Genomic DNA, 57671 nt, shown 5'->3' with positions numbered 1-57671 from the left:
CCACTCCGGGCCGGAGTCGACGCGGCACCTGGCGAATATCGATCCCACCCCGCATGACCTTTGGGATACGTATCTGCCTGCGTTTCGTGCGTTGATCGTCGATGCCCATGCGGACTCTATTATGTGCGCGTACAACGCGGTCGATGGGGCTCCCGCGTGCGGCAGCAAGATGCTGCTGGGGGAGATTCTGCGCAGGGACTGGAACTTTCAGGGCTTTGTGACATCGGACTGCGGGGCGATCGACGACTTTTATAAACCGAACACGCACAAGACCAGTCCGGACAAAGAGGCGGCGGCAGCAGCCGGCATCAAGGCTGGGACGGATACGAACTGCGGCAATACGTATCTGGCTCTGACGGCTGCGGTGAAGCGCGGTGATGTAACCGAGGCCGAGATCGATACTTCGGTGCGCCGGCTGTTTACGGCTCGTTACCGGCTGGGGATGTTCGACCCGGCGGCGAGCGTACCGTGGTCTTCGCTGCCGATGTCGGTGGTGGAGAACGAGGAGCATCGTGCGCTGGCTGCGCAGGCCGCGGACAAGTCCATGGTGCTGTTGAAGAATGACGGCGTGCTGCCCTTGAAGCCGGGCGTTCGCACGATTGCCGTCGTCGGGCCGAATGCGGCTTCGCTTGCGGCGCTGGAGGGGAATTACAACGCGATCGCGCGCGATCCGGTGCTGCCGGTCGATGCGGTTGCGGCGGAGTTTCCGCATGCGAAGGTGGTTTACGCGCAGGGCTCGCCCTACGATGCGGCGCTCCAGCTTCCCGTGCCGCGCACGGCCTTCCACACGGGCGATGCGGAGGGGCTCAAGGCCGAGTACTTCCCTGGCGGCAGCTTCTACACGCTGCCCACCGTGACCCGCGTTGACAAGCAGATCGACTTCGACTGGATGGGCGCTTCGCCCGCTCCGGGTTTGCCGATCGAGAACTTTGCGGTTCGCTGGACAGGCACGATCACGGCTCCGGAGGCTGGTCCTTACCCGATGAATATCCGGCTGCATTGCGAGTTCTGCAGCTCGCAACAGACCTTTGCGGTGTATCTCGATGGTCTGCTTGCGACCACATCGGTTCCTGTCAGCGGAAAGACGCGACAGACGGCCAACAACAAGTTCACGATCGATCTTCCCGACACGAAGCCGCATGCTCTCCGGGTCGACTATGTGCACACCAACTCGCGCGCCGATGCGGGCATTACGCTCGAATGGAATCCGCCCACCACGCCCCTGCTGAACGAGGCCGTGGCCGTGGCGAAGAAGGCGGACGTGGTGCTGGCGTTCGTGGGACTGTCGCGCGATCTTGAAGGCGAAGAGATGCCGATTCATGTGGACGGCTTCGCGGGTGGAGACCGGACCGACATCAAGCTGCCTGCCGCGCAGCAGACGATGCTGGAGGCGTTGGTGTCGACGGGTAAGCCGGTCGTCGTTGTGCTGATGAACGGGTCTGCGCTAGCGGTGAACTGGGCGCAGGAGCATGCTGCCGCGATTCTCGAGGGATGGTATCCCGGCGAGGAGGGCGGACGGGCGATTGCGCGCACGCTGAGCGGAAAGAACAATCCGGCGGGACGCCTGCCGGTGACGTTCTATGCCGGTGTCGACCAGATTCCGGCCTTCGATGACTACGGGATGAGTGGCCGCACCTATCGCTACTTCAAGGGACAGCCGCTCTATGGCTTTGGATACGGGTTGAGCTATACGACGTTCCAGTACTCCAATGTGAAGCTTTCGACGAAGACGCTGAAGGCTGGCGATACCCTGACCGTCGAGGCAGACGTGCGCAATACGGGCACCCGAGCGGGGGATGAAGTTGCCGAACTCTACCTGACGCCGCCGACTACCGCCGTCTCGCCGGCACGTGCGCTCGACGGCTTCCAGCGGATTCATCTTGCGCCGGGAGCGGTGCAGCACGTGAGCTTTCAGCTCGATCCGCGCACGCTTTCGCAGGTCGATGTGAAGGGCGACCGATCCGTGACGCCGGGCGAGTACAAGGTGTTCGTCGGCGGCGCACAGCCCACGGCAGCCTCAACGCCCGCGATCTTTTCGATTACGGGATCGCAGACACTTCCGCACTAACCGGCCGCGCGCAAGGAGGCGGTTTTCGAGTACGCTTTCCAAGCGTAACTTTTTCTCATAAGGATCGACCGAACATGATGAAGCGTATTGCCCTCTTCGCAGTTGCCCTTGCCCTCTCGCCCGTCCTGCACGCCCAGAAGGATTACTTCAGCAACTGGCCGGCTGGGACCGATCCGAAGGAGGTGGGCAAGAAGGTTGCCGATCACTTCGTCACCAGCCCGCACCAGTACACGAAGACGCTGCACTACTCCGAGGCGAACACGTGGCAGGCCGCGCTGGCTTTCGCGCAACTGACCAACGACGATGCGCTTCGCCAGGGGCTTATCGCCCGGTTTGAGCCGCTGATGCCGGGCGGCTCCGACACGGCGCGGGTGCCTACCCGCCAGCATGTCGATGATGAGATCTTCGGGATCGTCCCGCTGGAGATTGGCATACAGACCAAGGATCCTCGTTACCTGGCCTACGGCAAGAGCTTCGCCGACCGGCAGTGGGAGAATCCGCAGCCCGATGGCTTCTCGTCCGAGACCCGCTACTGGGTGGACGATATGTATATGTTGACGATGCTGCAACTGGAGGCCTATCGCGCGACGAAGGATCCGGTATACCTGGACCGCACCGCGAAGGAGATGGTCGCGTATCTCGACAAGCTGCAGCAGCCCAACGGCCTCTTCTACCATGCGCCGGACGTTCACTTTTTCTGGGGACGCGGCGACGGCTGGTTCGCGGCCGGCATGGCCGAGATGCTTACCTCGTTGCCCGCCAACCACCCGCAGCGCGCGCGGATCATGCGTGGCTACAAGACCATGATGGCTTCGTTGCTGAAGTACCAGGGCTCGGACGGCATGTGGCGCGAGTTGATCGACCACCCCGAGGCGTGGCCCGAGAGCTCCAGCTCCGCGATGTTCGCCTTCGCGATGGTGACGGGCGTGAAGCATGGATGGCTACCCGCGGCTACCTACGGTCCGGCAGCCCGCAAGGCCTGGATCGGCGTGGTGGGGTATATCGACCAGAACAACGACCTGACGCAGGTGTGTGAAGGCACGGGCAAGAAGGCCGATTTCGACTATTATCTGGCACGCAAGCGCCGTACCGGAGACTTCCACGGGCAGGCACCGGTGCTCTGGACGGCGGCGGCTCTGATCCGTTAAGAACATCACACCCTATGGTTTTTGCGGTATCTTGATTGCGTCTTTATCCTGAGACCCCATCTTTCCCAAGCGGATTGACCGCCGGCGGGGATGGGGTTCCGCTTTCGGAGCGATACGTGAGAACCACCCGGCCCCGTTTTTTGCGACTGCTTCTCCCTCTCTCATTTCTTCTCTTCTTCGCTGTTGAGCGTCTTCTTGGAGGCGTTGTTCGCTCTGTGGTGCCTCAGTCCAATACGTCCTGGATGATCGAGGTCGCAAGCGTGGCGATTGCCGTCTCCTTCGCCTACTTCGTGCTGCCGCGCTTGCTGCATTGGCTGACATCCCTCCCGAACGCGCGCACCGAACATGCCCGTTTTCTGGCCGCGGCGGAGAGCAGCCTCGACGACTTCTACATCTTCGATGGAGTGCCCGACGACTCCGGTGAAATCGTGGATTTCCGTTTCATCTACCTGAATCCCAATGCCGAGCGCCGGCTGCAGCGAGGCAGAAAGGATCTCGAGGGCAAGATTCTGACTGAGGTTCGCCCCTTCATGATTACGTCGGGGCTGATTGAACACTATCGCGAGGTGGTGAGCTCCGGCAGGCCTTTCTCGACCGAAGTTTATCTCGATGACGACATGATCAAGGCCACCTGGATCAGCGTGCAGGTCGTGAAGCTGGGCGACGGCATCGCCATTACGAGCCGGGATATTACGGAGAGCAAGCGGCTGAGCGATCACGTCACTTACCTGGCGCACCACGACCAGCTCACGGGATTGCCCAACCGCACGCTTCTCTGCGACCGCCTGCACCAGGCCATCTTGCGGGCGCAGCGGCAAAACCATAAAGTGGCGATCTTCATGCTCGATATCGACCATTTCAAAGGCATCAACGATACCTACGGACACGCCCAGGGCGATGCGCTGCTGATCGCCATCAGCAAACGTCTGCTCTCGACCGTACGCGAGACCGATACCGTGGCCCGCATGGGGGGCGATGAGTTTGTGATCGTCATGCCGGACTTCAAGAGCCTGGAAGATGTAGAGCGGTGCGGGCGCGAGATCGTCGATACGACGGCACGGCCGATTCCGATCGGCGCAGAGGAGGCCAACATTACGCTGAGCATCGGTCTCTGTATTTATCCCGACTGTGGACTGGATGAGGAGCAATTGCTGAAGAACGCCGATGACGCGATGTATACGGTAAAAACGAGCGGACGGAACGGCCTGCACCTGTTCCGCGCAGGTTCCTCATCAAAGCCGTAAGACAGACTGCCTAAAGATCACGTCCTTCGCGTAGTATGGACCGCGCAGTACACTACGGACTTCTATGACGAATACGATCAGCCCCCAGTATCTCGGAGCCCTCGACCAGGGCACGACGAGCACACGCTTCATGGTCTTCGCTCGCGCCGGCAATGTCGTCGCGAGCGCACAGAAGGAGCATCGGCAGATCTACCCAAATCCGGGGTGGGTGGAGCACGACCCCCTGGAGATTCTGCGGAATACGCACTTCGTGATCGCCGAAGCGATGGACGACGCAGGGTTGAAGCCGGTGGAGATCGCCTCGGTGGGCATTACGAACCAGCGCGAGACGACCGTGGTGTGGGATAGACAGACCGGCGCGCCGATCTATAACGCGATTGTGTGGCAGGACACGCGGGTAGCGGATGCCGTTGCGCTGCTGGTCAAGGACGGCGGCCAGGATCGCTTCCGCAAGCAGACGGGACTGCCGCTTTCGACCTACTTCAGCGGACTGAAGATCGCCTGGATTCTGGACCATGTGGAGGGTGCGCGGGGTCGGGCGGAGAAGGGCGAGTTGCTGTTCGGCAATATCGACGCCTTTCTCCTGTGGAACCTGACGGGCGGGGCCCATGGCGGGATTCATGCAACCGACGTGACGAATGCGGGACGCACGCAGTTGATGAATCTGGATACGCTGGCCTGGGATGCGGAGCTGCTCTCGGCTCTGAACGTACCGGCTGCGATGCTGCCGGAGATTCGGTCGAGCTCCGAACACTATGGCGACCTGAGCACGACTCGGCTGAAGGGCACGCCCGTCTGCGCGATGCTCGGCGATCAGCATGCGGCGCTTGTGGGGCAGACCTGCTTTGAACCGGGCGAGTTGAAGAACACCTACGGCACAGGCTGCTTTCTGCTGATGAATACCGGCACGGAGAAGGTTGAATCGACCAGCGGACTACTGACGACGTTAGGTTACAAATTTGGCAAAGCCGCGCCGGTCTATGCGCTGGAAGGCTCCATCGCGGTGACGGGGTCGCTGGTGCAGTGGCTGCGCGATAATTTGGGACTGATTGGGAAGAGCGAGGATATCGAGGCACTTGCGATGACGGTGCCGGATAACGGTGGCGTCTTCTTTGTCCCTGCCTTCTCCGGGTTGTATGCGCCGTGGTGGCGGGATTCGGCGCGGGGCACGATCTGCGGGTTGACGCGATACGCGAACAAGGGACATATTGCGCGTGCGGTGCTGGAGTCGACGGCGCTGCAGACGCGCGATGTGGTCGAGGCGATGGAGTCCGACTCCGGCATAGCGCTGAAGCAGCTACGCACCGACGGCGGCATGGTGGTGAATGAGACGCTGATGCAGTTCCAGGCGGATATTCTGAACGTTCCCGTCGTTCGCCCGAAGATGCGCGAGACCACGGCGCTGGGTGCGGCTTACGCGGCTGGCCTGGCGTGCGGTTTCTACAAAGACACGACCGACCTGGTGCAGAACTGGGCCATCGACAAGACATGGAATCCGGCGCTGGATGAAACTGCTCGCGAACGCCATTACGCGAAGTGGAAGAAGGCCATCACGCGTTCCTTCGACTGGGAAGATTGAGAAGACTATGCTGACACCATTTTTCGGGGAGTTCATGGGAACCCTCGTCATCATCCTGCTGGGCGAGGGCACGAATGCGGCCGTCTCGCTGAAGGGCTCGAAGGCCGAGAACTCCGGTTGGATCGTCGTCGCTGCGGGCTGGGGCTTCGCGGTCTTCTGCGGCGTGATCACGGCGATTGCGTGCGGCAGTCCGGGGGCGCACCTGAACCCCGCGGTGACGATCGCCGTAGCGATCAAGACCGGCGACTATAGCTCTATGCTTAGCTTCTTCGCGGCGCAGTTCCTGGGGGCGTTCGTGGGAGCCGTGCTGGTGTGGCTGTTTTATAAGGATCACTTCGCGATTACCGAAGACCAGGGAACGAAGCTGGGTGTGTTCTGCACCGCGCCGGCGATTCGAAACCCGCTCTCGAACCTCTTCAGCGAGGTCCTCGGCACGGCAGTTCTGCTGCTGGTGATCGGCTGCATTGGGGCCAAGACGTTCGCGCCCGCCGGACCCGCGCCTGGGCTGGCACCTTATCTGGTGGGGATTCTGGTGTGGGCGATCGGGCTTGGGCTTGGCGGCACGACCGGCTACGCGATCAACCCGGCGCGCGATCTTGGGCCACGTACGGCGCATGCGCTGCTGCCGATCCCCGGCAAGGGCGGGTCGGACTGGGGTTATGCGTGGATTCCGGTTGTGGGCCCCGTGGTTGGAGCGATACTGATAGGACTCTTTCTCCGGCTGAGCGGCATCTAGTGATTATGAGCACGCCCGACACAACCCGCACCCAGGCCTTCGCCGCCCTTGAGACAGCGCCCTTCGATGTCCTCGTCATTGGCGGTGGCGCCACGGGGCTTGGCATCGCGCTCGACGCCACGACCCGCGGTCTGCGTACCGCGCTGGTCGAGGCTGGCGACTTTGCGCAGGCTACATCCAGCCGCGCCACCAAACTCGTCCATGGCGGAGTACGCTATCTCGCTTCGGGACAGGTGCATCTGGTGTACGAGGCGCTGCACGAGCGCGCCGTGATGCTGCGGAACGCTCCGCACATCGTGCATCCTCTACCGACGGTTCTGCCGGCGACGCATCTGTGGGAGCTTCCCTGGTACGGCGCTGGACTTACTCTTTACGACAAGCTCTCGGGCTCGAGCACCATGGGGCCGACCAAGATTCTAGGGGCCAAGGCGACGGTCGCCCTCATCCCCGGCATCGCGACGAAGAATCTGAAGGGTGCCATTTTGTACCACGATGCGCAGTTCAACGACGCGCGCTATGCGCTCGCGCTCGCCCAGACAGCCATCGACCACGGTGCCACCGTCCTGAACTACACCCGCGTTCAGAAGCTGACCTACACCGACGGAAAGGTCTCCGGAGCGATTGTCCGTGACGAGGAGACGGCAACCGAGCACACGCTTCAGGCCAAGGCCGTGATCAATGCGACCGGCATCTTCACCGACGATCTGCGCCACATGGACCAGCCAGCGCGGCCGAATCTGCTGTCGGTGAGCCGTGGGACCCACATCGTGGTTGCTCCGCATTTCCTCGGCGGCGCGACCGCGATCATGGTCCCGAAGACGGAAGACGGTCGCATCATCTTCGCCATTCCATGGCAGGGAGCAGTCGTCATCGGCACCACTGACCTGGCCGCGCCCACGCCCAAGATGGAGCCCGACGTAGACCCCGCCGAGATCGACTTTCTTCTCCAGACCATCGCGCCCTACCTCGCCGCGCCGATCACCAGGGCCGATATTCTGTCGATCTTCTCCGGCCTGCGCCCCCTTGTGACCGGGAAAGAGAACTCCACCTCCAAGCTCTCGCGCGAACATCACATCGACGTCTCCAACTCCGGCATGGTCTCGGTTGCGGGCGGCAAGTGGACGACCTATCGCCGCATGGCCGAAGACACGTTGAACTTCGCCGCAGACAAACGGCTGCTGCCCAAGGGCAAGTCCGTGACCGACCACACCCCGCTCCGGGGCGCGACCACCACCAAAGCCCCGAATCCTCACCTCGCGGAGTACGGCACGGAGACGACCGCCATCTCCGCGCTGATCGCCAACGATCCCGCACTTGCCGTGCCGCTCGACCCAGCCCTTCCCTACTCCAAGGCTTTGGTCATCCACGCCGTTCGGAATGAGCTGGCCCGCACCGTCGAAGACGTTCTCTCGCGCCGCACCCGTTCGCTCCTGCTCGATGCCAGGGCCGCCCTGCGGGCAGCGCCGGAGGTGGCTCGCCTGATCGCGCAGGAACTCGGCCGGGACGAGGCTTGGGTATCGGCACAGATTGCTGCTTTCACGGAGCTGGCTCTCAGGCACTACCTCCCGGCATAAATAGAAGGGGGCTTCGAGATGATCTCGAAGCCCCCTTTTCCTGGTTACGACCGCCTTAGAACTTCGGCAGTTGCTGCGTGTTCCATCCGCCGCCCAAAGCCTTGATGAGCAACACGCTGGCTTCGAGACGACGACGCGTGATGTCGATGTCGTTGCGCTCGTTCTGGAGCGCGGAGGTCTGCCAGGTGATGACCTGGAGATAAGTATCAACACCACCCTCGTAGCGAATCTTGAAGAGGTTAAGCGATTCCTCGGCGGACTCCGTTGCGGCGTGCTGCTGGGCGGCTTCGCGCTCCAGAACACGCAGAGCAGCGAGGTTATCCTCCACCTGCTGGAAGGCGGTGAGCGAGGTCTGGCGATAGTTTGCGACGGTCTCGTCGTACTGCGCCGTCGTAATATCCTTCGTGGCCTGACGGCGTCCGTGATCGAAGAGCGTCTGGTCGAGCGTCGAGCCCACGGCGAAGAAGCGGCTCGGGCCGGAGAAGAGATTGATGAGCGAAGTACCGGTCACGCCCGCGGCGGCCGAGAGGCTGAGCGTGGGATAGAAGGCAGCCTGGGCGATGCCGATCTGTTCGTTAGCGGCAGCCATGCGGCGCTCGTCGGAGGCGATGTCAGGACGGCGCTCGAGAAGCTGCGAAGGAAGCGCTCCGGGGATCTCCGGGATGGCGGGCGGCGCGACCGTGACGGGAGATGCTTCAATCGTCAGCGATGCGGGTGCCTTGCCGGTGAGAACGGCGATGGCATGCTCATACTGCGCACGTTGGATGAGCACGTCGGTCTGCTGGACCTGTGCGGTTTGGAGGACGGTGCGGGCCTGCGTGACGTCTGAGAGAGGGGCGGCTCCGCCGTCGTAGCGATCCTGCGTAAGCTGCAATGCCTGCTGATACGCCTGGACGGTATCGCCGAGGAGCTTGGCCTGGGCATCGGAGGAGCGAAGGCCGAAGTAGTCGAGAGCAAGCTCCGCATGAAGGCTGAGCCGGACCGTCTCCATGTCGGCGGCGCTGGCCTGGGCCTGTTCCTTCGAGGCGCGAACACTGCGGCGGATGCGACCCCAGAGATCGATCTCGTAGTTGAGATCGAAGGGGATGCTGAAGTTACCTTCGCCATTGTCGGCACGCGCGGTGTTGAAGTAGGGCTGGTTGGCCGAGTCGCGCACCGCACCTGCACTGGGACCAACCGAAACTGTCGGAGCCTGATCGGCCTTGCGGAACTTGATATTGGCGCGGGATGCGCGGAAGTTCGCTTCGGCGGCGGCGAGCGTCTGGTTCGCGGGATCGACCTGCTCTTCGAGCACATTCAACTGCGGGTCGCCGAAGATCTCCCACCACTTGCCACGCAGGGCCTGGTCGTTGGGCTGCGCGACCGTCCAGCCGTCGGAGTCCTTGAAGGTCGAAGGACCTGCCTCTTTGAACTGGTCGAGCGAAGGAGCAACCGGCACGGCAGCAGGCCTGGTATAGTTCGGGCCAACCTCACGGCATCCGCTGATGAGCACGGCGGCAAGGCTGAGGGTTGCGAGTGTACTTCGAACGGGCGTCACAGCGCGCTCTCCTTCTTGGCGGGCTTGGCATCCACCTTGGTTCCGCTGATCAGCGAATCCGACGGATCGAGCACGATCTGGTCGTCCGGGCTGAGCCCCGAAGTGACTTCGACCGTGCTGCCGAAGTCGTGGCCGATCGTAATAGGCACGAGCGTGACGACGCCGTTGCGCACCACGCCCACACGGAGTCCTTCAGCACGGAAGAGCAGCGTGTTCGAAGGAATCGTAAACGTATGGGTACCACTCGAAGGCAGCTTCATATGCACGAAGACGTAGGCGCCCGGCTTCAACTGGCCGCTTGCATTGTCGACGCCGACCTGCACGTTCAAGGTGCGGCTCGTCTGGTCGATCGCATTCGAGTTGCGCGAGATCGTTCCCTCGATGATCTGCCCGGGGTTCGCATCCTGCGTGATCGTGACCTGCTGACCATCGCGAATCTTATCGGCATAGACCTCAGGCACGGCGACGTAGACCAGCAGCTTGCCGACGGCGGCCTCGTGGAAGAGCTCCTTCGGCGTGCTTCCCGAGCCCGTGCCGATCAGGGCACCGATGTCCGTGTTACGCGCCGTGATGATGCCGTCGAAGGGAGCAAGGACGCGCTCATAACTTTGCAGTTCCTGCAGGCGGCGCACGTTGGCCTGGCTGGAGGCGTAAGCGGCCTGCTTGGCGGCATAGTCGCTGACCACCTGATCGGTCTCCTGCTTGGAGACGGCGTGTTTCTCGAGAAGCCCCTGCCAGCGAACGCTTGTGGTCTGCGCGAGATCCATGTTGGCCTTGACGCTGAGCAACTCTGCCTGCGCCTGTAGAAGCTGCTGATCGAGCTCCGGCGTTTCGATGTCGGCGAGCAGTTGTCCCTTGCGGACGTGTGCGCCGATGTCGGCGTACCAGTGGCGCAGATATCCACTGGTGCGCGCGTAGATGGGCGTGTCCGTAAACGCCTGCGTGTTGCCGGGCAGCGTGATCTCCTGCGCGGCCGAGCCGCCGCTGGGCTTCGTCACGAACACGGTCGGCACCGCCGCGACCTGCGTCGCATCGTTGAGTTCCGAGCGGTCCTTAGCACGCGCGTGAATCCCTTCGAAGATGGCCGCGCCCAACAGCACGGCGACGATGACCAGACCGATGGTGAGACCGGTACGATTGGCCGCCGGCGCGGGACCGGACTCCTCCGAGCGCGGTCCCGTATGGACGTGGCCACGTCCGCCGGAGCTGACCTCTTCGTGCAGTACGCTGTTAGGCTCCGCCGAGAGGGTTTCGATCTCGCGCGTGCCAAGTGAACTCTGCGTTGCCGTGTTTTCCATGTTCAGCGAGCTCCATGTTGTAACAAAATCATGCACCTAAATTTTCAAGCTTTTTCTTATGCGTAGTGGGGCTTCAGCTTGTCCCGCTCACGCGCTTCCTTGCGTGCGGTGCTGTTGTGAATCAACGCGAAGACGCATGGGACAAAGACCAGCGTTGCGACGGTGGCGCACAAGAGGCCACCGATGACGGCGCGGCCCAACGGCGCGTTCTGTTCGCCACCATCGCCCGCGCCCAGCGCCATGGGCACCATGCCGATGATCATGGCAAGTGCCGTCATCATGACCGGACGGAAGCGCGTGGTGCCGGCCTCAATGGCCGAGAGAATTGCGTCGCCATGCTCTTCAAGCCGCGTCTTCGCGAACGAGACGACGAGAATGCTGTTCGCGGTTGCGACCCCCATACACATGATCGCTCCCATCAGAGCGGGAACCGAAAGCGTCGTGTGGGTGAGGAAGAGAAACATCACGATACCGGCCAACGCCGCAGGCAGAGCCGTGATGATGATGAAGGGATCCACCCAGCTTTGGAAGTTGACCACGATGAGCAGATACACCAGCACAATGGCGAAGGCGAGGCCGCCGATGAGGCCGATGTAGGAGCTGCGCATCGTCTCCACCTGGCCCTTCAGCGTGGCGAAGGTGCCGCGCGGAAGGTTCGGCTTTTCGTCCTTGAGGATGCGATCGACGTCGCGGCTTACCCCGCCGAGATCGCGTCCCTGCACGTTGGCGTAGATATCGACGACGCGACGGATGTTGTAGTGGTTCACCGTGCCCATCTCATTGCCGCGCTGGAGCGAGGCGAGATCGCCAAGAATCTCCGGTGTCTGCGCAGCACCAGTGGTTGCGTTTGCCGAGGCCGTCGTCGTGAGGCCCTGACTGCGGTTGATGGGAATGTTCTGCAGATCCTGCATGGATGTCATCTTGTACTGCGGGGTCTGCGCGACGATGTTGTAGTTCACATGGTTCTTCCAGTTAAGGAAGAACATCGGTGTGACCTGGAAGCTTCCGCTCAGCGTGTTCAGAATGCTGGTCGCCACGTCCCGCTCCGAGTAGCCACCCTGCGATGCCTTCGTGCGGTCCACTGCAACCTGAAGCGTGGGGACATCGAACGGCTGCTGAAGCCGGAGATCAGTAATGCCGGGAACTTTGCGAAGACGCGCAAGAATCTGGTCAGCGGCCTTCTCGCTGGCCTCGACGTCATTGCCTTCCAGCTGGATATCGAGCGGCGCGGGCAGACCGAAGTTCAAAATCTGCGTTGTGATGTCCGCGGGCAGGAAGTAGAAGGTTGCGTTGGGGAAGGCGCGCGGAAGATCGCGACGGAGTGCCGCCACATACTTCGCGGTGGGGTGATGGTCTTCCTTGAGCGAGACCATGATGTCCGCATCATAAGCCCCGATGCTGCCGTTGGTCAGGTGTTGCGTGTTCATCGTGCTGTAGGGCATGCCGATGTTGTCGAGGACGTTATCGACTTCTTTGCCAGGAATGTGCTGACGGATATTGTCTTCCACCAGATCGCAGAGACGCGCTGTCTCTTCGATACGCATGCCCGAGGGTCCGCGAACGTGCAGGATGAACTGGCCGCTGTCGGTATCGGGGAAGAAGTCCTGACCGAGCCACGGCACCAGAAGAAAGGCACTGAGGCAGAGGAGAAGGAAAGCCGGGACGAAGATCCTGCGCGACGAAACCAGACCATCCAACAGCGAGATGTAGCTGGCACGAACACGCTCGAAGCCGCGATCGAAGGCACGCTGAAAGCGCGTGAAAGGATTGCGCGTCGGAGCATGATCCTTATGCTTGAGCAGATACATCGCCAGCGTGGGAACCAGCGTACGGGACAGGATGTACGACGCCAGCATCGCAAAGACGACCGCTTCGGCGAGAGGCACGAAGAGGTAGCGAGAGACGCCGGCGAGGAAGAACATCGGAAGGAACACGATGCAGATGCAGAGCGTCGAAACGAGTGCAGGAACCGAGATCTGCGCCGCGCCTTCCAGGATAGCTTCACGCAACGGCGCCCCTTCCTCGAGGAAGCGTTCAATGTTTTCGATGGTGACGGTTGCGTCGTCGACGAGGATACCGACCGCGAGCGCGAGGCCGCCGAGTGTCATGGTGTTGATGGTCTCGCCCATGAGCGAGAGCACGATGACCGAGGTGAGAATCGACAGGGGGATCGAGATGGCGATGATGACCGTCGACCGCCAGCTTCCGAGGAAGAGCAGGATCATGATCGCGGTAAGAGCCGCGGCGATGACCGCTTCACGGATGACGCCTTCCACCGCGGCACGCACGAAGACCGACTGATCGGAGAGGGGGACAATGCGAAGCTGCGGAGGAAGCGTGGAGGCGACCCTGGGCAGCAGTTCGCGGATGCCCTTCACGATGTCGAGGGTCGAGGCGTTGCCGTTCTTGAAGACACTGACCAGCACGCCGCGATGGCCGTCCTGACGGACGATGTTCGATTGCACCTGGAAGCCATCGCTGACGCTCGCGACATCCTTGAGGTAAACCGTGCTTCCCGCAGACTGCTTCAACGGAATGCTCGCCAGCTCTTCCACCGTGCGGGGGGTGCCGTTGGTGCGGACGTCGTACTCGCTCTGACCGATCTTGATGGTGCCCGACGGCATGACGACGTTCTGCTGCGCAACGGCATTCAGAAGGTCGCCCGGAGCGATGCCCTTGGACTGCATGGCGGCCTGGTCCATGCTGATGGTGATCTGGCGCTGTTTACCGCCGTAAGGTAACGGGATCACTGCACCCGGTACGCTGACGAGGGCAGGACGGATGAAGTTCTGCGCGTAGTCGTTGAGCTGCTGCTCATTCATCCCCTCGCCGGAGACACCCAACTGCAGAATAGGCACGGACGACGCGGAGAAGTTGATAATCTGCGGCGGCAGAATGCCCGGAGGAAGCTGGCGCAGAAGATACTGCGAGGCGGCGGTGACCTGCGCGTTCGCGGTATCGAGGCTGGCACCCGGCTGCAGGAAGACCTTTACAACGACGCTGCCGTTGTAGGTGACCGACTCGATGTGCTGGATGTTGTCGACCAGCGTGGTCAGAGCCTTCTCGTAGGGCGAGGTCAGGCGGCCTTCAAGCTCTTCGGGGTTGAGTCCTGTGTAGGTCCAGCCAATGGAGACGACCGGGATATTGATGTTGGGAAAGATGTCGGTCGGCGTACGCAGGATGACAACAGGGCTCAGGATGAGAATCAACAGAGCGAGAACGATGAAGGTATAGGGTCTGTTGAGTGCAACCTTGACGATCCACATACTGCGACGAGCCTCCGGGCGGTGACGGAAAGAAATTGAACTTCGCCACACTTCTATTGACTCATATCCGTTGTCGAGGGACGCTAGTTTCTTCCGTTCTCATCCATCGGATATACCGATAGAATAAACCGATGGAACTCCGGCACCTCCGCTACGTGGTCGCCATTGCCGATAACGGCTCGGTCAGCCGGGCCGCGCGTTCACTCCGAGTCGCGCAATCCGCCATCAGCGAGCAGATCTCCGACCTGGAAGACGAGATCGGCGTTGCGCTCTTCGACCGCACACATCGGAGTATCCGCCTGACCTTACACGGCGAACTTTTTCTTCTGGAAGCCCGAAAAACCCTCGCGGCGGCAGCGGCAGCCGTCGACATCGCACGCCGATCGCAGCGTGGCGAGGTCGGTCAGTTGCGCATCGGGTTCTTCGCCGGCGGCATCGGGACCGAATTTCCGGAGGTTATCCGGGCCTTTCGCCGGGCGCATCCCATGGTCAGACTTTCCCTGGTGGAGATGCCGCCCGCTGGACAATGGAAGGCGCTGATCGATGGCCGCATCGATATTGGGCTGACCCGCGTGCTCGAGCCGGCCTATCGCAATGAACTGTGCTGGGAGTCGGTGCGCGAGGACCATATTGTGGCGATTTTGCCGCAGGACCACCCCCTGGTTCCAGGTCCCATCAACCTCAGCGATCTGGCTGAGGAGCCATTTGTCCTGCCCTCGCGGGAGACCTCACCCTCCGTCTTCGACAAGGTCATTGAGCTCTGCCGGGAGGCCGGCTTCACCCCGCGCATCGCGTCGGTGTCGAGTGTTTGGTCTTCCGTCGTGCTCCTGGTGGAAGCGGGGGTGGGGATTGCGCTGCTCCCCCTGAATCTGCAGAAAGAGAGTACACGGGACCTGGCGTTTTGCCCGCTCACCGCGCCGAACGCGTCGATCGAGCTCGTCATGGCGTGGCCGGCCGACCGCGATAGCCCCCTGCTGCAGAGTCTTCGCGAGCTGATACGTCACCACGCCAGCAACCTCTAAGTGATTTTTTGGCCGGGTTCAACGGACGTGGTGCCCAAACCCAACGGATGAGCCGATCTGGCCATCCAACCCAGAATGAAAACTGCGAAGAAGAAATCCGCCGCCAAGGGAAATCATTGCTGGCCGGGATTCAAGCCGACGCCTGGGACGAAAGCCGGGGAACAGGGCTCGTGCGAACCCGTCAAAGGACACAAGAGCGACGCGACGAAGAAGGCCGCGCAAAAAGCCGCAGCGGCAAGCAGGCTGGAGAAGACCGGGAAGCCGAATCCTGATCTGAAGAGCGAACGATGATGGGATGAGAACCGGCAAAGGATCGCCCGTTCCCATCCCATCTTGTCTTACCGGTACATCTTACTTACCAGGCGAGCGTCGGCGGCAGGAACTCCGCGAACAGGTCGTCGTAGTAAGGCTTCAGTTCCGCCATGTTCGGCTTGGTGTGGCCCTTGGAATAGAGGTCGTACTGGTTGAACTTGAGAACCCAGTCCAGCATGGAGCGGTCCTTATCATTGCAGAAGTGGTCGTATGCACCATGCTTGTGCCACGGATAGAACGAGTGGAAGCCGAGCATGTAGAGCGACTCATCCTGCAGGTATGGCTTCATCACCTTCATGATGTAACCGTCGTGGCCGAAGGACATGTGCAGGTTTTCGAGGCCGCAATTGGGTTCGTAGATGCCGTACTTGGTCTGGTACTCGGCGACATGGCGGTCGGGGTTATTGGCGAAGTACTCGTGGAAGACGATGTCCTTCGACCAGGCGCAACCCACCGGGAAGGTATCGCCGACGACGCCCCACTGCGGCTCGCCGTAGAGGCAAAGGCACTTGCCGAGGTCATGGATAAAGCCGGTGAGGATCATCCAGCGCGGCATGCCGTCGCGGCGCATCGCTTCGGAGGTCTGGAGCAGGTGCTCGATCTGGGTGAGATCCGTGTCTGGATCGGAGTCGTCGACGAGCGTGTTGAGGAACTCGGCGGCCTCCCAGATGGTCTTCTGGCCCTTGCGGAGCGTGAAGTACTCCTCTTCCTTGGCCAGCGTGTAGGCCACGGTCATGTTCTCGTGGTTCTGTTTGTAAAACTCGGCGACACCGGGGGTTGCGGTCGCGTCATAAACGCGAAACTCCTCCTCGGTCTTGCCTTCCTTGTACCGGCCTTCGAGGAAGTCGTCCCAGTCGTCAAGGTCCTTCAGGGGCTGGTTCGGGGCGAGCCGGATCTCTTCAGTGGTGGCGGTTTCGGTGGCGGAAGCGTTCATGGAGGGTCTCCGGCTGCGGAAATCTTAGTTACCGCTAACGAATAGCAGATTGCGGACATAATACGCAATAAAATTCAACGAAGCTGTGTCTGATTTTCCCGTTTCGACTCCGCTAACGTGACCGCGATCACCACTCACGGGCGGCTTTGGCCGCGGTTCGCCGTACACTTTAGCGAAGAGTTCTCTCGGGAGACTGTTTTGGCCGTTCGCCTCAAAGACATCGCGCAGGACCTTGGACTTTCGACCGTCACGGTCTCGAAGGTGCTGCGCAACAATCCGGATATCTCGGACCGCACCCGAGCCCTTGTTTTGAAGAGGATGCAGGAGCTGAACTACCGGCCCAACATGCTGGCGCGGGGGCTGGCGAGCGGCAAATCTTTTACGGTGGGGCTGGTGGTGCCGGATCTGGTGCATCCGTTTTTTGGCGAACTGGCGAAATCGTTGGGCGGAACGCTGCGGGAGAGCGGGCGGGCGTTGATTATTGCGTCCTCGGAAGAGGATCCCGAGATTGAACAGCAAGAGATACGCACGCTTTTGACGCGGGGAATCGATGTTTTGATTGTGGCTTCGTGCCAGCCGCATCCCTCGCAGGAGGATCTGACGGGAGACGCTGCAACTCCTATCCTCTTTGTTGACCGCAACTTGCCGCTGTCGACCTATTTTGTGGGGACGGACGATGTGATGGCGGGGAAGATGGCGACGGCGCATCTGATCGAGACGGGCAAACGGCGGATCGCGCACCTGGGAGGGCAGGAGACGAGCCCGTCGCTGGGGCGCCTGGAGGGCTATCGGGCGGCTTTGGTGGAGGCTGGGCTGGAGGTCCGTGAGGATTACGTCGTGACCCGGGCTCGATTCGAGGAAGCGGGCGATTCAGCGGGATATCAGGCGATGCAGGAGCTTTTGGCGCGGGAACCCAGACCGGATGCGGTCTTTTGTTACAACGACTTATCGGCGATTGGGGCAATGAAGGCGGCGCTCGAAGCGGGGCTGCGGATTCCAGGGGATATCGCCTTTGTGGGGTGTGGGAACCTGCGTTATGCGGAGTATTTGAAGGTGCCGCTGAGCTCAATCGACCACTCGACGCAGCATATGGGGGAGATTGCGGCGAAACTGGCGATTGAGTTGGCTACGACGCCTGGGCTTGCGGCGAGGTCGGTCTTGCTGGAGCCGACGCTGGTGGTGCGGCAGTCCAGTTTTGCTGGTTAGAACGTGGGCTTATGTATGGATAACGTGGCCAGCGGCACCCCACTGAGCGGCTGCACCATTTTTGGTGCAGCCGCTTTTCCGGACTACCAGGTCTTGTCCCAGATCTGGGCGACGGGGTAGCGGTTCGTGGTGGGCTTCTGGTAGTTGGAGCGGCTGAGCCACCAGGTGAGGCGGGCCTGGGGGTCGGCGGCGAAGGTGGGGTCGGCTTTCAGTTTGGTCTCGAACTCGGCGCGGAGGGTTGGGTTGTCGGCCATCATGCGGCTGGCGATGGGGACCGAGAGGTAGTCGCCGGCACCGATTCTGCCCATGGACTGGAAGACGGCGTCGATATATCCCCAGCGGGCGAGGGCGTCCGGTGCGGCGGGTTCCAGCAGGGCGAGGATGAGGCGGGCTCGGCGCTGCTTCATGGGAACGTAGAAGGAACCGGCGGGAAAGAGGATCTTCTCTTTGACCGGGGTGAGCTTGTAGTCGACGAGGATGTGGCCTTCGTCGGCGCGAGGGGCGAACTTGACGTCGGTGAAGCGGTAGGTCTCGAACTCCTGCTCGATGGGTTTGGTGGTGCGCTCCATCTGGACGCCGTGGAGGGCGAGTTCGTCGGCGAGGGACTTCCAGGCCAGCGGGATGAGGTAGCCGAGGGGCATCTTCGCTTCCGCGGTGGTCTTGATCTGGTCGTGGATGACGGTGGTGAGATCGTCCTTGTCGGTGGAGAAGCGGTTGACCGTCGCGCCGGTGACCTCGCTGGGGACCATGGCGCTCTTGAGCGAGAGATAGGTGAGGGGGCGGGACTGGGTGGGGTCGACTTCTCCGCCGAGATAGACGGGAGCGGCGTTGCGGTCTCCGGCTGCGGCGATGGCGGCCTTGTCGGCTTCGCGGACGGCCTTCTTCAGGGCCTCGGGGTCCTTGAGGATGGTGTCGATGGAGTCGCGCATGATGTCGTAGTGGGCCCAGGCGCGGGTTTTGGCGGTCTTGAGGGAGTGCGACTCGACGAGGAGGCAGGGGCGGTTCTGGACGGCGGTGTAGAGGTGCGAGTAACGGGGGCTGAAGACCTCCATGAAGAACTCGCGGTTTCCGCTGGCTCCGCGTCGAAGGGCTCCGTAGGGACTGACGAGGTGACCGTCGGCGGCCATGCCGGCGTTGAGGCCGGGGACGAAGGTCTGGTTGACCCAGGTGCGGACGGGTTCGGCGATGTCCTGGTTACGGGCCATGTCCCAGGTGACGTCATACTGGTAGTCGGCGCCGTCGGTGACGTGGTTGTCGAACATGAAGTCGGGGAGCCAGGCGTTGTAAAGCCTGAGCCAGGCGCGCATCTCGGGAGTGTCGCCCTTGAGGTAGTCGCGGTTGAGGTTGAGGTCCTGCATGGTGTTGCGGAGGCCGGTGACGGCGGGGCCGTTCTGCATGGCGCGGTTGAACGGACTGCGGGATTCGTGGCCGTCGATGTTGAAGACGGGGATGACGACGAAGATGGCCTTGTCGAGCCACGAGGCTTCTTCGGGGTTCTTGACAACCACCATGTCGCGGATGAGCATAAGGGCGGTGTCTTTGCCCTCGATCTCGCCGGAGTGGATGCCGGACTGGATGAGGATGATGGCCTTGCCGGTTTTGGCGGCGGCCTCGGGGGTGAAGGCCTTGTCTTTCGAGACGATCAGCGCGGTCATGGGGCGTCCTTCTGGTGTCGTCCCGAAGGTGATGACCTTGACCAGAGGCGAGGCCTTGGCGAGCTTATTGGAGATCTCGACGGCTTCGGCGTAGAGGGCGGTCTCGTTCCAGCCGGTTTTCTCGCCGGTGGTCAGGAGCGCAGCGGGAGAGCGTTTGGTGCTGGCCGTGAGCGCCGGGGCGTCCTGGCTGGCCTGCGACTGGTAGCCCGAGTGGGGTGCGATGGCTTGTTGGGCGAAGGCGGGCGACGAGATAGCGCAGGCGAGCAGTACAGGGACGAGCTTCATCGTTCGGTTCTCTTCCGGAGTAGAATTTCGAGATTGTTCCGACTTTACCTGATTCGGACGGCAACGTTCATCGGGGTGTAACTGGGACCAACGAACCTTGAAACCTATGACTACAGCGAAGAAGTTTGCCCTCTGCCTCGTGATTGCCCCTATGACGATGAATGCACAAGCCAATCCGTTCTTCGACCTGATGCAGAAGGCCGCCGCGCATGCGAAGGAGCACCATGCGCTGGTGCCGGCGCTTTCTCCTGTGGACGCCACAATTTTGAACGGACAGGTGCCGGTGGCGGCGTTGCAGACGGCGGGCATCACGGTGGTGCCGTGGACGACGAACGATCCGGAGAAGATGCGGGCGGTGATTCGCACGGGAGTCGACGGCTTGATTTCGGATCGGCCCGACCTGCTGCAGAAGGTGGTTGCGGAGGAGCGCGCGGCGAAGCCGGGGTCGTTGAAGGGATTCGATGTGCAGGGGCATCGCGGCGGGCGCGGGCTGCGGCCCGAGAATACGCTACCGGCGTTCGAGGGTGGGCTGGATAACCTGATCTCGACGATTGAGACGGACACGGGCGTGACGGCGGATCATGTATCGATCATCTGGCACGACCAGTTTCTGAATCCACAGTCGTGCCGCAAGGCCGATGGGTCGGAGTACACGCTGGCTACGCGTCAGTATCATCGCGAGATTACGATGGCCGACGCGCAGAAGACGTTTATCTGCGACAAGCTGCACTCGCAGTTTCCGGACCAGAAGAACGACCTGGCACTCTCGCCCGTGGCGGTTGCGTTTGCCGCGAAGGAAAAGCTGATCAGCCCGTATGTGCCAACGTACGTGGAGCAGTTGTTCCGGTTCGTCGCCTTCTATGAGGACTATTACCGGCATGGGGCGGGAAAGAATCAGCCTGAAGCGGCGGCGCGTGCGGCGAATGCGGCTCGCGTCCACTTCAACCTGGAGACAAAGATTCTGCCGGAGGATTTACCGGCTCCGCCTGCGGACAGCCCGATGGCGAAGTATGCGGAGATGATGAAGAACCATACATTCGGTCCGCAGGTGTTTGTGGATACGCTGTGTGGCGCGATTGCGAAGCACCACATGGAGGCTCGGGTGGATGTGCAGAGCTTCGACTTCAGGACGCTGGTCCTGGTGGAGGAGCAGTATCCGAAGATTCTGACGTTTTACCTGACGGAGTCGCAGGATGCGTTATACGGGCCGATGTTGCCGGTGGGTCTGCGGGCTACCAAGTAGTTCTGTCAGACGGGAAACTGGAGTGATTGGGGACACCAAACCCCAGGTCTTAGAAACGAGGCCTGGGGTAGTCGTTTTCGCGGATATGATCGGCTGATGATCTTGTCGAAGCGGATTACGCCGGAGAAGAGGCGGACGTTTTTTCTTGTGCTTGTGGCCGGGCTGGTGGCGGCTGGGCTTCTGCTGTTTTTGTTTGCGAAGATCCACGAAGACATCTCGCATCCCCGGCTGGAGGGAATCGACCGTGGGATTCTGGCTTGGATTCATGCGCGGGATACGCCGTGGCTGACCGCGCTGGCGAAGACGCTGAGCTTTATCGGATCGCCGATGACGCTGATTCCCGTGATCGTGATCGCCTCGGCGGTGCTATGGATGCGGGACTTCAGGCGGGATGCGCTTCTGGTGCTGATGTCGATGGGCGGCGGCGGCCTGCTCGATACGGTGCTGAAGCTGCACTACCGAAGGACCAGGCCGGATGTGCCGTGGGCATTTGTGCATGAACGGAGTTTTTCGTTTCCGAGCGGTCACTCGGTGATGGCGGTGGTGCTGTATGGGGTGCTGACGTATCTGTTGATGCAGTATGAGCGCGCAGTGTGGGAGCGGGTGGGGCTGGTGGCGGGGAGCGTGGTGCTGATCTCGGGGATTGGGTTGAGCCGGATCTACCTGGGGGTTCACTATCCCTCCGATGTGCTGGCGGGGTATGTGGTGGGGACCGTTTGGGTGATGGCGGTGATGGCGGCGGACTGGACGATACGGCGGGATGAGGGGATTTGAAGGGGTGTTGCCCTTGTGTTTGCCTATCGCGGCCTGAAGAAAAAAGGCACACCCAGGGGCTAAAGCCCGGTTTGTCGGCTTGTTGTGAGACCCAAGGTTAAGCCTTGGGATACGTAGAAGCCGAGGCGACAAAGGTCCATGCGCAACGGCGCTAGTAGCGGTTGGGTGGGGGTGGGTAGGCCGGGAACCGGTAGCGCTGGCGGCGGACGAGGTGGACGATGAGCCAGATGAGGCCGATGGGGATGAGCAGAGGCGAGAGCAGGACGAGGAGCCAGCCGGTTCCAGCGAAGACGACTCGGTCGCCGCTGATATTCGCCGTGGGGGCCTGGGAGAGTTCGCCCCCGAAGAGGACGAGGTTGCCGTGCATCTGGGTCTGATCGCCGAGGCCGAGGCGTCCACCGAACACGACGGAGTCGCCGGAGAGGGTGTGGTTGTTGTCGACCTGCACGTCTCCGAAGAAGGAGACGAGATCGCCGGAGTGGTCGCCCTGGATGCGGATGGTGCAGAAGGCGCAGACGATATCGCCGGCGGGATGACTGTCATCTATGGTGATGGTGTCTCCGAAGCCGACGTGATCCTGTCCGTTGGAATGTCCGTGGCTATGGCGCGCGGCGAGGAGGGTCGCGGGGGCGAGCAGGCAGGCGAGGAGAAGGACGAGCGATCCGAATCGGTTCATGACGGCATCCTTGGTAGTTCCATGGGGCCCGTGGTGCGACTGCCCGGGGCTGCGTCTGCGGCTGCCGAGTGCTAGGCTTAAGGTATTCATGAGCGACGAAATCTCCAAACCGAACGAGCTTCCAAAGGCCTACGATCCCTCGACCATCGAGCAGCGCTGGGCCGAGTACTGGGTCAACGAACGACTGTTCGATGTGCCTTCCCCCAACGATACGCAGATTGACGAGAAGAAGTTCACGATGCTTCTGCCGCCCCCCAATGTTACGGGACGGCTGCACATGGGGCACATGCTGAACCAGGCAGAGATGGACATTCTGACGCGTTGGCATCGGATGTCGGGCGATATCTCGCTTTGGGTTCCGGGGACCGACCATGCGGGCATTGCCACGCAGATGATGGTCGAGCGACAGTTGAAGACCGAAGGAACGTCTCGGACCGAGATGGGACGCGAGGCGTTTACCGAGCGGGTGTGGGCGTGGAAGAAGGAGTACGGCGGCGCGATTACGGACCAGATGCGTCGGCTGGGCGCGTCGGTGGACTGGAGCCGCGAGTACTTCACGATGGACGATGGGCTGAGCGTGGCGGTGAAGGAGGCGTTTGTTCGGCTGTATGAGCAGGGGCTGATCTATCGCGGGGCGTATATCGTCAATTGGGATCCGCAGATCCAGACTGCGGTATCGGACCTGGAGGTGGAGTCCGAGGAGCGCATGGGCAAGTTGTACCATGTGCGCTATCCTCTGGCCGATGGAACGGGCTCGATTGTGATTGCGACGACTCGTCCGGAGACGATGCTGGGTGATGTGGCGGTTGTGGTGAATCCGGAGGACGAGCGGTATACGAGCCTTGTGGGCAAGATTGTGGCGCTGCCTTTGACGGGACGAGAGATTCCGATTCTGGCCGATGAGTGGGCCAAGCCGGAGTTTGGAACGGGCGCTGTCAAGGTGACGCCGGCGCACGATCCGAATGACTTTGCGATTGGGCAGAGGCACGGCCTGCCGCAGCCCTCGATCTTCGATACGACCGCGCATATCACGCTGGCCGGCTCGCCGTATGACGGCATGGAGCGATTTGCGGCGCGGGAGAAGATTGTCGCGGATCTCGATGCGCTGGGCCTGCTGGTTGAGGTGAAGGATCACCCGATGACCGTGCCGGTGTCGCAGCGGTCGGGCGTGGTGATTGAGCCGCGGCTTTCGATGCAGTGGTTTTTGGCCGTCAACAAGACGCCTGCGAGTGGTGGGGATTCCGTGGCGGCAAAGGCGATTGCCGCGGTGCGCGATGGGCACATCCGGTTTACGCCGGAGCAGTATCGCAAGACGTACGACGAGTGGATGAAAAACATCTACGACTGGTGCATCTCACGGCAATTGTGGTGGGGACACCGGATTCCGGCGTGGCACTGCTCGGCGGGACACATCACCGTTTCGCGCGAGACGCCTACGGCCTGCGGGACGTGCGGATCGGCTGCCATTACGCAGGAGACGGATGTTCTGGATACGTGGTTTTCCTCGGGGCTGCTTCCCTTCACCGTGTTTGGGTGGCCGGATGCGACGAAGGACCTGGCGGCGTTCTATCCGACGGAGCTGCTGGTGACGGGCTTCGATATTTTGTTCTTCTGGGTGGCCCGGATGATCATGCTGGGCACGCACTTCATGATGGATGTACCGATGCCGGATGGGTCGGCGCGGAAGTTGGCCGACGCGGTGCCGTTCAAGGAGGTCTACATCCATGGGCTGGTGCGGGATGCGGACCGTCAGAAGATGTCGAAGACCAAGGGCAATGTGATCAACCCGATCGACATCATCGAGCGGTTTGGAACGGATGCGGTGCGGTTTACGCTGGCCTCGATGGCTTCGCCGGGGACGGATATTGCGTTCTCGGAGGCTCGCACCGAAGGGTACCGGGCGTTTGCGAACAAGATCTGGAACTCGGCTCGCTTTCTCTTTATGAACGTGGAGAGGGCGAAGGAGGCGGGGATCTCGATCGACGCGAAGCAGTTGAAGAAGGCTCTGCGCAGTACGGAGCACTCGCGGCTGGAGGGACGCTGGATCGTGGCCCGGCTTGCGGCTACTTCGGCGGTGGTCGATGAGGCGCTGAAGGAATACCGGTTCGACGAGGCGGCGCATGCGATCTACCAGTTCTTCTGGGGCGATTTCTGCGACTGGTACCTGGAGATTGTGAAGCTGCGGCTGAACTTCGATGAGGGCGCGGACCTGGAGGCGACGACCGTTGCGCTGACGACGCTGCTTGCGGTGTTTGAAGGCGCGCTGCGGCTGTTGAATCCGTTTATGCCGTTTATTACGGAGGAGATCTGGCACGCGTTTTGGCCGCAGATTGGGCTGCCTGTTCCGCTGAAGTCGATTGCGCTGGCGCACTATCCGGAGTTCATGGACTTTGCGCGGGATACCGATGGAAGCGTCACCGCGATGATCCTGATGCAGGAGATGATCGTGGCCGTGCGCGGTCTGCGCAAGGAGATGGGCGTACCGGAGAAGGAAGCGGCTCCGGTGCGGGTGTTTGCGGACAATCGCGTGGTGGCGCTGGTGGATGCCAATACGGATCTGCTGCGCAGGCTGGCCCGCGTGAATGAGGTGGAGTTTGTTTCGGCCACGCTGACGGGGAACGGCTCGCGTTCGACGGCGGAGTTCGATGTGCAGGTGGTGTACGAGCGTGTGATCGACGTCGTGGCCGAGCGCGAGAAGCTGACGAAGGACCTGGCGAAGTATCAGAAGGGTCTGGATGCGGCGCAGAAGCAGCTTGGGAATGAGGGCTTCATGGCTCGTGCTCCGGAGCATATCGTGGCTGGGCTGCGGAAGCAGTTTGCGGAGACGCAGATGCTATTCGATAAGGCCAAGGCTGCGCTGGATGAGTTGTCGGCGGAGTGACGCTGCTCGATACATGAGGAAATCCCCTTCGCGACAGTACCCTGTTGCGAAGGGGTTTCCTCTTTAACTCGACGTTTCGGAACGGGAACTGTGACGCATACGACATAGTCGTGAGGACGTGGCCGTCCCGGTTTCTTTCTGCATCGTAGTGTGAATAGACGATGAAAAAGACAATGCAAGCGGTGGAGCCCTCGAGGCGGATGGCTGTGCTGGAGCAACAGCGCAGGGTAAAGATGGCGCGGTCCGCGCATGCGTATGTGCGTGGGAATACGCTGCAGTTCTATGAGTGGCTGGCCAGCGGGTCTGGCGACAAATTGCCGCAGGGACCTGCGGTGTGGATCTGCGGGGATTGCCATGCGGGGAACCTGGGACCGGTGGCCAACGCCGAGGGGCGGGTCGAGATTCAGATTCGCGATCTGGACCAGACGGTGGTTGGGAATCCGGCGCATGACCTGGTGCGGTTGGGACTTTCGCTGGCGACGGCAGCGCGCGGGTCGGACCTGCCGGGGGTGACGACGGCGCTGATGCTGGAGCAGATGGTGCTGGGGTATGGACAGGCTCTGTCGGCTCCGCGGAAGGCAGCGGCGGACCATGAGGCGGTGGAGCTAAGGCCGATTCGGCTGACGATGCGCGCCGCGCTGAGCCGTAAATGGAGACATCTGGCAGAAGAGCGGATCGAGGATGAGACGCCGGTGATTCCGTTGGGCGATCGGTTCTGGGCACTCACCGACGAGGAACGGGCCGAGGTGGAACGGATTGTGAAGGAGGCGAAGTCGGACCTTCTGCTGGGCGGGAACAAGCTGCGGGTACTCGACGCGGCGTACTGGATGAAGGGATGCAGCTCGCTGGGCAAGCTGCGGTTCGCGGTGCTGGTGGGCGTGGGGAAGAAGCAGGACCAGTGTTACCGGCTGCTGGATATCAAGGAGGCGGTGACGGCCGCGGCTCCGATGAAGCGCGCCGTCGAGATGCCGGGGGATAATGCTGCACGGGTGGTTGCAGGCGCCAAGGCGCTTTCGCCTTACCTCGGCGACCGGATGGTGGCCGCGCACTTCAAGAACAGGCCGGTGGTGATGCGGGCTCTGATGCCGCAGGACCTGAAGGTGGAGGTCGATCGCCTGACGCGTGAGGAGGCGGTGGCGACGGCACATTATCTGGCCTCGGTCGTGGGCAAGGCGCATGTGCGGCAGATGGATACGGCGACGCGCAAACGGTGGAAGGCAGAGCTGGGTCGGAACCGGTCGAAGAGCCTGGATGCTCCGGGATGGCTGTGGCAGAGCGTGGTGGAGCTGGTGGCAGAACATGAGGCGGCGTATCTGGAGCATTGCCGGCGGTATGCCCTGGGGGATTGCATCCGATGAAGGCGGCCAGAGGTCACTGGCCCAGCTTCAAAGATGAGCGAGTCGAGATCGAAGCGTGCAGCCCGACGCCGCAAGAAAAGCGCCCACGTCCTTGCCCTCCAGATCGTTTCTTAGCGTGTGCGGATCAGTTGCCGGGCCGGGAACCTTCCGTCACAAGGTTGTTCTCCACGCTGAATGCTCCAGGCGCCGAGTTCGCCGCCATATTCGCCATGGCAACATCCGACGCATTGAGCACCGCCCCGAAGAGCATCGCGCGTCCATTCTTCACGACGATATGGATGGCGTGATAGCCGATGGGCGGCGTGTTTGTGATGCCGCCAGCCATGAGCGCAACGCTACGACCACCCGGTCCCATGGCGCGTGCCAGAGAGCCAGCATTGGCGTTGTATTTGCGTAACGATGCCTGGGTATAGATGCGGTTGTACACCGCGGCTCGAATCCGATCGTCATTGGGCGAAATCGGCAGAACCTCGATTTGATTCTCGACCCTTTCTACTCCCGGAATGTCTTTGACCGCACGTTCCGCGTCAGCCTTCAACGAAGGGCGGGATGCATATCCTTTGAGAAAAACTGTCTTACCCTGTTCGCCAAAGGTGATCCAGTCGAACACCGCATAGTTCGCTAGACCACCGAGCCTCTTCTGGACCTCGCTGACGATGCGCAGTGAGTCTTGCTGTGACCAGGTGTTCTGCGTTTGTTGAGCCAGCATGGGTTGGGTGCATGTACCGGAGAAGGTAAGAGTCAGGATTGCTGCGTAGGTTGCCATCCACACTTTGCGCTTCATTTTTTACCTCTTTCTGCACGACGAAGCCCACGATGGAAAAAGTGTATTACAGCTTTTCCTATCCAGGATGAAGACGAATGCCACTGCGCTTAGGCGGACAGAAGATCTCAGCGAAACAGAATAAACGTCCTTAGAGTAAGTCCGTTCTTCCGCCGTGGAACGACCTTCCCTGTTTAGGAAGGAAAGTATGTTGCGGCATGGAAAGCCGGCGCAAACCTGGGTAGGTTTGCGCCGGCGGTGTTGCTGCACTGCATGCCGTGTTTAGTAGACGAGGTCGAAACGATCGAGGTTCATGACCTTGGTCCAGGCGGCCACGAAGTCCTTCACGAACTTCTCCTTCGCGTCGTTTCCTGCATAGACCTCCGCGAGGGCGCGGAGTTGGGAGTTGGATCCGAAGATGAGATCGACGCGGGTTGCCGTCCACTTGATCTCGCCGGTCTCGCGGTCGAGGCCTTCGAAGAGACCTTCGCCGGTGGACGCAGCCTTCCACTCCGTTGCCATGTCGAGCAGGTTGACGAAGAAGTCGTTCGTCAGCGTGTCGGCCTGGGTGGTGAAGACGCCGTTCTTCGAGCCACGGAAGTTGGCACCGAGGACGCGCAGACCGCCGACCAGCACGGTCATCTCCGGCGCGGTGAGGGTGAGCAACTGGGCGCGATCGACCAGGAGCTCCTCGGCGCGCTGGGTGTGTCCAGGACGGAAGTAGTTGCGGAAGCCATCGGCCGTCTGCTCCAGGGGAGCGAACGAGGCGATGTCGGTCTGCTCCTGCGTAGCGTCGGTGCGGCCGGGCGCGAAGGGCACCTTCACGTCGAAGCCAGCCTTCTTCGCCGCAGCTTCCACAGCAGCGGTTCCGCCGAGGACGACGAGATCAGCGATGGAGACGTGCTTGCCGAAGCTCTTCTGGATGTCTTCGAGGACACCGAGCACCTTCGCGAGGACGAGAGGCTGGTTGACCTCCCAGTTCTTCTGGGGCTCGAGACGGATACGTCCGCCGTTGGCTCCGCCGCGCTTGTCGGAACCGCGGAAGGAGGCCGCCGCGGCCCATGCCGTGGAGACGAGCTGCGAGCTGGTGAGGCCTGAGGCGAGGATCTGTGTCTTCAGCGTTTCGACGTCGGCGTCATTGATGACTTCGCCATTCGATGCCGGGACGGGATCCTGCCAGATGAGGGTTTCCTTGGGAACCAGAGGTCCGAGGTAGCGGACGATGGGGCCCATGTCGCGGTGGGTAAGCTTGAACCAGGCGCGGGAGAAGGCGTCGGCGAAGGCTGCGGGATCCTTCTGGAAGCGCTTGCCGATCTGCTCGTAGGCGGGATCGAACTTGAGGGCGAGATCGGACGTGAACATCATGGGCAGGTGCTTCTTGTCCGGGATGTGCGCGTCGGGGATGTTGGCCGGCTCCGCCACGGCATACCACTGCCATCCGCCGCCGGGGCCCTTCTTGAGCGCCCAGTCGAAGTTGTAGAGGTTGTCGAGGTACTCGTTATCCCACTTGATGGGCTGGGAGGTCCATGCGCCTTCGAGCCCGGAGGAGATGGTGTCTTCCGAGTGGCCCTTGCCCTTGGAGTTCTTCCAGCCGAAGCCCTGCTGCTCGATGGGTGCGCCCTCGGGCTCGGGTCCGACGTTGGGGCCTGGATCGTACGCGCCGTGGCCCTTGCCGAAGGTGTGTCCGCCGGCGATGAGGGCGAAGGTCTCCTCATCGTTCATGGCCATGCGTCCGAAGGTCTCGCGGATGTCGCGCGCCGAGGCGATGGGATCGGGCTTGCCGTCGGGGCCTTCGGGGTTCACGTAGATGAGGCCCATCTGCACGGCGGCGAGTGGGTTGTCGAGATCGCGGTCTCCCTGGTAGCGGTCGCTGCCGAGCCAGGTGCGCTCGGTGCCCCAGAAGATGTCTTCCTGCGGAACCCAGACGTCGGCGCGTCCCCCGCCAAAGCCGAAGGTCTTGAGCCCCATGGACTCAAGCGCGACGTTGCCGGTGAGGATCATGAGATCGGCCCAGGAGATCTTCTTGCCGTACTTCTGCTTGATGGGCCAGAGGAGGCGGCGAGCCTTATCGAGCGAGACGTTGTCGGGCCAGGAGTTGAGGGGAGCGAAGCGCTGTGTGCCCATGCCCGCGCCACCGCGTCCGTCGTAGGTGCGGTAGGTGCCGGCAGAGTGCCAGGCCATGCGGATGAAGAAGGGACCGTAGTGGCCGTAGTCGGCGGGCCACCAGCTCTGCGAATCGGTCATGAGGGCGTGGAGGTCGGCGATGACGCCGTCGAGATCGAGCTTCTTGAACTCCTCGGCGTAGTTGAAGGCCGGGTCCATGGGGTCGGCGAGCTTGGTGTTCTGGTGGAGAACGGCGAGGTCGAGACGGTCGGGCCACCACTCGGCGTTCCGGACGATCTTGCGCGAGTTGGTGGTAACGGCGCCATGCATGGGCGAGGAGGTCTCAGTAGCAGTCTGCGAGGCGGTGGGACTGGCGCCGTGGGGCACGGGGCACTTCATTTCGTTGGACACGTTCTCTCCTTCGGTACAGCTAACGGAAAAGGACTTTCCGGTTGACTTGTTGGTTCTCCGGCTCGGGTTCGCGGAGGCGCTGTTCAATAATAATTCTTATCTAGAGTAAATCTTCCGGGGGCAGAGGGTTTTCCTCACGGGGTGCGAGGATTTTCACAGACGGCTGCTTTTGGATGCCCGGCTGGACGCTTCTGGCTCGAAATACCGGCTCTGCCGCCGTGGGCTACGGGGCGGGGGTTACGGTGGCGGGTTCCCGCTCTTTGGTCTGGTCGACGACGATCTGCTCGGCGGCGATCACGACGTTCTCGTGCTTGATGTCGAGGCGGAGGCGGTTGAAGAAGCTCATGTAGACGTTGGCAACCCAGACGAGGGCGAACTCCGCCATGAGGTATCCGCGCCACCCTGCATAGAGCAGGTGATAGTGCGTGATGATGAGGAAGAGAGCGGCCACGTAGTGCGAGAAGCAGTACTCACAGGTGAAGAGGTAGAAGAACTTGCGCGCGACGATCGGCTTGCAGTTCTGGCTTCTTTTCTTGCAGTATTCTCTAGGCTCGCGGAAGACCTCTTCGTGCGTGACCGTCCAGGCGACGCAGGCGATGGGGATCCCGAGCAGGAAGAGAAAAGCGATCTGATTGGCGAGGCTCGGCATAGGTGTTCTTCACCATAGGATGCAGCCGGGTTTAGGATGGACGGCATGGATTGGAAAAGTAAACGCGTGCGCGCGACGCTCGAGGCCGCTCTCGTCGAAGACCGGGCAACACAGGATGTGACTACGCAGTTGACGATTCCCAGAGGGCTGCGGGCCACGGGAACTATTGTCGCCAACCAACCGTGCATTATTGCGGGGCTAGGCTCGGTACAGGCGTTTCTGGAGATCTACGGGAAGCTGGTGGATTCGGACTCGCGGTTTGAGGTGGTGAACCACCCGGAGATCTTCGATGGGGTTCGGGTGAAAAAGGGCCAGACCCTCGCGGTGATCCGCCATCATGCGGACGCGATCCTATCCTGCGAGCGCGTGATGCTGAACCTGCTGCAGCGCATGTGCGGGATTGCCACGGTGACGAACGAGTTTGTGAAAGCCGTGTCCGGGACGCAGTGCAAGATCGTCGATACGCGACGGACGGCCCCGGGACTGCGCCTGCTCGACAAGTACGCGGTGCTCTGCGGCGGCGGGTTGAGCCACCGCAACGACCTGCGCGATGGCATCCTGATCAAGGCCAACCACATCGCGTTGGGCGGCGGTTTGACGGCGGCCTACGAGAAGGCCGAGAAGGGCAAGAAGCCAGGGCAGAGGCCGGAGGTCGAGGTCGCCAACCAGGAGGAGCTCGATGAGGCTCTCGCGGCAGGGGCGCAGGCGATCATTCTTGAAGGCATGACGGTGGCTGCGGTGAAGAAGTCGGTGAAGCAGATTCGCGAGACCCGCGCGAATATCGAGATTGAGGCAGGCGGGCAGATGACGCTTGAGAATGTACTGAGCTATGCGCAGGCCGGGGTGGACTTCGTCTCGGTGGGCGCGCTGACGCAGTCGACGGCGGCGGCGGACCTGTCGATGCGAGTGACCGCGAATGTCTTTTAGCTGGATCGAGGCAGGCGCGGGGACTCGGTTCTCGGGCAAGATCACGCATCTGGCGACGACGGGCTCGACCAATACGCTGGCACTTGAGGCTGCGCAGGCCGGAGCCCTGGAGGGTTCCGTGTGGGTGGCCGACGAGCAGACCGCGGGCCGTGGGCGTGGGGGCCATGGGTGGCATTCGGCGGCAGGCGATGGGCTGTATGTGAGTGTTCTGCTGCGGCCGAAGATGGCTCTGGGCAAGGCGTTGTGGCTCTCGCTGGCGACGGGACTGGCGGTGCAGGCCGCCGTGTATGAGACCACCGGGCAGCTGCCGGATATCCGCTGGCCGAACGACATGATTTTGAACGGAAAGAAGTTCGGCGGCATTCTGGCCGAGACCTCGGCGGCAGGCGATACGCTGCGTTTTGCGGTCATCGGGATCGGTTTGAATGTGCAGCATGCGGCGTTTCCGGAGGAACTGCGTTCGATCGCCACGTCGCTGCGGATCGAAACCGGGCAGGAGTGGTCGCGGGAGAGTCTGCTGGATGCGCTGCTGCGGGCTCTGGAGCGGGAGGTCGTTCTGCTGGAGACTGAGCCCGGGACTCTGCTGGATCGCTTCGCCGAGGCCTCGAGCTGGGTGCGGGGCAAGCCGGTCAGAGTCGGCGAAGAGGATAGCTATACTGGGATTACGGCAGGTTTGGACGCGCGTGGCTTTCTGCGCGTGCTGGCGGACGACGGATCGTTACGCACCGTGCTGTCAGGCGGGGTACGGCCAAGGTGACGGAGAGGGAAACACGGATGCTGCTCGCGATCGACGCAGGCAATACCAATACGGTGCTGGGGCTGTTTCGGCTTGCCACGGAGGACGCTCCGGCAGAGCTGGTCGCGGACTGGCGGATTACCACGCCGCTGGGGCAGACGTCGGATGAGATCGGCGTGACGCTGCGCAGCTTGTTCATCTCGGTGGGCCATGATTTGAACCAGGTGGACGGGATTGCTATTTCGTCCGTTGTGCCTCCGCTGGATTCCACGCTGCGCCGAGTGTGCGAGATCTTCTTCAAGGTAAAGCCGCTGTTCATTGAGCCCGGGGTAAAGACCGGACTGCCGGTGCTGACGGATAATCCCGCCGAGGTTGGCGCGGACCGCATCGTGAACTGCGTGGCCGCGTTTGAAAAGTACGGCGGACCGACGATTGTGGTGGATATGGGCACGGCGACGTCGTTCGACGTCGTCTCGAAGAAGGGTGAGTTTCTGGGCGGGGCGATCGCCCCCGGGCTTGGAATTTCTGCCGATGCCCTGTTTCAGCGGGCGGCGCGGCTGCCTCGGATCGATGTGAAGAAGCCGGCCAAGGTGATTGGTACAGGCACCGTCGACAATATCCAGATCGGGCTTTATTACGGTTACATCGGGCTGGTGGACGGCATTCTGAAGAGGATGATCGGGGAACTGGGGCCGGAGACCAAGACGGTGGCAACGGGCGGATTGTCGAAGCTGATCGCGCCGGGGTCAGAGTACCTGAGCGAGATCGACGAGATGCTGACGCTGAACGGTCTAAGGCTGATCTACGAGAAGAACCGGGATAAGCATCGGGACCGGCGCGGAGCTGCGGCACCGGCGATACGGTCTTAGGTTTGCTGAATTATTTCAATTACTTCACGGAGATCGAGCAGAGGTTTCAGCAGAGGCGTGGGTCGCTGCTGATGCTTTCCACGCTCGACTGGGCGCTGATTGAGACGTGGCGCGATGGCGGATTGCCGCTCGAAGCCGTGCTGCGCGGGATCGACGAGGCCTTCGACAAGTACGATGCGAAGAAGGCTCAGGCCGGCGGCAAGGTGCGGAAGGTGAACGGGCTGGCCTGGTGTTCGCAGGCGGTGATGGAGGCGGTCGAGAAGGGCCAGGAGGCCGCGACCGGCATCGCTGTGGCCGGCGCCGTCGAGGCGGCGGAGAGCGGCTTCGAGGAAGATCGCGTCGCTGCGTTTTTGAAGGAAAATGCCGGGAAGCTGCGGGCTGCCGGGCTGCCGGGAGTTGCCGCGGACGTAGCCGGGGAGTGCGCTGGACGGCTGGAGGCGCTGGCTGCGGGTTCAGCGGGAGCGCTTGAAGAGCTGGACCGCACGCTGACGGTGCTGGAAGAGAAGCTGTTTGGTGCGTTGCAGATGGCGGCACCCGAGGACGAGCTGGTTCGGCTGAAGGAACAGGCGACCCGCGAGCTGGCTCCGTACCGGGGCAAGATGCAGGCGGTGCAGATCAAGCAGGTGCAGCAGCAGTTTTTGCAGAAGCGGTTGTTTGAAGCCTATAAGTTGCCCAGGCTGAGTCTGTTCTACATGGGGCACGGATGAAGACACACATCAGCGGCGCGGAGTATGGAGGAGCCTTCCACGCGGAGGCCAACACGCAGATGCGGTTCGTGCTTCCGGGCGAGCTGGTCGAGACGGATCCATTCACGATTCTGAAGCCGTCGGGGGCGCGCGTAGCGGCACGGTGTCCGCACTTCGGCGCGTGTGGCGGATGCGACTACCAGCACGCGGCGTATCCGGAGCAGGTGCAGATCAAGCTGGATATCCTGCGGGGGATGATGACGGCTGCCGGGGTGGACGAGCTACCGGAGATTTCGGTCGAGACGGCAGAGCCCTGGGAGTATCGCAACCGGATTCGGCTGCGGGTGCAGGTCGTCGATGGCGTGATGCGATTTGGGTACAACCAGCGTGGGACACGGGAGTTTCTGCCCATTGCCGTTTGCCCGATTGCGTCGCCGCTTCTTGTGCGCGCGGCGGAGGCCCTGGTGGTGCTGGAATCGCCGTGGCTGGCTTCGATTGCCGAAGTTGAGTTCTTTGCGTCGGAAGATGCGTTACAGATGTCGGTCTTCACGCGTGATGGCCGCACCGAGGGCTTTGCGGCGTTCTGCGAAGCCTTACAGGTTTTGGTTCCCGCGTTGACCGGGGCCGGCGTCATGGCGGCCTCGGCGGGCTTTGGCGCGAAGGAACGGGCGACGTGGGGTTCCGCTGGGCTGGTGCAGGAGGTGCTCGGGCGGCGGTACTGGGTGACGCGGGGTGGGTTCTTCCAGGTGAACCGTCTGCTTGTGCCGCGGATGGTGGAGCTGGTGACGGCCGGGAGGTCCGGGGAGCTGGCCTGGGATCTCTATGCGGGCGTCGGTCTGTTTTCGCGGGCGCTCGTCGAGACCTTCGAGAACGTTGTGGGTGTTGAGGCGGGTGAGCCTGCTGCGTTGGATCTGGCACGGAAGCAGAAGAAGGTCAAAGACATTCAGGCGATCCAGATGGAGACGGTCGAGTTTCTGCGGCGCGCCGTTCCGCAGCGGGAGAGGCCGGACCTGATCGTCATGGATCCACCGCGGGCCGGGCTGGGTGCGGAGGTGTGCACGTTCCTGGGGCGGATTGGCGCGCGGGAGATGGTGTACGTGTCGTGCGATCCATCGACGTTGGCGCGGGATTTGAAGATGCTGGTAGACTCCGGCTACCGTCTCGAGCAGGTGCGGCTGGTGGACATGTTTCCGCAGACGTTTCATCTGGAGACGGTGGTCTTTCTTTCGAAATAGGGATAGCTGGTCAGCTTTAAGTGCAGAGTGTGGCTGATGCGGAGAGCGGAACCGAAGGCGGAGCTATGGCCCGCGCGCGGAGTGGAACGGCTGGCCTTTCGGCGGCTGCCTGTTCTGTGGGCAGCGGGGTGGTTCTGCGCGGGTGTGGGGATGGCGCGGTTTTCGTCGCAGCCGGTCGCGGTTTGGATCATTGCGCTGGTGCTCCTGGGTGGGTTGTTGGCGGTCCGGGTGCAGACGGCATGGGTGAGGCTGGTGCCTCTGGCGGGGCTCTGGGTGGTGGTGGGTTTTGCGTGTGCGGCGACGCAGCCTGCGCCTTCGCAACAGAGAGAGCTGCGAGCTTTCGCCGACAATGTGAGCCGCGAGGTGCGAGGGGAGGTCGTCCGGGTGCGGCGGCTGGAGGCGGAAGAGGGCGAAGCGGATGGTGTGTCCATCGATGTTGCGGTGGAAGCCGTCGAGGAGGACACGCCGGAGACGATTCGGATGGTACCGGTGACGGGTGGGGCTCGACTGACGGTTGTTGGGGGCGCTCCGGCGCTGCGCTGCGGGGATTGGGTGGATGCGCCGGTGCGGATGAGGGTTCCGGAGCAGTATCGGGACCCCGGCGCATGGCAGTACGGCGATGCCCTGCTGGAACAAGGGATTGGGGCTCATGGAACGGTGCGGGGGGAAAAGTTGGCGCCGGTGGGGGGACGCTCCGGGGGGTGGCGATGCAGGCTCTATGCGGCGCAGAGCTGGGCTTCGGGGCGGATGCGGGAGTATGCCGGCTCGGCGGCGAACCTGCGGCTGCCGCGCGCGATGCGGATGGACGCCGCCGACGCCGGGATGATCGACGCGATGCTCTTTGGGGACCGCGCCGGGCTCCGCCATGAGCTGCGGCTGGGATTTGAGCGGACGGGCTCGTTTCACCTCTTCGTCGTCTCGGGGATGCATGTGGCCCTGATCGCGTTTGGGCTGTTCTGGCTGGCGCGGCGCGTGCGGATGCCGGAGTGGGCGGCGACGTGCTCGACGATCGCGCTGACGGCGGCGTACGCGATGCTGACGGGATTTGGGGTGCCGGTGCAGAGGGCGCTCTGGATGTCGTCGCTGTTCCTGGTGGCGCGTCTGCTGGATCGTGAGCGGAACTCGCTGAACGCGCTTGGCGTGGCGGTGCTGGTGGTTTTGGTGTGGTCGCCTTCGGCGCTGTTTGAGGCGAGCTTTGAGATGACGTTCCTGGCGATTGTGGCGGTCGCGGGGATTGCCGGACCGCTGGGAGAGCGGAGCTTTCTGCCGTATGCACGGGCGGCCCGGCGGCTGGGAGAGGTGTGGCTGGATGTGCGGTACGAGCCGAAGCTGGCGCAGTTTCGTGTCATGCTGCGCCTCGCCGGCGAGCCTGTTGCGCGGATCTTCGGCAGGTGGGCGGGAGGGTGGGCGGCGGCGCTGGTTCGGATGATGCTGTGGGGAGCGGAGCTCGGGCTGGTTGCGGTGGTGGTGGAGGCGGTGATGGCTGCGCCCATGGCGGTCTACTTTCACCGGGCCGTCGCGCTGGGGCTGCCGGCGAATGTGGTGAGCGTCCCGGTGATCGCGCTGCTGATGCCGCTTGCGCTGGCGACGTTTCTGGCTTCACTGGTGAGTGCGTGGCTGGCGATGGTTCCGGGGGCGGCGACTGGGCTCCTTCTGCATGGAGTGACGTGGTTCATCGGGCATGTGTCGCGGTCACGGCTGGGCGATGTGCGGGTTGCGGAGCCTATCTGGTGGGTGCTGGCGGGGGCGCTGGCTGGTGTTGCCTTCTGCTGCTGGGCGGCTCGACGGCCGGGGTGGGGATGGGCAGCGGTGGCGATGCTTCCCGTGGTCGTGGCTCTGGTGATCTGGCCGGAGAGGCCCGTGTCCGCTCCGGGCATGCTAGAGGTGACCGCGCTGGATGTCGGGCAGGGGGATTCCCTGCTGGTGACCGGACCGGGGGGCGCGTCAATGCTGGTCGATGCCGGTGGGCCGGTGGGTGGGCTGGGGCCGGTGCTGGCGATGCGGGCGACGGGGTTCGACGTGGGGGAGGAGGTCGTGGCGCCGTATCTCTGGTCGCGCCGGATCCGCAGACTGGACGTTGTCGCGCTCACGCATGAACACAGCGACCACATGGGTGGGATGCCGGCGGTGCTCCGCGACTTTCGACCGCGGGAGCTTTGGGTTGGGCTGGATGTGCCCTCTTCCGCCTATGCCGCGCTGCTGACGGAGGCCGCTTCGCTGGGGGTGCGGGTGCGGCGTATGAGGGCTGGAGATCGCGTGGATTGGGACGGTGTAGCCGTCTCGGTGCTCTCTCCGGCGGTGGGCTATGGAAACGGAGGCCCGCCGAAGAATGACGACTCGCTGGTGATGCGGATGCAGTTCGGCAAGGCGTCGGTGCTACTGGAGGGGGATGCGGAGAGGAAGTCGGAAGCGGCGATGGTCGCGGCTGGAGCCGGGGGGCCGGTGACGTTGCTGAAGGTGGGGCACCATGGCAGCGCGACCTCCTCGACGGAGGAGTTTCTGGCGGCAACCGCTCCCCGGGAGGCGGTGATCTCGGTGGGGCGGGAGAACACCTTCGGGCACCCGCGCGGGGATGTCGTGGCACGTTTCGCGGCGCGGGGTACGAGGCTGTACCGCACGGATATGTTTGGGCTTACGACGTTTCTGCTGGACCGGGAGGGAGGCTTACGCGTGGCTGACACTGGGAAAGTTCCGGGTTTTGATCTATACCGGTAGAAGAAGCGTTCGGAGGTTCCATGGACCTGCAGGAGAACGATGCGCCAAGGGCAGAGACAGGAATGTCGACGATGGAGCAGGCCGAGGAGGCTCGGCTGTTACGGCGTCTGCAGATGATGATGGGGATGGTGATGCAGACCATCGCCCAGGATGGCTCGCTGACCATCGACGAGGCTTCGCAGATGGTGGCGGATGCGAAGACGGCAGCGCTGGCCATGTTTCCAGGCAAGGAGCTGGCCTACGAACTGATCTGGCGGCCACGCTTTCAACGGCTGATGCGCGAACGTTTCCGGCTGATGTAACTACTTCGGTGCGATGGCCGCCTCGTAGACCGCTTTGGCGATGGCGGCGATCGTCGCCTCCCGATCCTTCTGGCTGTCGGTCGAGTTGGTCAGGAAGACCGCCAAGGCAAGCGTACGGCCATCCGGAAGCGTGATCAAAGCGATATCGTTCATCGCATAGGTGACACCGATGACCGTATCCGAGGTGCCGGATTTGTGGCGGACGACGGTGTCGGCGGGCAGCCCGGCCTTGATGCGTCCGGTGCCATTTCCCGGGCCCTGCATGAAGCTGAAGAGAAGCTGCGTATGCTCCGGCGTGAGAGGCGAGTTGTCGGCCAGCAAGCGGAGGAACGACACGGCTGCGCGGGGCGTGAACCAGTTGCGAAATTGAAACTGCGCATCGGTATGGAGTGAGTATTCGGTGTCTTCGATGTGGAAGCCCTGGATGCCGAGGGTGTCCATGTACTTCTGCAACGCCGCGGTGCCACCCAGCAGACGCAGCAGCGTATCGGCGGCGGCATTGTCGGAGAGATAGACGGAGAGGCGGATGAGTTCGCGGAGGGGCACGTCGACGTTCGCGTCCGGATACTTGTCCTGCAAGGGGCTGTACGAGCCTGGCTGGATGCGGTCCGACGGTAGAAAGCGAATGGGCTGGTCGAGCGTGAAGTTGCCCTGTTCCACAAGATGGAGCATGGCGACGCCGAGCGGAAGCTTGAAGACCGACTGCATGGGCGGGTGGCCGTCGGGGTTGAGGTCGCAGTTCAGCGTCGAGTTCGGCAGGGCGCAGGCGACTGAGACGGTCTCGTTGGCGCTCGCCGCGATCTTCGCGAGCTTTTGCTGCAGGGTTTGGGCAGGCAGAGTGGTGGCGAGGGCTAGAACGGCGATGAGGGTGGCGACACGCATACTCTCAGGTTAGATGATCACAGCGAGATCGGGGCTACTCGATGGCCTGGGAATCGTGTGGGAGCGTGACCTCGAAGGTGGTCATGGGGTTGGCGTCGCCCGGCGCTGGATTGATCGCTTCAATGGTGCCGCCGTGCTTGCGGACGATTGATTCCGAGACCCACAGGCCAAGCCCTGTGCCGGTGCCGTCTTTGGTCGAGAAGAAGGGCTCGAAGATGTGCGGGAGGACATCGGCCGGGATTCCGGAGCCGATGTTCTGGACGCGGAACCAGACTTCTCCGGTGGGGAGTGTGCCTGTCGAGACCCGGAGCGTGCCGTCTTCCGGCGCGGCGTCGTAGGCGTTGACGAGCAGATTCGACACGACCTGGCGGATCTCCCCTTTGACGGCGGTGACCGTCACCTCCGGAGCAAAATCCCGCTCAATCCGGATGCGTTTGGCGGTAAAGCGCTTGAGGTAAATGCGGAGGGTGTCGTCGATGCTCTCGTTCAGGTCGAAGAGAGTCGGGCCGGTGAGTTCGCGGTAGAAGCCGAGGGACTGGCGTGCGATGTGGGTCAGGCGCGAGAGCTCGGAGAGCCCCTCGGCGGCGTATGCCTTGATGGTGGGCGGCGTCTCTTCGCTGGTCTCGATGAGGAACATGAGGTTCGTCAGGGCTTCGAGCGGGTTGTTGATCTCGTGGGCGATCGCGGCGGAGAGGCGTCCGGCGGCGGCCAGTTTCTCACTCTGAACGAGCGCGGCCTGCGCGTTCTGCTGCGCAGTGTAGAGCGTCGAATTCTGGAGCGCGAGGGCGGCCCGGCTGGCGATGTCCTCTGCGGGCGCGATGCTCTCCTGCGTGTAGAAGCGACGTGTACCGTCGATGGTGAACAGCAGCGCGCCAAGGTGTTTGCGGCCTACATGCAGCGGAACGATGAGGGTGCTGGGATCGACCAGGCGGGGAACGGCGGTCTCGGCCACCTTCTCCGCCTGCGCCAACAGGATCGTGGCGGCATCGGGTGGTGTGATGACCGCGCGATGAGCGCCACTGGAGTGGCCTAAGGTTTGCGGGCGCAGGTAGACAGTGCAGTGATCGCAGAGGCGCGGGCAGAAGATCGTCTCAATGGTGCGAACGGTCTGTCGATGGTCCAGCGAAGCGGCGAGCGAGGCGCTGACCTCAGCCTGGAAGCGCAGGGTGCGCTCAAACTGGTGGGCGCGGATGAGCGAGTTGACCAGCGCAAGCAGCTCGCTGGGGTGAACCGGCTGCGCGACATACGCGTCGGCTCCGGCAGAAAGACCGGAGGCGCGCAGAATGGGGTCGGCGAAGGAGGCGGAGATCTGCAGCACGGGGATGCCGGTCGTAACGGGATCGGCCTTCATCCGTCGGCAGACGTCGTATCCGGACATGTCCGGCAGACGCACATCGAGGATGCAGGCGAGGAGGTTATCGTGAGCGGCAAGCTGGCGGAACGCCTCGGCTCCCGAGGCAGCTTCGATGACGGTGAAGCCGGCACCCTCGAGGATGCGGCGCATGGCGTAGCGCTGCTCTTCGGTGTCGTCGACGTAGAGAAGCTTGCGGGCTCGCTCCTGGATCACGAATTGACCGGCCCTTCATGCATATTGCTTAAGCCTACCTGAAGAAGAGCGCGTTCAATCTGCTGACGCTGCTCATCCTGGTCCTGTTGGTTGCTATCGGTATCCCCGAGGCGCTTCGAGATGACCTGGATGCCCAGGCTTTCGAGTTCGCTGTACTCCGACGGGGTGATGGTGCGGGCGGTCAGCAGGACGATGGGAAGCTGCTGATTGGCGGTCTGCTCGCGGATGCGGTGCAGCACGTCGAAGCCGCGCGGGCCAGCGGTCACGAAGTCGAGGAACAGGATCGCCGGGCGGCTGCGCGTAATCGCCTGCAGGCACTCGGCGATCGTCGTGGCCTCATAGATGGGGGCAGTGGTGAGCGTGGACAGGCGACGGCGCAGAAGGTAGCGGGCGACCTCATCGTCGTCGGCCATCAGGATATGGACGGAAGCTGCGCGCCTGTTGGAATCGGACCCCTTGCGCTCCGCCGGCTGCGCGGGAAGGGTCAGGTAGAAGGTAGATCCCACCCCCGGCGTGGAGGTGAAGTGGATGCTGCCGCCCAGGACCTCGGCCAGCGACCGGGAGAGCGGGAGTCCCAGGCCGCTGCCCTTGTGACGGTTCTGCATGGCGCTCTCGACCTGGCCCCACTCCTGCATGACCAGTTCATGGTGCTCCGGTGCGATGCCGATGCCGGTATCCGCCACCGAGAAGACGATGTTGTCCTCCACGCGCTCGGCCTTGACCACCACGCGTCCCTCTGAGGTGTACTTCAACGCGTTGGAGATGAAGTTGCGCAGAATCTGCGCGAGTTTGCCCTCGTCGGTGTGGACGACGAGGGAGTGGGCGTCCGGGCCCTCCGGCAGTACGACGACAAGATCCACCCCAGGATTCGTGATGAAGGAGCGGAACATGCCGCGCAGGCCCGCGAGGGTGTCATGAACATTGACGTCGCTGAGCTTGACCGAGGTCTTACCGGCCTCGATCTTAGCCATGTCGAGCAGGTCGTTGACCATGTCGGAGAGCGTCTGGGCCGAGCGCAGGATGAAGCCGACCTGTTTCTCCTGCTCCGCGTTCAGTTCGCCATCCACGCGGTGTAGAAGAAGGCGCGAGAGCGACACGATGGAGTTCAGGGGAGTGCGTAACTCATGCGTGACGCCAGAGAGGAAGCGCGTCTTCATCTCCGAGGCATGCTGGACCGCCAGCGATTTGTCTTCGAGTTCCGCGTAGAGAACCAGCACCCCCCGGTTCGTCTCCTCCAGCTCCTGGTTCAGGTGTGTCAGTTCGGATTCGCGGAGGCGAAGGTCGGCCAGCAGGGTCATCAACTCGTGATTCTGGTCGGCCATAGCGGCTCTGCTGTCAGAGTGCCTCTGCGGCAGGCGTTCGACCAGCTCCGCGTCTGAGGGAATGCGCCCCTTGTTTTCCGGGATGCGCTTGATCAACGTCGCAACGGTTCCCTGGGGAGAGGTCTTCAGGTCGAAGGAGTCCAGCAGACGCCGCGCGCCCATAATGCCTAGTCCCATGCCCGATGCAGAGGTGTACGTCCCGTCGTAGATCGACTCCAGCGCGTCGATTCCCTTCCCCTTGTCGGAGATGACGATGCGAAGCTGCGGCTGGGGAGACCGATCGACAAAAAACTCGGCTCGACCGCCACCGGCGTACTCGTAAGCGTTGCGCGCGATCTCGGAGACCGCAGTGGCGATGCGGGTCTGGTCCTGGTTTTCGAAGCCGAGGAGAGCGGCAATCTGCTTGGCACGCTGGCGCGAGAGGACAAAGTCCGATTCCCCGATCAGACGAACGGTCAGAAGCGCGTTTTGTGGAGAAGAATTAGGCAAGTCGGGCAACCAGCACGGTGGCGTCATCCCTTCCGCGCCATGCCTCTCGATAGATGGCCCCAGCGATGGTGGCGGATGCCTGACGGTCGAGACCAGTCGCATTTTGCAGCTTCCAGCTGGTGTGAATGCCGTCCGAATGCAGAATGAGCAGCGATCCCGGAAGGTAATTCTCCGTAAACTCCTGCACGCGCTGCATCTGGTGCCCCAGCGTGCCGTTGTGCGAGAGCATGGTGCGGGTTGCGCCGTTGGGCGCGGAGAGCACCATGCTGATATTGCCCACACCGCAGAACACAATCTGGCGCGTGGCATGGTCGATCCGGATCAGTGCTATCGCCGCGCCGCGCGTCGCGCGCATCAGCGGATGCATGTGGGTGAGGAGCTCTGCGGGAGAGAGAGCCGCCCTGGATCGCTCCATAGACCGCAGAAAGAGATTCACCGCCAGCGTCGAGGCATCGTGCGCATGGGGGCCATGCCCAAGTCCGTCCGCCATCAGATAGTAGGTGCTCTCCGCCGTCTGGAACGACGCCCAGGAGTCTCCGCCGACAGTCTCGCCCGGCAGCGCTGAGGAGAGAACCGCTGCCGTGGTCGTCCCAACCGGCTTCTCCGGACCGACTAAGGCGGCGACTACCGTGCCGCGCGCCGCATCCGGTTCGATCGAGGAGAAGATATCGAAGCTCCGTGAAAGCCGCTTCACCGCCCCCAGGCCAAGCCCAGGCGTTCCGGAGGTCGAGAAGCCGTCCGTCATGGCACGCAAGATGCTGGAGATGCCGACGCCGGAGTCCACTGCCACGATCTGCACGGCAGTACCCTCGATATCCGAAGAGATAAACAGCTCGCCCGGTCGTTGAATACGCCGGAGCGGAACGCCTCCCTGCGAGGTGACAGTGCGCCCATGAAGAAAGATGTTGCGGGCCAGTTCCACGGCCACAATCTCAGCGCGCGAGAGTGTGGCCTCATCCAGACGCAGTTCACGTCCGGCCTCAAGCACGGCCCGGCGCGCCACGGGAATTTGCGAAGAGTCCTCGATGGGGATGACGACCGCCGTGCGGATGGGCTGGGGATTCGCTCCAGTGTGCTCTATCGGCTCCATTTCGTAATTGATACCGTAGTCCCTTCACTCGGCTTGGAGACGATCTTGAAGTCGTCCATGAGACGGCGCGTTCCTCCCAGTCCGAGGCCCATGCCCCCTCCCGTGGTAAACCCATCCGAGAGTGCCCGGTCGATGTCGGGGATACCGGGACCTTTGTCGATGAAGGTCAGGCGCAGGCCGGATTTGGCCTCGCTGACCGGCTCGATGAACACCTCACCACCCTTGCCGTAGATCAGCGTGTTGCGGGCGATCTCGCTGGCCGCCGTGACCAGCTTGGTCTGGTCGACGAGGCCGAACTTGAGTTGGAGTGCCGCCTGCCGGACGGCGGTGCGAACCAGAACGATATCCTCCGGGGTTTGAATCGGCAGATTGCCAGAAACCACAGGATTCCCCATGCGGGGGAGTTCATACATTTGCGTCATGCGGCTCCTCCCCCTGGTCGTCTTCCTCAACCACCGCGAAGCTGCTTGCGTCGATCTCGCGCCGCAGAATCTCCATGCCGCGCTCGACGGTCAGGGCGGTGCGGATGCCAGGCAGCGAAAGCCCAAGCTCCACCAGCGTGATCGCCACGGCGGGACGCATCCCGGTCACCACGGTCTGCGCGTCCAGAATGCGCGACATCGACGCGATGTTGCCCAGCATGCGCCCGATGAACGAGTCCACCACATCCAGCGCCGAAATATCGATCAAGACGCCCCGGGAGCCATAGGTGATGATGCGCTCCGTCAGGTCCTCCTGGAGATTCAGCGCCAGACGGTCATGCATGTCCACCTGCACCGTGATGAGGAGAAAATCTCCCATACGCAGAATTGGAATGTGTTCCATAGGAGGTCTCCTTTCCCTGCGGGTCTACTTCTGTTGGGTGCGCTTGATGAGTGCGTGACCGGAGCGAACGAGCGCCATCTTGAAGGCGTCCGCCAGAGTCGCCTTGGTGGCAACATCGCCGAGATCGACTCCGAGATGCACGATGGTCTGCGCGATCTGCGGGCGGATGCCGGAGATAATGCACTCTGCCCCCATCAGGCGGGCAGCGGTAATGGTCTTCAGCAGATGCTGCGCCGTCAGCGTGTCTACGGTGGGTACACCGGTGATGTCGATGATGGCTACCTCAGCCCCTGTCTCGACGATGCGCTCCAGCAGCGACTCCATGATGGTCTGGGTCCGGGAACTGTCGAGTGTGCCGATGATGGGGAGGGCAAGCACACCATCCCAGAGCTTGACCACCGGCGTTGAAAGTTCGAGCATCTCGTGCTGCTGGCGCTGGATGACTGTCTCACGCATCTTCAGATGGGCCTCGGTGACGAAGAGACCAAGACGATCCAGAAGCAGAGTCGCCGACCAGATCTCCTCGATCTGCGTGTTCGCATCCGCGATGGAGGAGCGGATCAAGGCGAATAGCACCTGCTTGAACGAGAACACGAACATCGCCGTGTCCGTTGGGCTCAGCCCGACCTGCGCCCGCACAGCGGTAATGCCGTCGAGAAAACGGCGAAGATCGCGAAAGCCCGGTGCGTCGAAGTCACCGACCGAACTGGTGGTTATGGCCTGCTGCAACAGTTGGATAAACTCGTGCGACTGCGCGCGCAACTCCGACTCGGAGATGACCGCGCTGATGTTCCCCTTTCCTTTCTGCTCGGCCAGCCAGTTTTCCAGCAGTTCAGACTCGTATTTACGAAGAAGACTCGGCAGTTCGACGGTAGATGACATGTGGCCCCTTATAACAATCGGCTCTTGAAGATGAGTGTTTATAACACGATGACAGATGGGCAAACCGCCCGAAGGTCCACATTTCGGCGGAGTTACGGCGCCTGGGCCGGACCGATCGTGGGCGACTTCGTGGGAGCAGCCAGGCCGAGATACCGTATCACGTTGTTACTGTTGAAGTTCGCGACCCAGATGTTCCCGGAGGCATCGACCGCAATGGAGAAGTTGCCCTCAATCGGGCCATCGGGAGCGAAGCCGCTGGAGGGTGAAAGGACAGCGCCCGGCGTGCTGGTCTGCGATCCGGCCAGTTCGCTGATTCCGATGGCGTGGAAGTTGGCGATCCAAACATTGCCAATCCCGTCAATCGCAACCGCCTGCGGACGGAAGATGCCGCCGCCGGTATAGGTCGACGAGATGACGGCACCGGCGCTCGATACCTGGCTGATGGTGTTGCCCAGATAGTTGGTCACCCAGATGTAGCCGCGCTGATCGATGGCAAGCCCCGACGCCGAGTCGCAGCACTTCACCACCAAGGGATTTGTGCCATCGGGGTTGATACGGGTGATGGTGTAGTCGCTTTGGTTGGTGGTCCAGACGTTGTGGTTTGCATCGATCGCCAGCGCAGTCGGAAACGAAGTCGACGCGCTCTGGTAGCCGCTTGGTCCGGAGAGCCCCGCACCGGTGGCGGAGAGGTGGGTCAGCGTGGAGTTGCCGTAGTCCGCGACCCAGACGCTGCCGTCTGTGTCGACCGCGGTGTAGACGGGATAGGCCATGCCGTTGCCGCTGAAGTTGGCGGTGGTGGCACCATCGGCGGAGATCTTCGTGACGGATCCGCTGAAGACATCGTTGGGGATCCAGGCGTTGTTCGCCTGGTCCACAGCGAGTCCATATGAGGCGCTGAGTCCCGGTCCGGTGACACCCGTCGCGAAGACCGGAGCGCCCAGCGCCGTGAACTGCGAAGCGACGACGCCGTAGTAGTTTGCGACCCAGACGTTGCCGTTGGTCATGATGCCCAGCGTGCTGGAGCCGCTGAGGCCACCGCCGGAGAGCACACTGAAGAGCGTCCAGTCGGGCGGCGTCGAGGTCAGGGCCGGGGTGTACGCGGTGCTGTTGCGCGAAAGCACATAAAGCGCCGATGGATTCGCCGCGGGGTGCTGCACGATGGACATGGCCGCGTCGAGCGTATTGGTCGGAGAACCGCCTGCGGCCGAGAAAAACTGGAGGCATGCTGCGTTCGAGACCGCGCAGGTGTTCAGCAGGTTCGCGAGCGAGTTGATGCGGGCCGTCACCGAGCTGGCGTTGGCCGGATAGGTCGTTCCGGGGCTGGCTCCAGTTGTCGTGTTCACCAGACTGGCCGCGATGAGAAACGCGTTGGCAAGGCCGGTCGTATTGGTTGCGGTGGCACCGATCTGTCCGCCGGCAGCCAGGAACTGCGCCAGTGGCCAGGCGGCCGCGACCGTTGTGACCTCGTTCAGCGTGACGCTTGTGGGAACGGCGTTGCAGGAGCCAAGCGCAGAGAGGAACGCAAAGGGGGCGTTCGTGGCCGTGGCGGTCGTACCGCCGGTTGCAACGAGATAGACCTGTGTCGTCGCCACCGGGCAGCTATATCCGGAAGGGATCGTGAACGAACCCGAGGAGTCCGTGAGGATCGCCGATGCGATCAGGTTGCCAGCTGCGATGCCGTTGCCGGTCGTTCCCGCAGCATAGAACTGAACGCTCGCTCCGCTGACGGGCGCGCCGCCTGCCAGCACCTTACCCGTAATGCTCGGGCCGGAGTAGGTGCCAGTGATGGGCGTACTGCTCGCCTTGGAGATCGTGATCGCGACGGCATTCGACGTCCTGGCCGTATAGCTCGCATCCCCCGCGTAGGCCGCCGTCACGAAATGCACACCCGCACTTAAGGTAGAGAGCGTGAGGGTCGCGACACCCGAGCTGAGGGCACCGGTGCCAATTGTCGTGCCCCCATCCACGAAGGTGACGGAGCCCGGTGCCGTGGAAGGCGTGAGGGTCGCCGTAAAGGTGACGTTCGTGCCCGCGACGGCGGTCGTTGCATTCGCGGTCAGGACAAGCGTCGTGGGGTTGATGGTGACCGTGACCGAAACCGCAGAAGAGGTGCTGGTCGCGTAGTTTGTGTCGCCACCGTAGACCGCGGTGACGCTGTGGGAACCGTTCGCGAGCGTCGAAACGGAAAGGCTCGCATTCCCTGAGGCGAGCGTGCTCGTCCCAAGCGGGGTTGAGCCATCGTAGAAGGTGACCGAACCCGTCGCGGACGAGGGTGCCAGCGTTGCCGTAAAGATGACCGCCGTGCCTGAGAAGGCGGTCGGCGACGAGACAGAGAGCGAAGTGGTGGTGGCAAGCGCGGTTCCGGTGATGGTCAGCGCGTTGGACGTGCTGCCCGCGTAGATGCCGGCGCCAGCGTACTTCGCAGTCAGCGTGTGGTCGCCCACGGAGAGCGTCGAGATCGGAAGGGTCGCGACCCCGCCGGTCAGCGTCCCCGTTCCAAGCACCGTGGTGCCATCGTAGAAGGTAACCGTCCCCGTCGCGGCCGATGGGCTGACCGTCGCCGTTAGCGTAATCGAAGAGCCGAGCGGAGTCGTCGCGGAGGAGGACCGAAGGACCGTCGTCGTAGGCACTGCGGACACGGTCACCGTAATCGTTGCAGAGCTGCTCCCCGCGTAAGGGGTCGCACCTCCATAGACAGCCGTCACGGCGTGCGTCCCCAATGCGAGCGATGTGGTTGAGAACGTCGCACCCCCCGCAGTCAGCGTCCCCGTGCCGAGGAGGTTGACACCATCGTAGAAGGTGACCGTGCCCGACGCGGCGGATGGACTGACCGTCGCGGTAAAGCTAACCGCTGAGCCAACCATCGCGGTGGTCGACGAGACAGAGAGCGTGGTGCTTGTCAGGATGGTAGAAACCACGATGGAGGTCGCGGTGGAGGTACTCCCGTTGTACGTCGATCCCGATCCCGAGTAGGTCGCAGTGATGGAGTGAGAACCGACGGCAAGACTCGAGGTCGAGAACGTCGCAACTCCGGCGCTCAGGTTCCCGGTACCGAGCGTCGTCGTGCCGTCATAGAACGTGACGTTACCGGTGGCGGCGGATGGACTGACTGTCGCCGTGAAGGTAACGGACGTCCCGCTTGCAACTGTCGTGGCGCTACTGGTCAGGGTCGTGGTGGTGTTCGTCGGGGGGGTAACCACGATGCTGCCAGCCCCTCCGCCGCAACCAGCAAGAAACGCCGCACTGAGCAGCAGGAAGGAGAGGACGGGGATAGCGCTGAGAATCTTCACGGAGCTAGAGAATAGCAAACCGGGGTTACTGACGATACGGCTGGGTGAAGACGGCGAGGTCGGTATAAGCGATAAAACTCCGCAGGGATTCGGTCAGCTTCTGCCGCGCGACATCCGGCGCGGTGGTCGTATCGAGCGTCTCGGCACGGAGCAGGATGGGAATGGGACGCTGCGGACTGCGGTTCAAGAACGCACCCGGGTCCGGCTTGCTGTACACAAAGCCGAAGTGCGGCAGCGCGCTCGAAAACTCACCGCAGGCGGTTCCGTTGCACAGCGTCGTAGCCTCGAGGTACTGGGTGGCGCCGTCGTTGAAGAAAGAGCCGCTGAAGGCAATGGGGGAACCCGCGCTCGGCAGCGTCAACTGACCGTGCCAGAGGGGATCTTCGCCGCGCGCCGTGTGGCAGATGAGCGTATCGTGCGGACCAAGGATGGGCGAAACGGCGATCTGAATCCGCACTCCGCCGGCATCCGGGGTGTACTCGCCCCACTGATAGAGAATCACGCCACCGCTCAGGGTATCGGCCCACGTGCGGGTCAACTGGTAGTTGCCCACCCGCGCCGGGAACGACGCCGGCGTCGCGTCCGTGATGGATGCCGGAACAGGTGCCATCATCGCGCGTGCCAGAGGAATCCCCATGAAGACGATGAGGACGGCGACCGCTGCCGCACGCAGGTAGAAGCTGCGCGGCGTCGTCGTGAAGGGGGCGCCGGCTGCAGGCGGAAGCGTCAGCGACGTGACCCGACCGGCCCGCCGCATCGCGAGCAGGAGAAGCATCGTCCCAATGAGGAAGAGGGCTCCGCCGATGTAGTAATCCGCCATCTCGCCATGGTTCTGGAGGCGCGGAAAATGCAGCGCGATGATGTAGTAAATGACCAGCGTGCATAGACGGACGAAGTTGAACAGGTATCCAAGCAGAACCGCCGCGGCAACCATCAGGACGTGCGGCAGCAGGCGGAAACGGTAGAGATACCCCGCAACCAGCGAGATCAGCCCCATCGTGACCGCGCCGCGGATGCCGTTGCAGCCCGGCGCGATGAACATGCCGAACTCCGGCGTAAACATCAGGCTGAGTTGGTCGGGCGTCAGCGGCTGCCCAAGCGCGATCGCGAAGGCCCGCGCCACATGCGCGGAGGCATGCTGCAACGGCAGGTCGACCAGCACGTTGAAGACGTGCGGAACAGGGTTCACAAGCCAAAGCAGAAAAAGAGGGAATAGTGAGGCGCGGTAGAGTTTGGTGCCGCCGAACAGGAGGACCATCGCAGAGCCGTAGGCGAAGGCCACCATGGCATGGGGAGGAATTACGACGGACCACTGCGGCGAAAAGACAAAGATCAGAATCGTACTCTGGCGCACCAGTACCGTCGCAGCCGTGACAACCAGCAGCACAAGCCCCCACCAGGTGCCCTCAAGCTCCCAGCCAAGGGATCTCCAGACACGCAGGATGAGGAGGAAGCTGACTAGCGGCACGACCATGCCGATGGACTTGAGTGCATCTCCCAGCCAAAGGTCACGAAGAGCCATGACCGTCGACCAGACGCAGACAATGCCTGAAAGAGCAAGAAAAGATGCTATCCCCGCGGCCTGGAACGGGGATAGCACAGGTTTGATGGCTCTCCGGGTAAGGGAGTCCGACGCGGACATGGTGGACATACGAAATCCGTTCAATATCTTCCGTGCGGTGAAGCCAGATCGAAACTACGTCGCCGCAATATTCCTGGCCGATTCATTGCGGCAGAACGAAGTTACTTGTTCTTGGAAGCGCGATAAGCACGGAAACGGTCGCGAGCGGAGATTGCCGCCGCACCGGCCGAGCCAACGAGGGCGAGAATGATGGTTGGATTTTCAGGCGACTGGACACACCCACCCTGAGCATGCAGAGGAAGCGAAACGCACAGAAGCAGGGCTGAGAGGAGCAGGAGATAGGACTTCTTCATTCGGGCCTCATGGTCTTAAAAGATTCGGAGCTAAGTCTTGCTGAGCCGGGGGACATTCGTGCGTACCGGAGAAGCGGTTCTTTTTCATCCCACACCTGAAACACTCAGATGCTCGGGAACCCCGCTTCAGCCTATAGAGCAAATTTACACCGTCTAAGGTGAAATTGGGGAAAGAAATTGATTGTTCCCTTTTTCGTACTTTGGATGTAAGACAACCCAAAGAGGTTGCCCCATGTGGAATCGGTTCAGATGCCGTGTCCGTAACTGCCTTAAAACACGACAAGGCTAAGGATGCGTCGCGAGCCACCGCTCCAGTTCGGGCCTCTGGACGGCACGGCGGCGGATGCAGTCATTGATGCTGTCGATGGACTTGGCCAGTGTCCGCTCGGCAGCTTCAACATGGTGCGTCGCAAAGAAAGACGTTACCTCGTCCCGCTGCTGGACGGAGCAGAAGCTTCCCGCAGCCGCCACCACACGCACCCCAGAGTTGGTCGTGAACTGCGCGCTCACCGCCGGCCAATGTTGCTGTATGTACTGCCAGGCAATCTCGCGGGTCTTCTGCTGCTGTAGCAGTGAGGAGAAGAGAATCCACGAATCCTGGTTTCGCACCTTGCCGGACGAAGCATACTCCAATGTCCGCACGACCAGCAGCGGATCCTGAAACTTCGCCAGCGTCGTGAGCGCATCGGACTTCAGTCCCGGGTCCGTGGCGTTCTCGGCAACGTCCTGCAGCTTGTCGTAGAGAGCAGAATCGCCGTTCCGCGCCGCGACCACAACGGCGGCATCGGTCAGCGCCGGATCGAGCGGCTTCTTTCCGGCGAAGACCTCCTCGGTCAGAGTCCTCGCATCCGCAAGGATGCTTTTGTCTCCCGACACACCCAGGATGGAGAAAAGAATGGTCCGCCTAGCCTGGGTGTTGTACGGCTCCGAACGGCTAGGCTTGCCGAGCGACCGGTACACCGGTCCGAACTCGCGCAGCAGAAGCGCATCGAGATGCGCCTCCGTCTCCGGCGTGCCAGCCGTGCCCTCGATGGACTCCGTCTTCAGCAGCGCACTCTCGAGAACCGGAGCCGAGGGATCCGCCTTGAACGCAAAGGCCAGATCCAGGAAGTCGCCAACGCTTCCCTGTCCCGCGCGCATCAGGGCATATTGGTCGCCCAGCAGACCGATCCGCTCCGGCGCCGAGAGACTTGCCTCAGCGCCTGCGGTGATCGCCTTCAACTGCCCAGCAGGATAGACCGTCCGGTAGTAACCATGGTCTCCCGCATTCGCATAGAAGAACGGCGCCCCGTCCGGCACGGCCAGTTTATCCGGCGACGGGGTCAAGGGCGAGGAGATCACCGCGCACTTCTGCGTCTTCTTCTGCCCCTTCAGGCAGACCGGAATATTCCAGGCCGGAAGACGGCCAGCCACAGGCAACTCGCGCTGTGCCGAATCGAGGTAAAAGCGGCTCTGCGTCACGTTCAAGTCCTGGCCGATCGTCAGCAAGGGCACACCCGGCTGCGCCACGAAGCTCGCCATAATCTTGTCCACCGGCTGGTGCGACGTGCTGGTCTGGGCGTTCCAGAAGTCCTCCGCCGTGGCATTGCCATAGAGATGCGCCGCCAGATAGTTGTGTACGCCCTTGCGGAAGACCTCCTCGCCCAGATAGTTCTCGACCATCCCGATCACCGCGCCGCCCTTGCCGTACGTAATTCCGTCGAAGAGTTCGTTGATCTGGTCGGTTGTCTCCGTGTCCTTCGCGAGAATAGGGTGGGTCGTAGGCTGCGCGTCGAGGTTGAGCGTACTGTCGAGCGTCTTGGCATCGTCTTCCTGGAACAGCCACTCGGGATGCCACTTGGCGATCGGCTTGGTGGACATCCACGTCGCGAACCCTTCGTTCAGCCACAGATTGTCCCACCACTGCATCGTTACCATGTCGCCGAACCACTGGTGCGCCATCTCGTGCGCAACCACCAGTGCGACCCGCTTCTTTGCGTCGGTGCTCGCGGCCTTATCGACGAGCAGATCCGTCTCGCGATAGGTGATACAGCCAAAGTTCTCCATCGCACCCGCTTCGAAGTCCGGCAGGCCGATCAGATCGAGCTTCTGCATGGGGTACTTGATGCCGAAGTACTTGTCGTAATAGGTCAGGATGTATTCAGCAGCTTCAAGGGCGAAGCCGGTGTACCCGATCTTGTCCGGTGTACTGCACACTCGGATGGGCACACCATCGGCCTTCCCGGACGTGCACTGAAAGTCGCCCACCTGGAATGCGACGAGGTACGTGGACATCTTCGGCGTCGTCCCGAAGGCGAGGGTATGCTTCCCCGGTCCGGCGGGCGTGTCGGACAGCATGGGCCCATTGGCGATCACGGTGTCACCCGCATCTACCGTCAGCGACACGTCGAAGGTCGCCTTGTACGCCGGCTCATCGAAGCTGGGAAACGCCCGCCGCGCATCGGTCGGTTCGAACTGGGTCACCGCATAGTTGCGGGCCTTGGTCTTCGAAAGATAGAAACCGCGCAGCTTGTCGTTCAGGATGCCGTTGTAGGCAATCTGCAGATGAACCTGCCCTGCGGGGAGCGGCTGCGCAAAGGTGAAGGTCGCCTGATCCTTCGGCACGTCGTAACTGACCGTCGCGGTCTGGCCCCCTGCGGTGACGGAGAGGATCTGGATCTCGGCCGAGTTGAGTGTGATGGTCTTCGATGGCGTATCGAGCGTCAGGTCGATCGTTTCTGTGCCGGAGAAGGTGGCAGCCTTCAGATCTGGCGTGAGCGCAAGCTTGTAGTGCTCCGGATGCACACCGGTGGGAAGCCGCTGAGCATCGGCTGAGGAGGCAAACAGAGTTGCGGCGAACAAAACGGAGGCGCGGAGATACATGGTCGTTTCCTTCAAGAGCGGTGCGCTCCTGGCAAATGCTTACGGTTGAGGTGCCGGTGCGGACGGAGCGATGATCTGCTTCGAAATATTGAAGTGATAGATGTCGATCAGGTTCTTGCGATACACATCCATGGGAGGCAGAAGAGCCTCGGCGCGCATGCGGTCGAGCGCTCCAGGGTCCTCAACGGCGTACATCGCCATCTCCCCGTTTACCAGCTTGAACTGTGAGCCGTAGCGCTGGGGCTGGCCATGCGCGATCAGATCCTTGTCGATCACCAGCGCCAGCGCCGACCCGTCGATACGCTTCGAATCGGCGAGCGCCTCCAGTTGCGGCAGAAGCGTCCTCTGCCATGCATGATCGGCGGTGTGGGTCAGGATCAGCATCGCGGCGTTCGAGGCCTCGATACCGACCAGGTTGATGGTCGGCCAGCCATTCTTCTCGAAGATTCCCTTGAGTTCGTCGGTGAGGCTTTTGTCGATCTCGGCGAGATTGAGGGCAATCTGGGGCTGCTTGGACCCCTCGCCCGGAGCACGATGCATCCCACGGGCGTCCTGGTCATGGTCTCGCATGGACAAAAGCTCAGCACGCAGCGCGGCGTTGGTGCCGGGACCGTTGCGTTCCACCAGCATGTCGCGGCGGCGCTTCAGATCGGCCTGCCAGTCGGACGGACCAGCGGCCGACTGAGCGGCGGCAACCGGAGGAAGAGGGTTCGCAGTCAGTACGGGGGAGGGCGCAAGAAGCAGGAAAAGACCGAAGATCATGGCTTCCAGTCTATCGCCTAGGCTGAATGGAGGCGACCGTAACACGCGCCGGAAACTGCTCCGCGATCGTACACTCCGGAATCGCGGCCTCGCACGCCATCCGCTGCCAGTCTTCCATCGTAAACGCCCGCCGGATGGAGATCAGTCCGTCGGAGAGGATGACCGGATGCCACGGAGCGATGCGGCCCAACAAGCCGAACAGACGATAGGGGTTCGGGTGACGATGTAGATCGTTGACAAACCAGCCAAGCCGCGCCGTCGACTCCATCCACGCCAGAAAACGGACCACATCGGACTCCGGCAGATGGTGCGTGAAGTGCGCGCTGAGAATCACGTCGGGCTTTACCGGCGGCTGGTAGTCGAAGACGTTCGAGGCGACGTAGTCAATTGGGGGCGTGGGTTGCCGGAACTCTCGCGCAGCCTGAATCGCCCACGGATTCAGGTCGACCCCGGTCAACTCCACGGCAAGCTTCCTCCGCCGCGCCCAACCCGCAATCCGCCGCAGCATCGAGCCGTCTCCGCAGGCGACATCGAGGATGCGAAGCGGCCCCGCATGGTCAGCCGCGACGTCATCGAGAAAGGCAAGGGTAGGCCGATGCGCCAGGACGATACGGCTGACCGAATCCAGGTCGTGAAGACAACGCCGGTATTCCGGATAGGTGGCGAGGGAGTCCATCTCCTCGTCGAGGTCCGCACGGTGCGTAAAATCATGGCCCATACGCCCAGACTACGCCAAGCCTACGCTCCGGGGTTGGGTGGCCAGTGCCAATGGTGCAGATCGTCCGACCACGCAATCCCCAGCGACGCATGGTTGTCGAAGCCTCCGCGAGGGTCAGTCTCCGGATACCGCGATCCATGAAAGAACAGCAGAGCCTTCCCCACCGAGGGCTCATGCCGCAGATCCAGCACGAACGCAGCCGTCAGCCTGCCCTGCGCCCAAGGCCAGCGCTTCTGATCGAGAAAGAACGTCGGCTCGTCCCTCCAATGCTGGAGGTCTGCAGAGCGCTTCACTCCTATGCCATTGGGCGGCGCATGAAACAGCACATACTCGTTGCGATCGACGATCACGCACGGGTTCTCGCCGGCGTCGGTTCGCCCCTCCGGGGTCCACGTCTCCAGATCCGGCGAGGACGAGATACTGATGCCGTTCTGCTTATAGAAGCACCACCACTTCCCTGGCTTATCCTTGTCCGCCAGCAGGTACGGGTCGATCATCCGGCCCATCTGATCCTGCGCCACCTTCGGCCCCTTGACGCGAATGAGATAAGGCAGGCCCCAGTGCTCGAGATCGCGCGTACTCATCGTCCAGATCCTTGAGTCCTGGTTGCCATACTTCTCTCCGTGCGGCCGTGGATAGGTCTGGAAGCAAAGAATGAAGTGCGGGCCATCCTGCACGATGTCTCCTGGCGAACCAAAGTCGAGGTTCTTGCTCCGCAGCGTCAGCAGAACCGGCTTCGTCCACATCCGAAGATCGCGGCTCTCCGACTGCGCGACATAGGAGTACGCGATGCCGTTCGGCTCCGTGATCACAAGGGTAAAGAAGAGGTAGAACGTGCCTTGCCAATAGAAGGCCGCAGGATCACGGTATGCATGCGTTGCGTCGCCCGCAAATAGCACCGGAGTCTTCAACAGGGAGAGGTTCAAAGGCGATGGCTTGGGCAGAACAGCAAAAGCAGCGGCGGTTTGCAGGAAGTCGCGACGACTTGGCATATCTCATTCTCAAGAAAGAAACAACGCTGCCCAACTCTACCTGACGAAGCGTACTACGCCTTTACCAGCGAAGCCGCCCTTTCGGAGTGCCCGGAGATCTCGCCCGCCTTGATCTCCGCATACCCCGCCGCACCCAGCAGCGCGCAGGTATCGTCCAGAATAATCCGGACTGGCATCGCCTCCAGCAGGGTCGACATCCGCCCCTTGTCCAGAAAGGCCTGCATAAAGACGCCATTCTCCATCGTCTTCAGAATCTTCGGCGCGATGCCTCCGCCCATATACATTCCGCCCATCGCCAGAATCTTGAGCGCGACATTCCCGACCTCGGCTCCATAGCAGCCCGCGAAGATCTTGAGCGTCTCCGCGCACAGCTCGGACGAACCATCTTCCCCGCACTGACCGATGACCGCGTTCGGATCTTCGTGCTGCATCCGCTCCGCGAGCCAGGCCGGCTCCTCCATCCTCTGGTCGTCCTTCAGGAACGCATAGATGTTCTTGATCCCGATGCCCGAAACAACCCGCTCGGTGGACACCCGCCCCTTCAGGGTGCGCCGCAGATACTGGAGCAACGCGATCTCCTGGTCGGTGCGCGCGGCGAAGTCGACATGTCCGCCCTCGGAGGGAATCGGCGTGTGCTTCTTATCGCCGTCCCACACCAGAAGCGCCTCTCCAAGGCCGGTGCCTGCCGAGACCAGCCCGCGATGCCCCACCGCAGCCGGATCCGACTGGTGCAGGGTATAGATCGCTTCGGGAGCCAGTTCGGGGATGCCGTAGCCGTTGGCCTCGAGATCGTTGATCAAGAAGATGTGCTCAATCGAAAGGGATTTCTGCAGGTCGCGCGCGTCCAGGGTCCACGGCAGGTTTGTCAGCTTCAACCGTCCGTTGCGTACTGGCCCCGGGCATCCGAAGCAAGCTGCCTGGACGTCCTTACGTGCCGCGGAATCGTCCTTGAAGAAGTCGTTGACGATCTCGTCGAGCGAGGCAAACTCATTCGCCGGATACTTATGGTCGCGCGTCGGCGTCAGCCTGCCGTTCTCAAACTGGTACAGAGCCAGGTGGACCTTGGTACCGCCGATATCGCCTGCGAGAATCATGCTTTTGCTTGCTCCCTGTGGTGTGGAGGCTACGGTCACGACAACAACCGGTTGTTTCGCTCAACTATGAGAGGTTTAGAGTACCGGTTCCATCGACCGCCGGGGGAAGTTTCGCAGCCGCAGCCGTATCCAGCAGCAAGGTCAGCTTCCCGGAAGCAGGACGGATGATCTGCGAGGGATAGGTATCCGGCTGGTATGGCCCGGTCAGCACCGCAGCCAGAACATCGGTCTTGGCTGCGCCCTCAATCAGGAACGCCACCTTCCTCCCCTGGTTGATCACCGGCCAGGTCAGCGTAATGCGCCACGTATCCTTCTGCGGCACGTGGTTCGCGATCACGATGCGCGAGAGCTCATCCAGGCCCTCTGTATGCGGGAACAGCGAAGCTGTATGGCCGTCGTCGCCCATGCCCAGCAGGATCAGGTCGAACGTGGGAGTCTCCGCGCCTTCCAGCCGAAACGCAATCCGAATCTGCGACTCATACCGCGACGCCGCTACCTCCGGTTCGAGCTCGCCTTCCATCCGGTGAATCTGCTCCGCCGGCAGCGGCACATGGCTCAGCAGAGCCTCGTTCGTCATCTTGTAATTGGAGTCCGCATCCGTCGGCGGAACGCAGCGCTCGTCCACCCAGAACAGGTCGATCTTGGCCCACGGCACCTCGCTCAGGAACGGTTCAGCCGCCAGCAGCTTGAACATATTCTTCGGCGTGGAGCCACCTGAGATCGCAATGCGGGCGCGCCCACGATTGGTCACGGCCTCATTGGCGGTGTC

45 protein-coding genes (2 of these 45 running past the window's edge) are annotated in these 57671 nt (G+C 62.3%); 20 read left to right on the top strand and 25 right to left on the bottom strand.

Annotation, left to right across the window (positions count from 1 at the left end):
- From BM400_RS06205 to BM400_RS06180, 6 genes are all read left to right on the top strand, one after another.
- Positions 1-2068: the 3' portion of a glycoside hydrolase family 3 C-terminal domain-containing protein gene (locus BM400_RS06205; RefSeq protein WP_089837629.1), read on the top strand. Its footprint begins 572 nt before the window's first position; the window shows 2068 of its 2640 coding nt (coding positions 573-2640); its start codon lies off the left edge, out of view; its stop codon occupies positions 2066-2068.
- A gap of 74 nt (positions 2069-2142) precedes the next feature.
- Positions 2143-3216 (top strand): glycoside hydrolase family 88/105 protein, encoded by a 1074-nt coding sequence (locus BM400_RS06200; RefSeq protein ID WP_089837627.1) that lies wholly within the window; start codon positions 2143-2145, stop codon positions 3214-3216.
- Positions 3217-3458: 242 nt separating this feature from the next.
- Positions 3459-4460 carry a sensor domain-containing diguanylate cyclase gene (locus BM400_RS06195; RefSeq protein WP_141223822.1) on the top strand — a complete coding sequence of 334 codons (1002 nt, stop codon included), beginning with the start codon at positions 3459-3461 and terminating at the stop codon, positions 4458-4460.
- A 64-nt stretch (positions 4461-4524) separates the two neighbouring features.
- The gene (gene glpK, locus BM400_RS06190; RefSeq protein ID WP_089837622.1) at positions 4525-6039 is read left to right on the top strand and encodes a glycerol kinase GlpK; all 1515 of its coding nucleotides are present in this window, start codon (positions 4525-4527) and stop codon (positions 6037-6039) included.
- 7 nt (positions 6040-6046) lie between these two features.
- The gene (locus BM400_RS06185; RefSeq protein WP_089837620.1) at positions 6047-6775 is read left to right on the top strand and encodes an MIP/aquaporin family protein; all 729 of its coding nucleotides are present in this window, start codon (positions 6047-6049) and stop codon (positions 6773-6775) included.
- A gap of 5 nt (positions 6776-6780) precedes the next feature.
- Positions 6781-8349 (top strand): glycerol-3-phosphate dehydrogenase/oxidase, encoded by a 1569-nt coding sequence (locus BM400_RS06180; RefSeq protein ID WP_089837618.1) that lies wholly within the window; start codon positions 6781-6783, stop codon positions 8347-8349.
- 55 nt (positions 8350-8404) lie between these two features.
- Here BM400_RS06180 and BM400_RS06175 read toward each other — a convergent pair whose 3' ends face one another.
- Genes BM400_RS06175 through BM400_RS06165 form a run of 3 tightly spaced genes read right to left on the bottom strand, consistent with a single transcriptional unit; the run spans position 8405 to position 14450 of the window.
- Positions 8405-9886 carry an efflux transporter outer membrane subunit gene (locus tag BM400_RS06175; RefSeq protein ID WP_089837616.1) on the bottom strand — a complete coding sequence of 494 codons (1482 nt, stop codon included), beginning with the start codon at positions 9884-9886 and terminating at the stop codon, positions 8405-8407.
- Positions 9883-11184 (bottom strand): efflux RND transporter periplasmic adaptor subunit, encoded by a 1302-nt coding sequence (locus tag BM400_RS06170; RefSeq protein ID WP_089837613.1) that lies wholly within the window; start codon positions 11182-11184, stop codon positions 9883-9885. Before BM400_RS06170 ends, BM400_RS06175 begins: the two co-directional genes overlap by 4 nt.
- A gap of 56 nt (positions 11185-11240) precedes the next feature.
- Complete coding sequence (locus tag BM400_RS06165) at positions 11241-14450, bottom strand: efflux RND transporter permease subunit (protein ID WP_089837611.1); 3210 nt, start codon at positions 14448-14450, stop codon at positions 11241-11243.
- A 131-nt stretch (positions 14451-14581) separates the two neighbouring features.
- Here BM400_RS06165 and BM400_RS06160 point away from each other — a divergent pair, with 131 nt between their 5' ends.
- Both BM400_RS06160 and BM400_RS21950 read left to right on the top strand, forming a co-directional pair.
- Positions 14582-15472: a LysR family transcriptional regulator gene (locus tag BM400_RS06160; RefSeq protein ID WP_089837609.1), complete on the top strand. Its 891-nt coding sequence runs from the start codon at positions 14582-14584 to the stop codon at positions 15470-15472.
- Between the two features lie 75 nt (positions 15473-15547).
- The gene (locus BM400_RS21950) at positions 15548-15763 is read left to right on the top strand and encodes a hypothetical protein (RefSeq protein ID WP_089837607.1); all 216 of its coding nucleotides are present in this window, start codon (positions 15548-15550) and stop codon (positions 15761-15763) included.
- A 64-nt stretch (positions 15764-15827) separates the two neighbouring features.
- Here the strand turns inward: BM400_RS21950 and BM400_RS06150 are convergent, their stop codons facing one another.
- Positions 15828-16718 carry an inositol oxygenase family protein gene (locus tag BM400_RS06150; RefSeq protein WP_089837605.1) on the bottom strand — a complete coding sequence of 297 codons (891 nt, stop codon included), beginning with the start codon at positions 16716-16718 and terminating at the stop codon, positions 15828-15830.
- Between the two features lie 198 nt (positions 16719-16916).
- Between BM400_RS06150 and BM400_RS06145 the strand changes: the two genes are divergently transcribed.
- Positions 16917-17924, top strand: coding sequence for a LacI family DNA-binding transcriptional regulator (locus BM400_RS06145; RefSeq protein WP_089841552.1), 1008 nt, complete (start codon positions 16917-16919; stop codon positions 17922-17924).
- A gap of 83 nt (positions 17925-18007) precedes the next feature.
- Here the strand turns inward: BM400_RS06145 and BM400_RS06140 are convergent, their stop codons facing one another.
- Positions 18008-19864, bottom strand: a complete 1857-nt coding sequence (locus tag BM400_RS06140) for a M14 family zinc carboxypeptidase (RefSeq protein ID WP_089837603.1) — start codon at positions 19862-19864, stop codon at positions 18008-18010.
- Between the two features lie 106 nt (positions 19865-19970).
- Between BM400_RS06140 and BM400_RS06135 the strand changes: the two genes are divergently transcribed.
- Together BM400_RS06135 and BM400_RS06130 are read left to right on the top strand one after the other, a co-directional pair.
- Positions 19971-21107 (top strand): glycerophosphodiester phosphodiesterase family protein, encoded by a 1137-nt coding sequence (locus BM400_RS06135; RefSeq protein ID WP_089837599.1) that lies wholly within the window; start codon positions 19971-19973, stop codon positions 21105-21107.
- A 96-nt stretch (positions 21108-21203) separates the two neighbouring features.
- Positions 21204-21881 (top strand): phosphatase PAP2 family protein, encoded by a 678-nt coding sequence (locus BM400_RS06130; protein ID WP_089837598.1) that lies wholly within the window; start codon positions 21204-21206, stop codon positions 21879-21881.
- 151 nt (positions 21882-22032) lie between these two features.
- Here BM400_RS06130 and BM400_RS06125 read toward each other — a convergent pair whose 3' ends face one another.
- Positions 22033-22557 (bottom strand): hypothetical protein, encoded by a 525-nt coding sequence (locus BM400_RS06125; protein ID WP_089837596.1) that lies wholly within the window; start codon positions 22555-22557, stop codon positions 22033-22035.
- Positions 22558-22645: 88 nt separating this feature from the next.
- On the opposite strand from BM400_RS06125, the gene BM400_RS06120 reads away from it, so the two are divergent.
- Both BM400_RS06120 and BM400_RS06115 read left to right on the top strand, forming a co-directional pair.
- Positions 22646-25438, top strand: coding sequence for a valine--tRNA ligase (locus BM400_RS06120; RefSeq protein ID WP_089837594.1), 2793 nt, complete (start codon positions 22646-22648; stop codon positions 25436-25438).
- A 161-nt stretch (positions 25439-25599) separates the two neighbouring features.
- A complete protein-coding gene (locus BM400_RS06115) occupies positions 25600-26796 on the top strand; it encodes a DUF2252 family protein (protein WP_089837592.1) in 1197 nt (398 codons plus the stop codon).
- A 124-nt stretch (positions 26797-26920) separates the two neighbouring features.
- Here the strand turns inward: BM400_RS06115 and BM400_RS06110 are convergent, their stop codons facing one another.
- The 3 genes from BM400_RS06110 to BM400_RS06100 all read right to left on the bottom strand — a co-directional run bounded on the left by BM400_RS06110 (position 26921) and on the right by BM400_RS06100 (position 30722).
- Positions 26921-27580 (bottom strand): BON domain-containing protein, encoded by a 660-nt coding sequence (locus BM400_RS06110; protein ID WP_089837590.1) that lies wholly within the window; start codon positions 27578-27580, stop codon positions 26921-26923.
- A 261-nt stretch (positions 27581-27841) separates the two neighbouring features.
- Positions 27842-30073 carry a catalase/peroxidase HPI gene (katG, locus tag BM400_RS06105; RefSeq protein ID WP_245781714.1) on the bottom strand — a complete coding sequence of 744 codons (2232 nt, stop codon included), beginning with the start codon at positions 30071-30073 and terminating at the stop codon, positions 27842-27844.
- Between the two features lie 223 nt (positions 30074-30296).
- Positions 30297-30722 carry a hypothetical protein gene (locus tag BM400_RS06100; protein ID WP_089837586.1) on the bottom strand — a complete coding sequence of 142 codons (426 nt, stop codon included), beginning with the start codon at positions 30720-30722 and terminating at the stop codon, positions 30297-30299.
- A gap of 45 nt (positions 30723-30767) precedes the next feature.
- Between BM400_RS06100 and nadC the strand changes: the two genes are divergently transcribed.
- The 7 genes from nadC to BM400_RS06065 are packed head-to-tail and all read left to right on the top strand — an operon-like array spanning position 30768 to position 38192.
- Positions 30768-31649 carry a carboxylating nicotinate-nucleotide diphosphorylase gene (gene nadC / locus BM400_RS06095; protein ID WP_089841549.1) on the top strand — a complete coding sequence of 294 codons (882 nt, stop codon included), beginning with the start codon at positions 30768-30770 and terminating at the stop codon, positions 31647-31649.
- On the top strand, positions 31639-32406 hold the full coding sequence (locus BM400_RS06090) for a biotin--[acetyl-CoA-carboxylase] ligase (RefSeq protein WP_089837584.1): 768 nt from the start codon (positions 31639-31641) through the stop codon (positions 32404-32406). Before nadC ends, BM400_RS06090 begins: the two co-directional genes overlap by 11 nt.
- Positions 32407-32423: 17 nt before the next feature.
- On the top strand, positions 32424-33254 hold the full coding sequence (locus tag BM400_RS06085; protein WP_089837582.1) for a type III pantothenate kinase: 831 nt from the start codon (positions 32424-32426) through the stop codon (positions 33252-33254).
- A 2-nt stretch (positions 33255-33256) separates the two neighbouring features.
- On the top strand, positions 33257-33961 hold the full coding sequence (locus tag BM400_RS06080; RefSeq protein ID WP_089837580.1) for a hypothetical protein: 705 nt from the start codon (positions 33257-33259) through the stop codon (positions 33959-33961).
- Positions 33958-35175, top strand: coding sequence for a class I SAM-dependent RNA methyltransferase (locus BM400_RS06075; protein WP_089837578.1), 1218 nt, complete (start codon positions 33958-33960; stop codon positions 35173-35175). Before BM400_RS06080 ends, BM400_RS06075 begins: the two co-directional genes overlap by 4 nt.
- Positions 35176-35211: 36 nt before the next feature.
- Positions 35212-37890, top strand: a complete 2679-nt coding sequence (locus tag BM400_RS06070; protein WP_089837576.1) for a ComEC/Rec2 family competence protein — start codon at positions 35212-35214, stop codon at positions 37888-37890.
- Between the two features lie 20 nt (positions 37891-37910).
- Entirely contained in the window at positions 37911-38192 is a 282-nt protein-coding gene (locus tag BM400_RS06065) for a hypothetical protein (protein WP_245781713.1), read from the top strand.
- Here the strand turns inward: BM400_RS06065 and bla are convergent, their stop codons facing one another.
- The 16 genes from bla to pgl form a co-directional block, all read right to left on the bottom strand.
- On the bottom strand, positions 38193-39074 hold the full coding sequence (bla, locus tag BM400_RS06060; RefSeq protein ID WP_089837572.1) for a class A beta-lactamase: 882 nt from the start codon (positions 39072-39074) through the stop codon (positions 38193-38195).
- Between the two features lie 34 nt (positions 39075-39108).
- Complete coding sequence (locus tag BM400_RS06055; protein ID WP_089837570.1) at positions 39109-40641, bottom strand: ATP-binding protein; 1533 nt, start codon at positions 40639-40641, stop codon at positions 39109-39111.
- Positions 40638-42452: an ATP-binding response regulator gene (locus BM400_RS06050; protein ID WP_175528891.1), complete on the bottom strand. Its 1815-nt coding sequence runs from the start codon at positions 42450-42452 to the stop codon at positions 40638-40640. The genes BM400_RS06055 and BM400_RS06050 overlap by 4 nt, the downstream gene beginning before the upstream one ends.
- Positions 42445-43542 (bottom strand): SpoIIE family protein phosphatase, encoded by a 1098-nt coding sequence (locus BM400_RS06045; protein WP_089837566.1) that lies wholly within the window; start codon positions 43540-43542, stop codon positions 42445-42447. The genes BM400_RS06050 and BM400_RS06045 overlap by 8 nt, the downstream gene beginning before the upstream one ends.
- Positions 43530-43964 carry an anti-sigma regulatory factor gene (locus BM400_RS06040; protein WP_245781712.1) on the bottom strand — a complete coding sequence of 145 codons (435 nt, stop codon included), beginning with the start codon at positions 43962-43964 and terminating at the stop codon, positions 43530-43532. The genes BM400_RS06045 and BM400_RS06040 overlap by 13 nt, the downstream gene beginning before the upstream one ends.
- Positions 43948-44367, bottom strand: a complete 420-nt coding sequence (locus BM400_RS06035; protein WP_089837564.1) for an STAS domain-containing protein — start codon at positions 44365-44367, stop codon at positions 43948-43950. Before BM400_RS06035 ends, BM400_RS06040 begins: the two co-directional genes overlap by 17 nt.
- A gap of 24 nt (positions 44368-44391) precedes the next feature.
- Positions 44392-45249: an STAS domain-containing protein gene (locus BM400_RS06030; RefSeq protein ID WP_089837562.1), complete on the bottom strand. Its 858-nt coding sequence runs from the start codon at positions 45247-45249 to the stop codon at positions 44392-44394.
- Between the two features lie 92 nt (positions 45250-45341).
- Positions 45342-48539 (bottom strand): Ig-like domain repeat protein, encoded by a 3198-nt coding sequence (locus tag BM400_RS06025; RefSeq protein ID WP_141223821.1) that lies wholly within the window; start codon positions 48537-48539, stop codon positions 45342-45344.
- Positions 48540-48564: 25 nt separating this feature from the next.
- Complete coding sequence (gene xrtJ, locus BM400_RS06020) at positions 48565-50139, bottom strand: exosortase J (protein ID WP_281245508.1); 1575 nt, start codon at positions 50137-50139, stop codon at positions 48565-48567.
- Between the two features lie 143 nt (positions 50140-50282).
- Entirely contained in the window at positions 50283-50474 is a 192-nt protein-coding gene (locus BM400_RS06015) for a PExPT-CTERM protein (RefSeq protein WP_089837558.1), read from the bottom strand.
- Between the two features lie 285 nt (positions 50475-50759).
- Positions 50760-53351: a M1 family metallopeptidase gene (locus BM400_RS06010; protein ID WP_245781710.1), complete on the bottom strand. Its 2592-nt coding sequence runs from the start codon at positions 53349-53351 to the stop codon at positions 50760-50762.
- 24 nt (positions 53352-53375) lie between these two features.
- Positions 53376-54098: a DUF6624 domain-containing protein gene (locus BM400_RS06005; RefSeq protein WP_089837554.1), complete on the bottom strand. Its 723-nt coding sequence runs from the start codon at positions 54096-54098 to the stop codon at positions 53376-53378.
- 10 nt (positions 54099-54108) lie between these two features.
- On the bottom strand, positions 54109-54816 hold the full coding sequence (locus BM400_RS06000) for a methyltransferase domain-containing protein (protein ID WP_089837552.1): 708 nt from the start codon (positions 54814-54816) through the stop codon (positions 54109-54111).
- 20 nt (positions 54817-54836) lie between these two features.
- Positions 54837-55808: a glycoside hydrolase family protein gene (locus tag BM400_RS05995; protein WP_089837550.1), complete on the bottom strand. Its 972-nt coding sequence runs from the start codon at positions 55806-55808 to the stop codon at positions 54837-54839.
- Positions 55809-55861: 53 nt separating this feature from the next.
- Complete coding sequence (glk, locus tag BM400_RS05990) at positions 55862-56902, bottom strand: glucokinase (RefSeq protein WP_089837548.1); 1041 nt, start codon at positions 56900-56902, stop codon at positions 55862-55864.
- 64 nt (positions 56903-56966) lie between these two features.
- Positions 56967-57671, bottom strand: partial view of a 6-phosphogluconolactonase gene (pgl, locus tag BM400_RS05985; RefSeq protein ID WP_089837546.1) — the 3' portion only. It continues 81 nt past the right edge of the window; the window shows 705 of its 786 coding nt (coding positions 82-786); the start codon falls outside the window, past its right edge; its stop codon occupies positions 56967-56969.

It is taken from the genome of Granulicella pectinivorans, assembly GCF_900114625.1.
GTDB lineage: Bacteria > Acidobacteriota > Terriglobia > Terriglobales > Acidobacteriaceae > Edaphobacter > Edaphobacter pectinivorans.
The sequence above is the reverse complement of the archived record's forward strand: the minus strand, read 5'-3'. Positions and strand labels throughout refer to the sequence as shown.

Excerpts from the sequence above, each read along its gene's own strand:
- BM400_RS06015 (WP_089837558.1), bottom strand. The coding sequence starts at position 50,474 with ATGAAGAAGTCCTATCTCCTGCTCCTCTCAGCCCTGCTTCTGTGCGTT.
- BM400_RS06180 (WP_089837618.1), top strand. The coding sequence starts at position 6,781 with ATGAGCACGCCCGACACAACCCGCACCCAGGCCTTCGCCGCCCTTGAG.
- BM400_RS06075 (WP_089837578.1), top strand. The coding sequence starts at position 33,958 with ATGAAGACACACATCAGCGGCGCGGAGTATGGAGGAGCCTTCCACGCG.
- BM400_RS06170 (WP_089837613.1), bottom strand. The coding sequence starts at position 11,184 with ATGGAAAACACGGCAACGCAGAGTTCACTTGGCACGCGCGAGATCGAA.
- BM400_RS21950 (WP_089837607.1), top strand. The coding sequence starts at position 15,548 with ATGAAAACTGCGAAGAAGAAATCCGCCGCCAAGGGAAATCATTGCTGG.
- BM400_RS06195 (WP_141223822.1), top strand. The coding sequence starts at position 3,459 with ATGATCGAGGTCGCAAGCGTGGCGATTGCCGTCTCCTTCGCCTACTTC.
- BM400_RS06150 (WP_089837605.1), bottom strand. The coding sequence starts at position 16,718 with ATGAACGCTTCCGCCACCGAAACCGCCACCACTGAAGAGATCCGGCTC.
- glpK (WP_089837622.1), top strand. The coding sequence starts at position 4,525 with ATGACGAATACGATCAGCCCCCAGTATCTCGGAGCCCTCGACCAGGGC.
- BM400_RS06165 (WP_089837611.1), bottom strand. The coding sequence starts at position 14,450 with ATGTGGATCGTCAAGGTTGCACTCAACAGACCCTATACCTTCATCGTT.
- BM400_RS06040 (WP_245781712.1), bottom strand. The coding sequence starts at position 43,964 with ATGACGCAAATGTATGAACTCCCCCGCATGGGGAATCCTGTGGTTTCT.
- BM400_RS06065 (WP_245781713.1), top strand. The coding sequence starts at position 37,911 with ATGGACCTGCAGGAGAACGATGCGCCAAGGGCAGAGACAGGAATGTCG.
- BM400_RS06200 (WP_089837627.1), top strand. The coding sequence starts at position 2,143 with ATGATGAAGCGTATTGCCCTCTTCGCAGTTGCCCTTGCCCTCTCGCCC.
- BM400_RS06090 (WP_089837584.1), top strand. The coding sequence starts at position 31,639 with ATGTCTTTTAGCTGGATCGAGGCAGGCGCGGGGACTCGGTTCTCGGGC.
- BM400_RS06110 (WP_089837590.1), bottom strand. The coding sequence starts at position 27,580 with ATGAAGCGCAAAGTGTGGATGGCAACCTACGCAGCAATCCTGACTCTT.
- BM400_RS06045 (WP_089837566.1), bottom strand. The coding sequence starts at position 43,542 with ATGGAGCCGATAGAGCACACTGGAGCGAATCCCCAGCCCATCCGCACG.
- BM400_RS06000 (WP_089837552.1), bottom strand. The coding sequence starts at position 54,816 with ATGGGCCATGATTTTACGCACCGTGCGGACCTCGACGAGGAGATGGAC.
- BM400_RS06115 (WP_089837592.1), top strand. The coding sequence starts at position 25,600 with ATGAAAAAGACAATGCAAGCGGTGGAGCCCTCGAGGCGGATGGCTGTG.
- BM400_RS06120 (WP_089837594.1), top strand. The coding sequence starts at position 22,646 with ATGAGCGACGAAATCTCCAAACCGAACGAGCTTCCAAAGGCCTACGAT.
- BM400_RS06070 (WP_089837576.1), top strand. The coding sequence starts at position 35,212 with ATGCGGAGAGCGGAACCGAAGGCGGAGCTATGGCCCGCGCGCGGAGTG.
- BM400_RS06005 (WP_089837554.1), bottom strand. The coding sequence starts at position 54,098 with ATGATCTTCGGTCTTTTCCTGCTTCTTGCGCCCTCCCCCGTACTGACT.
- BM400_RS06085 (WP_089837582.1), top strand. The coding sequence starts at position 32,424 with ATGCTGCTCGCGATCGACGCAGGCAATACCAATACGGTGCTGGGGCTG.
- BM400_RS06185 (WP_089837620.1), top strand. The coding sequence starts at position 6,047 with ATGCTGACACCATTTTTCGGGGAGTTCATGGGAACCCTCGTCATCATC.
- BM400_RS06160 (WP_089837609.1), top strand. The coding sequence starts at position 14,582 with ATGGAACTCCGGCACCTCCGCTACGTGGTCGCCATTGCCGATAACGGC.
- BM400_RS06130 (WP_089837598.1), top strand. The coding sequence starts at position 21,204 with ATGATCTTGTCGAAGCGGATTACGCCGGAGAAGAGGCGGACGTTTTTT.
- BM400_RS06140 (WP_089837603.1), bottom strand. The coding sequence starts at position 19,864 with ATGAAGCTCGTCCCTGTACTGCTCGCCTGCGCTATCTCGTCGCCCGCC.
- BM400_RS06135 (WP_089837599.1), top strand. The coding sequence starts at position 19,971 with ATGACTACAGCGAAGAAGTTTGCCCTCTGCCTCGTGATTGCCCCTATG.
- BM400_RS06100 (WP_089837586.1), bottom strand. The coding sequence starts at position 30,722 with ATGCCGAGCCTCGCCAATCAGATCGCTTTTCTCTTCCTGCTCGGGATC.
- glk (WP_089837548.1), bottom strand. The coding sequence starts at position 56,902 with ATGATTCTCGCAGGCGATATCGGCGGTACCAAGGTCCACCTGGCTCTG.
- BM400_RS06030 (WP_089837562.1), bottom strand. The coding sequence starts at position 45,249 with ATGTCATCTACCGTCGAACTGCCGAGTCTTCTTCGTAAATACGAGTCT.
- BM400_RS06125 (WP_089837596.1), bottom strand. The coding sequence starts at position 22,557 with ATGAACCGATTCGGATCGCTCGTCCTTCTCCTCGCCTGCCTGCTCGCC.
- bla (WP_089837572.1), bottom strand. The coding sequence starts at position 39,074 with ATGCGTGTCGCCACCCTCATCGCCGTTCTAGCCCTCGCCACCACTCTG.
- BM400_RS06035 (WP_089837564.1), bottom strand. The coding sequence starts at position 44,367 with ATGGAACACATTCCAATTCTGCGTATGGGAGATTTTCTCCTCATCACG.
- BM400_RS05995 (WP_089837550.1), bottom strand. The coding sequence starts at position 55,808 with ATGCCAAGTCGTCGCGACTTCCTGCAAACCGCCGCTGCTTTTGCTGTT.
- nadC (WP_089841549.1), top strand. The coding sequence starts at position 30,768 with ATGGATTGGAAAAGTAAACGCGTGCGCGCGACGCTCGAGGCCGCTCTC.